Source organism: Pseudomonas parafulva, from assembly GCF_000800255.1.
Classification (GTDB): Bacteria; Pseudomonadota; Gammaproteobacteria; order Pseudomonadales; family Pseudomonadaceae; genus Aquipseudomonas; species Aquipseudomonas boreofloridensis.
In genome coordinates, this window is the sequence record NZ_CP009747.1 from 230,687 (window position 1) to 287,589 (window position 56,903).

The window sequence follows — 56,903 nt, forward strand, 5'->3', positions numbered from 1 at the left end:
CCCGCTTTGTCGAAGGCTCGACTGCCCAGCCATTGTTTCTCGAGGTAGTCGAGGCGCAGCCGCTGAAACGCTTTGGCGGCTTCGAGACGTTTGTCCCCATCGAACCAGAACGAGACCCAGCGTTGCAGGTATTCGGTGGGCCGGTACTCGCTTTGCGGTGAAAACCAGGCGATGTCGATATCCACTTCATTGGCACTGAACAGCGGCGTGGCACCGCTTCCGCAAAATCCAACCAGCACCCCAGCCTGAGCCAGTTCGCGCATGGCGGCTTGGGTGACTGACGTGCCGGTTCCGAGCAGCACCGTGGTGGTGTTGGCGATGGGGATGTTCCAGTAGAGCGATTGCTTGCCAGCGTCGGTGACATATTCGACCCGACCACCTTTGACCAGCACGCGGCAGTGCTGGAGGTAGTAGATGTTCGCGCGCTTGGAGTGAAGGATGGTCTTCAGGTCTGACGAGGGTATGCCTTCCATGGTGGCCATTTGCTCGTGGGGTGAGGATCGGGATTTATACCTTATGGGAGGGATGGGATTCGAATGGTTTTTGGGGGAGGGGGGAGAGACGGGCGGTTCGTGAGGGGGATGGTTAGACCCTTTTTCTTCGGGTGTTGATTAGTTGCTTATAAATCAATGGGTTACGGCGGTCGGTTTAAAAAGGGTTTTTGAGAAGGTTTCAGATATTTTTCTTTGGTGGTAATGAGTTGGGGTATGTGGGGTCTTGTTCACTGCCGTGTAGGCAGCTCAGAAAAGAGTGAATGCCTGTTTGCGCGGTGCGCCGCCGTTCACTGCCGTGTAGGCAGCTCAGAAAAGCGCGCGAAGACGCGTTCGATTCCCGCGCCCGTTCACTGCCGTGTAGGCAGCTCAGAAAGTGGCGATTCGGGTCTTGTGCATCCACCACGCGTTCACTGCCGTGTAGGCAGCTCAGAAAAAATCGCGCTCAATTCGTGCGTGAACCCACTCGTTCACTGCCGTGTAGGCAGCTCAGAAAAGCTTCGCACGCTGGCCCTGCAGGGCGGCATTGTTCACTGCCGTGTAGGCAGCTCAGAAAAAGTAATCAACCGCCCTGGAGGGCAGATAGATGTTCACTGCCGTGTAGGCAGCTCAGAAATGAAGGTCGTCGATGGTGAGGCGCTGGGGCTGGTTCACTGCCATGTAGGCAGCTCAGAAATCCGGCTCTGCGCTGGTGGATAGAGCTTTGACGTTCACTGCCGTGTAGGCAGCTCAGAAATACACCCGCAGGCGCTCCAGGGCGCTGGATTGGTTCACTGCCGTGTAGGCAGCTCAGAAAAAACTCGCCCAGGAAGCGGCCCACGTAGTCATGTTCACTGCCGTGTAGGCAGCTCAGAAAGACATCGGCACTGATCGTCGCCCGAATTGAGGGTTCACTGCCGTGTAGGCAGCTCAGAAATTCTCGGTGCCCGGGTTCAGCAGCGCCGCCGAGTTCACTGTCGTGTAGGCAGCTCAGAAAATCCCGGCCCAAGATCGTCACAACGATGAGCTGTTCACTGCCGTGTAGGCAGCTCAGAAAAGGGCGAGCCGGTGGCGCTCCCAATGCGTCGAGTTCACTGCCGTGTAGGCAGCTCAGAAATGACTCGGCGAACCGAATTTCGCTGGCCTTCACGTTCACTGCCGTGTAGGCAGCTCAGAAAGTCAAGATGGTCCCAGTTGTGCCCGCCAGCGTGTTCACTGCCGTGTAGGCAGCTCAGAAAACGCCGAAGCTGATGAACTGCAGCATCGAGTCGTTCACTGCCGTGTAGGCAGCTCAGAAACTTGAAGCGGTTGCCAAAGGCGATTTTTGCGAAGTTCACTGCCGTGTAGGCAGCTCAGAAAGCAAAGACAGTCGGGGATGCGGTCAAGTCGGTGTTCACTGCCGTGTAGGCAGCTCAGAAAATTATAGAGGCTGACGAACATCGCCCGCACAGGTTCACTGCCGTGTAGGCAGCTCAGAAATGAGGACAGTGCCGCGACAAAGGCAACGGAATGTTCACTGCCGTGTAGGCAGCTCAGAAAAACCTGTTCGGCTCTGAGTCGATCGGCGCGATGTTCACTGCCGTGTAGGCAGCTCAGAAAATGTACCAAGGTGAGTCGCTGTTATCGACCGAGGTTCACTGCCGTGTAGGCAGCTCAGAAATTCAACATGCCGGCGATCACCCGGAGGCGGACGTTCACTGCCGTGTAGGCAGCTCAGAAACATCGCCAGGAACAGGTCGCCGAACCGTTGTTGTTCACTGCCGTGTAGGCAGCTCAGAAAAATGGCGACGGCCAAGGGTTCTGGCGGGGCGCGTTCACTGCCGTGTAGGCAGCTCAGAAAAGAACCTACACCGGAGCGTGGGACGGCACGTTCTTCACTGCCGTGTAGGCAGCTCAGAAAGCAAGGGCCACGTCCGAAACATCAAGGACGCCGTTCACTGCCGTGTAGGCAGCTCAGAAAATGTACGTGCGAGCCCGAACGGTGAAGGAAGCGTTCACTGCCGTGTAGGCTGCTCAGAAACAGGTGCTTGGCGTTGACCGGCAGCAGCTCGAGTTCACTGCCGTGTAGGCAGCTCAGAAAGACATGCGCGGGCATGGAGAGTTATCGCCATGAGTTCACTGCCGTGTAGGCAGTTCAGAAATTTGGCACCTGGACGGTATTGCCGAGATTTGCCGTTCACTGCCATGTAGGCAGCTCAGAAAGAGGGCCGTCCTTCATCATCAAGCTTGGCAAGGTTCACTGCCGTGTAGGCAGCTCAGAAATCCGGGGCTGTTGCGCTCCCGTCTGCGGGCGTGTTCACTGCCGTGTAGGCAGCTCAGAAATCGATCCCAGGCCGCCTCGCACAGTTCGAATCAGTGATAGCAACTATCAAGCGGGACGATTTTTCACCTTGTGCGGCGCCTCATAAGCTTGACCCATCGATTCGAAACCCTCGAATGTCAGGCACAGGATGCTGCACCATGAACGCCATTGTCCGTCCTCTTCTGGTTGTCATCACTGCTGTTGGCCTCAGTCTTCTTGCAGGCTGTGCCACCCATCCCGAACTACGTCCCTATACTGCGCAGGAAGTGCGCCAGTTGCGGCTGGAAGCGCTGCAGCGTCACGGGCTATCTCTGGATGCCTACGAAAGGCAGCGGGCTGTAATCATCAGGGCCGACCAGGCAGAAATGGCGGCAAGCAGCGAGCAATCCGTAGACGGTTTCAGCGGGTGAGGCTTCGATGATGAGAAAAACACTGCGCGCATTACTCATAATGTCCTCCGCGTTGTTCTTTATCAGTTTGGCAGGCTGCGCAGGATCGTCACGCCTGTCTACGGGTGGCGTTGAGCGGTCCCAGTTCGACTATGAAAAGCGGCTGGCCCAAATTTAAGCCTGTGTCGTCTGTTTCAAAGTGTCATAAGTTAACTCAGCATATCGCAAAAGCAGACCAGCCAATCAACAACGTGGTTGCTGATAAATTTGTGATGATGGCTTTTGACGAGATGTTACAGCCTGACGACTTCTTCAAATTTCATGAAGTTCGAACAGAGTATAGAGTGTCTATCAGTCTTGTGAAAAACAGAAAGGTAATTAAGACAATTAAAGTCAATATGGGTTATTTGACATTGATAACAACATCAAAGCAGTTTGATTATCAAGAGTGTGAAAGTCAGGAAAAGAAGGCCACAAGACCATCACTTTTTAACCCCGTTTATCGTGTCGGTAATGTCGAGTTTATGGCGACATTTAACGACAGTAAGAGTTACTATCGAGACGTAGTCGATATGCTAAAAATATAAGGAGTCTCGAAAGAGGCTTTTTTTGTGTCAATTTTCCGTTTTCTTCTTGCTAGAAGATTTAAAGCCAGTTGAGAATTAGGCCCTTTTTCTGGCCTTTGCTTTCATGCGAAGCATACCCCCAGATTGGCGAGCCACTGCACGCCCCAAGTTAGCCGGCTGGCGAGTGTTGCCAGTTATCCAAACGGGTACAAGTCCCCGCTTGGATAACCGCCTTGATCAATTCATTTACTCGGCTTTTTGAGCCAGCAACGCTTGTACCTTCTGTGCAATTTCAGCGGGATTATTATTCCACTCTACATAGAGCTTGTCGTTCATCAAAAAATTGTTGCCCAGGATGGTCTCTTTGTCGCCATGGATCAGCGGTAGGAGCCGTTTGGTTCCACCCGAGATGTCACCATTAAGAACCGAGTTGATCTCTTGCTGTGGCCAAGCTTTACCTACCGATTTATCAGTCATCACTGCGATGACGTAACGCGATTTCAAAAGTGCTTTATTGATTGTCCCGATCAGGGAATCACCCCAGCCGATTTCTTTTGCATCATAAAAAGCATGAATATTGAGCTTGTTAAGCTCGTTGTACAAAGGTTCGACAATTTCCGCTTTGTCTTCGGAAGCGTGACATAGGAATACGTCATACATCTGGTATTGCTCCTTAAGAGGCTTGATAAATTTTGGTGGGCTTGGATCATGCTTAGCCATTTTAAGGATAAGCTTTACGTACGTTGGGTCATCACTTCCTTTCACCATGGCAAGGAATGATAATCTACCGTAAATATTACGCTTTAACTTGCTGCCGTCACCAGTCAGTCCAGCATCCTCGACTTTCAACCCTAGGATATCGATGTAGTATTTTCTTTCAGCTTCGACTGGGTTGTCTATCCAGTGGTGAATTGCAGTCCTTAACTTATGCTTATACTCCGCCGGGACATTGACTTTTTTATTTGTAATCAGCCCTGTTACTTCTTGGCGGCTGTATTTTGATTGGAGCCTGCTTTTCTTTTCGTTTATTTCAAAACGTGCTCGTGAGAAAATATTGGAAAGGTCCTCTCCAATAATTGTCTTGCCTTCGCTGATATGGGCAATCTCACGCGGGAAAACTCGTTTGGCAGAGATACTGATGTCGTCCGCATACCGAGAGTAAATCAAGCGATGACTTCGAATATGTTTGATTATTCGGTTGTCCAGAGTGCTCGCCACAATGTTGGAGATAATAGGGGAGGTGGCAGCACCTTGAGGCAGGTAATTGTTGAAGCAGCAAATTTGAGCTATGACGGTTGCTACATCGGGGTGCATTTCAAATGGCTTAGCGATGAAGACGGCTCGGACACGCCCGAAATTTATTGATCCAAAAAAGTCTTTAATATCGACGTTTAAAACCCAGTTGGATTTCCTGTGAAGGTTCGCGTTTTCCAGGATGCCCCGCTTCTTTATGAAGCCCTGAACGCATGGCTTAAATTCAACATTCTCTTCCAGAAGCTTGGCGAGGCTTTGTTGAATTACCCGCAAGCCTTTTTGAGGTACGTCGATTTTCCTGAAACCACCCCGTTTTTTGGGCATCTCAAACGATTGATACTTTAGATCATCTGCTCGTTTGTAGCAGATATAAAGGAGATGCCCTTTCTGCACTTCCAGCAGCTCGCATAGCGAATCAAGGGAACTGAGCTTTAAAATAGAGCGTGAAGGGGGATTGAGTAGCTTCAAGGCATTCTCCGGCCTGACTGCTACCGGAGTAGTAAGTAGCACCCCCCGCCATTTACCTTACGCCTCGCGAGACTCGTAACATTCCGAATCATTAGTCTCAACGTCACTCACAGTAGCATATGTCCTAACATTAACGATGATTGCAGTGGTCGCACTGCATAGTTAAAGCGTGGAGGGGTGCTTTGAGCTTTATGCCTGAAATGCGTTCGGATGGCAATAGGACATCAGTCGGCTGGCTTGCGATTAGACTATACATGTCTATACAGGATAGGAGGTACCTCGCCGTGAATCCTAGCATGTGCTGCTACGCATCGTTGGCCGGAAGGACACGAGCGGGTCAACCCACCCGCTTCAGCGGAGGTGATTGGAGATTTGGCCAGGAAAAATGAGAAAAACGAAAGAAAAAAGGTAGATTTTTTGGATAGAAAAAGGGGTAGAAATTTCTTTCTACCCCTTCTCTAAATCCTTGATTTACAAGGAAAATGATGGTGCCCCGAGGGAGACTCGAACTCCCACTCCTTTCGAAAACGGATTTTGAATCCGCCGCGTCTACCAATTCCGCCATCAGGGCTTGTGGCGCCGCAGTATAGTGAGGGTCTTCGACTCGGTCAATCGGCTTTCATGGTCAATTTTCATGCATTGGGCTAAACTTCCCGGCCCTGCCAAACCGAACACGATCATGCGCGTCGCCGATTTTTCCTTCGAACTCCCCGATTCCCTCATCGCCCGTCATCCCCTGGCCGAGCGCCATGGCAGTCGTCTGCTGGTCCTCGACGGGCCGAGCGGCGAGCTGGCGCACCGGCGTTTCACCGACTTGCTCGAGTACCTGCGCCCGGGCGACCTGATGGTGTTCAATAACACCCGGGTCATTCCGGCGCGGCTGTTTGGCCAGAAAGCCTCCGGCGGCAAGCTCGAAATGCTGATTGAGCGCGTGCTCGACAGCCACCGGGTGCTGGCCCACGTGCGCGCCAGCAAGGCGCTGAAGGTCGGGGCCACGGTGCTGATCGACGGCGGCGGCGAGGCCGAGATGGTGGCGCGCCACGAGACGCTGTTCGAATTGCGCTTCAGCGAAGAGGTGCTGCCGCTGCTCGACCGCGTCGGGCACATGCCGCTGCCGCCCTACATCGACCGTCCCGACGAGGGCGCCGACCGCGAGCGTTACCAGACCGTCTACGCCGAGCGCGCCGGGGCGGTGGCGGCGCCCACTGCCGGGTTGCACTTCGACGAGGCGTTGCTGGCGCAGATCTCCGCCAAGGGCGTGGCGCGCGCCTTCGTCACCTTGCATGTGGGCGCCGGCACCTTCCAGCCGGTGCGGGTCGACAAGATCGAAGACCACCACATGCATAAAGAATGGCTGGAGGTGAGTCAGGACGTGGTCGATGCCATCGACGCCTGCCGCGCCAGGGGCGGGCGGGTGATCGCGGTGGGGACCACCAGCGTGCGGTCGCTGGAAAGCGCGGCGCGCGATGGCGTGCTGAAGGCCTTCAGCGGCGATACCGACATTTTCATCTACCCTGGTCGGCCGTTCCATGTGGTCGATGCGCTGGTGACCAACTTCCATTTGCCCGAGTCCACGCTGCTGATGCTGGTCTCGGCCTTCGCGGGATATCCCGAGACCATGGCGGCCTACGCGGCGGCGGTCGAGCAGGGGTATCGCTTCTTCAGTTACGGTGATGCCATGTTCATCACCCGCAATCCGGCGCCGCGCGGCCCCGAGGATCAAGCATGAGTCGCACCTGTCGTATGTCCTTCGAACTGCTGGCCACCGACGGCAAGGCCCGTCGTGGTCGGCTGACCTTCCCCCGTGGCACCGTGGAAACCCCGGCGTTCATGCCGGTGGGCACCTACGGCACGGTCAAGGGCATGCTGCCGCGTGACATCGAGGCCATCGGTGCCGAGATCATCCTGGGCAACACCTTCCACCTGTGGCTGCGTCCGGGCACCGAGGTGATCAAGAAGCACAACGGCCTGCACGATTTCATGCAGTGGAAAGGCCCGATTCTCACCGACTCCGGCGGCTTCCAGGTGTTCAGCCTGGGTGCGATGCGCAAGATCAAGGAAGAGGGCGTGACCTTCGCCTCGCCGGTGGACGGTTCCAAGGTGTTCATGGGGCCGGAAGAGTCGATGCAGGTGCAGCGCGACCTGGGCTCGGACATCGTGATGATCTTCGACGAGTGCACGCCGTACCCGGCCGAGCATGACGTGGCGCGCACCTCCATGGAGTTGTCGCTGCGCTGGGCCCAGCGTTCGAAAAACGCCCACGGCGACAATACCGCCGCGCTGTTCGGCATCGTCCAGGGTGGTATGTACCAGGACCTGCGCATGCGTTCGCTGGAAGCGCTGGTCAACATCGACTTCGACGGCTTGGCCATTGGTGGCCTGTCGGTGGGTGAGCCCAAGCACGAGATGATCAAGGTGCTGGACTACCTGCCGGCGCAGATGCCTGCTGACAAACCTCGTTACCTTATGGGGGTAGGCAAACCGGAAGATCTGGTTGAGGGTGTGCGCCGCGGCGTCGACATGTTCGACTGCGTGATGCCCACGCGCAACGCGCGCAACGGTCATCTGTTCGTCGATACAGGGGTGATCAAGATCCGCAATGCGTTCCATCGCCACGATGATTCGCCGCTGGATCCGACCTGTGACTGCTACACCTGCAGCAACTTCTCGCGCGCCTATCTGCATCACCTGGACAAGTGCGGCGAAATGCTGAGCAGTATGCTCAATACCATCCACAACTTGCGCCATTACCAGCGCTTGATGGCCGGTTTACGCGAGGCTATTCAACAGGGTAAATTGGCCGCCTTTGTCGACGCCTTCTATGCCAAGCGCGGACTTCCCGTACCGCCTTTGGATTGACTGTTCGTACACAACACTAAATTAAGCAACTGGAGTGCTACATGAGCTTTCTGATTCCCGCCGCTTACGCGGACGCTGCAGCCCCGGCCGCCGGCCCCGCCGGTACCGGCTTCGAGTGGATCTTCCTGGTCGGCTTCCTGGTCATCTTCTACCTGATGATCTGGCGTCCTCAGGCCAAGCGCGCCAAGGAGCAGAAGAACCTGCTCGGTGCCCTGCAGAAAGGCGACGAAGTGGTCACCAACGGCGGTATCGCCGGCAAGATCGTCAAAGTATCGGATGATTTCGTGGTGCTGGAAGTGTCCGACACCGTCGAGCTGAAGTTCCAGAAGGGCGCCATCGCCGCGACCCTGCCGAAAGGTACGCTCAAGGCTATCTGAGTTACCGGTTTCATTTTTTCCAGTCGGGGCGCGCAACGCGCCCCGCGTCTTGAACGGGCGGCGTGATGCTGAACAAATACCCTCTGTGGAAATACCTGCTGATCCTGGTGGTACTGGCGGTCGGCTTTATTTATTCCGCTCCCAACCTCTACCCGGACGATCCGGCGGTGCAGATCAGCGGCGCAAGCTCGGCCCTGCACGTGAGCCAGGCCGACCTCGACCGCGCCACCAAGGCGCTGACCGATGCCGGTATCGCGGTCAAGGGCGGCAGCCTGGGCGAGAAGGGCAGTGCGCTGGTGCGCCTGACCAACCAGGAAGATCAACTGCCGGCCAAGGACGTGGTGCGCAAGGCATTGGGTGACGACTACGTCGTTGCGCTGAACCTGGCCCAGACCACCCCGCAATGGCTGCGCAACCTGGGCGCCAGCCCGATGAAGCTGGGCCTGGACCTCTCCGGTGGTGTGCACTTCCTGCTCGAAGTGGACATGGACAAGGCCATGAGCGCCCGGATGAAGGTCTACGACGGCGAGGTCAAGACCCTGCTGCGCAAGGAGCGCGTGCGCTACCGCAGCCTGCCTCAGCAGGACGGTGCCATTCTGCTCGGCTTCTCCGACGACGCCACCCGCGAACAGGCCCGTGCCCTGGTCCGCAAGAATTTCAGTGATTTCGACATCACCACCACCGAGCGCAACGAGCTGTCGGTCCTGCGCCTGGCGCTGACGCCGGCCAAGGTCGCGGAAATCCGCGAGTACTCGGTCAAGCAGAACCTCACCACCGTGCGCAACCGGGTCAACGAGCTGGGTGTGGCCGAGCCGCTGGTCCAGCGTCAGGGCGGCAACCGCATCGTGGTCGAACTGCCGGGCGTGCAGGACACTGCCGAAGCCAAGCGTATCCTCGGCAAGACCGCCAACCTGGAGTTCCGCTTCGGTGCCGAGCCCGGCGCTTCGAAAGCCACTACCGAGGTGTTCGAGTTCCGCGACGGCAATCGTTCGGCGGCGGTCGAGCGCGGCCTGATCATCACCGGCGACCAGGTCACCGACGCCCAGGCCAGCTTCGACGAGCACGGTCGTCCACAGGTCAACATCCGCCTCGACGGTCACGGTGGCGAGCTGATGAGCCGCGCCACGCGCAGCAACGTCGGTCGCAGCATGGCGGTGATCTTCATCGAGCAGCGTCCGATGACCCGCTACGAGAAGCAGGTGGTCGATGGCGTCGAGAAAGACGTACCGATCCAGACCTTCAAGGAAGAGAAGAAGATCATCAGCCTGGCGACCATCCAGTCGCCGCTGGGTAGCCAGTTCCGCATCACCGGCCTGAACGGTCAGGGCGAGTCGTCCGAGCTGGCGCTGCTGCTGCGTGCCGGTGGCCTGGCCGCACCGATGTACTTCGCCGAAGAGCGGACCATCGGCCCGAGCCTGGGTGCCGACAACATCACCAAGGGTGTCGATGCGTCGCTGTGGGGCATGCTGTTCGTCTCGCTGTTCATCATCGCCATCTACCGCGGTTTCGGCGTGATCGCCACCGTCGCCCTGGCGGGCAACATGGTGCTGCTGCTGGCGCTGATGTCGCTGCTGGGGGCCACCCTGACGCTGCCGGGTATCGCCGGTATCGTGTTGACCATGGGTATGGCGGTGGACGCCAACGTGCTGATCTTCTCGCGTATCCGCGAGGAGCTCAAAGCCGGCATGTCGGTGCAGCGCGCCATTCATGAAGGTTTCAACCGCGCCTATACCGCGATCATCGACGCCAACCTGACCAGCCTGCTGGTCGGCGGCATCCTGTTCGCCATGGGTACCGGCCCGGTCAAGGGCTTCGCGGTCACCATGTCCCTCGGGATTTTCACCTCGATGTTCACCGCCGTCATGGTGACCCGCGCAATGGTCAACCTGACCTGCGGCGGGCGTGACATCAAGAAGCTGTGGGTTTGAGGGAGCTGCGATGAAAACCATCAACTTCATGGGCGTGCGCAATGTCGCGTTCGCCATCACCATGCTCCTCACCGTGCTGGCGCTGTTCAGCTGGTGGCAGAAGGGCCTGAACTTCGGCCTGGACTTCACCGGCGGCACGCTGATCGAGCTGACCTACGAACGCCCGGCTGACCTCAAGGCAGTACGTGCCGAGCTGGTCGAGTCCGGTTTCCATGAGGCCGTGGTGCAGAGTTTCGGCGCCACCACCGACCTGCTGGTGCGTATGCCTGGCGACGACCCACAACTGGGTAATCGCGTGGCCAGCGCCCTGCAGAAACTTGGCGGCGACAACCCGGCGACCGTCAAGCGCGTCGAGTTCGTCGGCCCGCAGGTGGGTGAAGAGCTACGCGACCAGGGTGGCCTCGGCATGCTTCTGGCCCTGGGCGGTATCCTCATCTACCTGGCGTTCCGCTTCCAATGGAAGTTCGCCGTGGGCGCCATCGTTTCGCTGATCCACGACGTGGTGGTGACCCTGGGCATCCTGTCGTTCTTCCAGATCACCTTCGACCTGACGGTGCTGGCAGCGGTGCTGGCGATCATCGGCTACTCGCTCAACGACACCATCGTCGTGTTCGACCGGGTGCGCGAGAACTTCCGGGTGATGCGCAAGGCTTCGTTGATCGAGAACATCAACGTCTCGACCACCCAGACCCTGCTGCGCACCATCGCCACCTCGGTGTCGACCCTGCTGGCCATCGCCGCCTTGCTGTTCTTCGGCGGCGACAACCTGTTCGGCTTCTCCCTGGCGCTGTTCATCGGCGTCATGGCCGGTACCTACTCGTCGATCTACATCGCCAACGTGGTGCTGATCTGGCTGAATCTGAACAGCGAAGACCTGATCCCGCCGGTTAAGGCCGAGGGTGCGGACGACCGACCGTAAGTAATTTCCTACGCCGTTTGGCGTAACAAGAGGCGCGAGTGTTGAACTCGCGCCTTTTTTTTTGCTCCAAGGCAGGGAGAAGGCGGGCGTAGCCCCGTGAGTACGATCAGGAGAGTCCACGTGAACAAATCAATGCTGGTGGGTGCGGTTCTGGGTGCTGTCGGTGTCACTGCCGGAGGTGCTGTGGCGACCTACAGCTTGGTGAACAAAGGGCCTGAATACGCCCAGGTCACCGATGTGCAGCCGATCAAGCAACAGGTGAAGACGCCGCGCGAAGTGTGCAAGGACGTGACCGTGACCCGGCAGCGTCCGGTGCAGGACCAGCACCAGATCGCCGGTACGGTGGTGGGTGCGTTGGCGGGCGGCCTGCTGGGTAACCAGATCGGCGGCGGCAACGGCAAGAAGCTGGCCACCGTGGCCGGTGCAGTGGGCGGCGGCTATGCCGGCAACAAGGTGCAGGAAGGCATGCAGCAGCGTGACACCTACACCACCACGCAGACCCGCTGCAACACGGTCAATGACCTCAGCGACAAGGTGGTGGGCTATACGGTCAAGTACACCATCGGTGATCAGGCAGGTGTGGTGAAGATGGATCACGAGCCGGGTTCGACCATTCCGCTGGACAAGAATGGCAAGCTGGTGTTGAGTCAGGCGCAGCCTGGGCAGTGACGACGGATCGCGTTCTTTTCAGGCGCAGTTGAATAAAAAAAAGCACCTCGAGAGGTGCTTTTTTTGTGCCGCCGAGATCGCCTCAGCGCTTCAGGTTTTCCGGCAGGTGCGGCTGGATCGCCGTCAGCACCGCCTTGAAGCATTTAATGTTGCCGGCAACGATGTGGCCTTTCTCGAGGAAGTCGTGGCCGCCATTGAAGTCGCTGACCAGGCCGCCCGCTTCCTGGATCAGCAGCACGCCGGCTGCCATGTCCCATTCCGACAGGCCCGACTCCCAGAAGGCGTCGAAACGACCGGCCGCTACGTAGGCCAGGTCCAGCGCAGCGGAACCGGCGCGGCGGATGCCGGCGGTCTGGCCGGTGAGGGCGCGGAACATGCCCAGGTAGTTGTCCAGGTCGGCCATCTGGTTGTCACGGAACGGGAAGCCAGTGCCGAGCAGGGCGCCTTCCAGGCTGGTGCGCGAGCTGACGCGCAGGCGTCGGCCATTGAGCTGGGCGCCGCGACCGCGGCTGGCGGTGAATTCTTCCTGGCGCACAGGATCGACGATGACCGCGTGCTCGAGGCGACCGCGATAGCGGCAGGCGATGCTGACCGAGAAGTGGGGAACGCCACGCAGGAAGTTGGTGGTGCCGTCCAGCGGATCGATGATCCACAGGTAGTCCTTGCCTTCCTCGCCGGTGCCGGCATGCAGGCCGGTTTCTTCGCCTTGGATCGAGTGGTTCGGATAAGCCTTGCGCAGGGCGTTGACGATGGTCTGCTCGGCGGCGCGATCGACCTCGGAGACGTAATCCTTGGCCTCTTTCTCGTCGACCTTGATGCTATCCAGGCGTTCGATGGAGCGGAAAATCAGTTCACTGGCGCTGCGAGCGGCGCGCAGGGCGATATTCAGCATAGGCTGCATGGGCGTTTCACCTGGAGATGTTAAAGAAGAAAGCCGCCTAGTCTATCAGAAAACTGTTCCGGCAGAAGGGTGACATGCACTTTCGTGGCGTTACGCCCCTCGCTTAGGTAACATCGCGGGCCTTGTCGTGTGCCTTCGTGAGCGTGTCACCGTGCTGCAGAATATTCGTGTCGTTCTGGTCAATACCAGCCACCCCGGCAACATCGGCGGCGCTGCGCGTGCCATGAAGAACATGGGCCTGTCGCGGCTGGTACTGGTGCAGCCGAAGGTGTTTCCGTCCGATGAGGCCGCGGCGCGGGCCTCCGGGGCCGACGATGTGCTGGCGAGCACGCAGGTGGTCGACAGCCTCGAAGAAGCCCTGACCGGCTGTACCTTGGTCATGGGCACCAGCGCCCGTGAGCGCAGCATTCCTTGGCCGCTGATCGATCCCCGCGAGTGCGGTGCCAAGGCAGTGGCGCATGCCGTCGGCGGCGAGGAGATCGCTCTGGTGTTCGGGCGCGAGCATGCCGGGCTCACTAACGAAGAGCTGCAGCGATGTCACTTCCATGTGCACATCGCCTCGAACCCCGATTTCAGCTCGCTGAACCTGGCGGCGGCCGTCCAGGTGCTTTCCTACGAAGTGCGCATGGCCTGGCTGGCCGCTCAGCAAGCGCCTTCGGCGGTCGAGGCGTTGGAGGTTGGCTCGCCGCCCAGCGACGACCTGGCCACCATGGACGAGATGGAGCGGTTCTACGAGCACCTGGAAAAGACCCTGGTGGACATCGGCTTCCTCGACCCGGCGAAGCCCAAGCACCTGATGCCGCGTCTGCGCCGGTTGTATGGGCGCAGCTCGGTCAATCGTTCGGAAATGAGCATCTTGCGTGGCATCCTCACCGAGACCCAGAAGGTCGTCCGGGGTGACGCGCACAAGCGCAAGGACTAGACCCCATGTTCGACCGTCTGCGTGAAGACATCCAAAGCGTATTCCACCGCGACCCGGCCGCGCGCAACGCCTTCGAGGTGCTGACCTGCTATCCCGGTATGCATGCCATCTGGTTGCATCGCCTGGGCAACGCCCTGTGGCGTCGCGACTTCAAGTGGCTGGCGCGGCTGGTGTCGAACTTCGGGCGCTGGCTCACCGGGATCGAGATCCACCCAGGTGCAACCATTGGCCGACGCTTCTTCATCGATCACGGCATGGGTATCGTCATCGGCGAGACCGCCGAAATCGGCGACGACGTCACCTTGTACCAAGGGGTGACGCTCGGCGGCACCAGTTGGAATAAAGGCAAGCGCCACCCCACGCTGGAAAACGGGGTGGTGGTCGGGGCCGGCGCCAAGGTGCTCGGCCCATTCACTGTTGGCGCTGGAGCCAAGATCGGCTCCAATGCCGTGGTCACCAAGGCGGTGCCGGCGGGGGCGACCGCCGTGGGCATTCCCGGGCGCATCATCGTGAGGCAGCAGGACGATGAGGCGGGTGCGCGGCGCAAGGCCATGGCCGAGAAGATCGGCTTCGATGCCTACGGCGTCAGCGCCGACATGCCCGATCCGGTGGCCCGCGCCATCGACCAGATGCTCGATCACCTGCAGGCGGTCGACGAGCGCCTTGAAGGCATGTGCGGCGCGCTCACTCAGTTGGGCAGCGACTACAGCGCCAAGGCGCTGCCGGCTCTGCCCGAGGAGGACTTTGCCGAGGTCAAGCCGGCGATCAAGAGCGACGCGGCGGCGCACTGATTCCGTCAACACAGGTCGGCGCATTGGCCAAGGGCGTGTGCTGCCGGCCCGTGTCTGCTATCATCGCGCCGCCTCCCGCATTCAAACCCGACTAAAGCACTAGGTCTTATAGTTGACTTAAATGCTCGGGAATCGCATACTCGCACACATCCTGTAACTCCCGTGGTACCCATAGCCATGCGATTGACTACCAAAGGCCGATACGCCGTCACCGCCATGCTCGACCTGGCGTTGCACGCGCAGCATGGACCGGTATCCCTGGCCGACATTTCCGAGCGTCAGGGCATTTCCCTTTCTTATCTGGAACAGCTGTTCGCCAAGCTGCGCCGCAGCAGTCTGGTTTCCAGCGTGCGCGGTCCCGGTGGTGGCTACCAGTTGTCCAGAACCATGGAAACCATCCAGGTGGTTCAGGTGATCGACGCGGTCAACGAGTCGGTCGATGCGACCCGCTGCCAAGGCCTCGGCGACTGCCACTCCGGTGACACCTGCCTGACCCACCATCTGTGGTGCGACCTCAGCCAGCAGATCCATGAATTCCTCAGCGGCATCAGTCTGGCCGACCTCGTCATGCGCCGTGAGGTGCAGGAAGTCGCCCAGCGCCAGGACCTGCGCCGTGTCGCCGGTCGCGTTGCCCAGCTGGACAAGATTGAGACGTCCGCCGTCGACTGATGCGACGAGCGACGCCAACGCCTGATAGGAGATATTCAATGAAGTTGCCGATCTACCTCGATTACTCCGCGACCACACCGGTCGATCCCCGTGTCGCGCAGAAAATGGCCGACTGCCTGCTGGTCGACGGAAACTTCGGTAACCCGGCCTCGCGTTCCCACGTGTTCGGCTGGCGTGCCGAGGAAGCCGTCGAGAACGGCCGTCGCCAGGTCGCTGAACTGATCAATGCCGACCCGCGCGAGATCGTCTGGACCAGCGGTGCCACCGAGTCCGACAACCTGGCCATCAAAGGCGTCGCGCACTTCTATCAGACCAAGGGCAAGCACATCATCACCTCCAAGATCGAGCACAAGGCGGTTCTGGACACCGCTCGCCAGCTCGAGCGCGAAGGTTTCGAAGTCACCTACCTCGAACCCGGTGAAGACGGCATCATCACCCCGGCGATGGTCGAGGCGGTGCTGCGTGACGACACCATCCTGGTCTCGCTGATGCACGTGAACAACGAAGTCGGCTCGATCAACGACATCGCTGCCATCGGTGAACTCACCCGTGCTCGCGGTGTGTTGTTCCACGTCGATGCCGCGCAGTCGGCCGGCAAGGTCGAGATCGACCTGCAGAAGCTCAAGGTCGACCTGATGTCGTTCTCCGCGCACAAGGCCTACGGGCCTAAAGGCATCGGCGCGCTGTACGTCAGCCGCAAGCCGCGCGTACGTTTGGAAGCCATCATTCACGGCGGCGGTCACGAGCGTGGCATGCGTTCGGGCACCCTGCCGACTCACCAGATCGTCGGCATGGGCGAGGCATTTGCCATCGCCAAGCAGGAAATGGCCGCCGAAAACGTGCGCATCAAGGCCCTGAGCGACCGCTTCTTCAAGCAGGTCTCGGACCTCGAAGAACTGTACGTCAACGGCAGCCAGACCCAGCGCGTACCGCACAACCTGAACCTGAGCTTCAACTACGTGGAAGGCGAGTCGCTGCTGATGTCGCTCAAGGACATCGCGGTATCGTCCGGCTCGGCGTGCACCTCCGCGTCGCTCGAACCGTCCTACGTGCTGCGCGCTCTGGGCCGCAACGACGAGCTGGCGCACAGCTCGATCCGCTTCTCCTTCGGTCGTTTCACCACCGAGGAAGAGGTCGACTACGCCGCGCAGGAAGTCTGCAAGGCCGTGAACAAACTGCGTGAACTGTCGCCGCTGTGGGATATGTACAAGGACGGCGTCGACATCTCCAAGATCGAGTGGGCCGCCCACTAAGCAGTCGCCAGCAAGAGCGGCTCCCTGACGAGGAAGGAATTGCACCATGGCATACAGTGAAAAGGTCATCGACCACTACGAGAACCCGCGCAACGTCGGCAAGATGAACGCGGAAGACCCAGACGTCGGCACCGGCATGGTCGGTGCTCCGGCCTGCGGCGACGTGATGCGCCTGCAGATCAAGGTCAACGAACAAGGCGTGATCGAAGACGCCAAGTTCAAGACCTACGGCTGCGGCTCGGCCATCGCCTCCAGCTCCCTGGCCACCGAGTGGATGAAGGGTAAGACCCTGGACGAAGCCGAGACCATCAAGAACACCCAGCTGGCCGAAGAACTGGCATTGCCGCCGGTCAAGATCCACTGCTCGGTGCTCGCTGAGGATGCCATCAAGGCAGCCGTACGCGATTACAAGCAGAAGAAAGGCTTGATCTAAGTCGCCCACGCGAAGGAGTTCCGATGGCTATCAGCATGACAGAAGCCGCCGCCAACCACATTCGCCGCTCCCTTGACGGGCGCGGCAAAGGTGAAGGCATTCGCCTGGGCGTGCGTACCACCGGCTGCTCGGGCCTGGCCTACGTGCTGGAGTTCGTCGATGAGCTGGCGAGCGAAGACCAGGTGTTCGAGAACCACGGCGTGAAGGTCATCATCGACCCGAAGAGCCTGGTGTACCTCGATGGCACCGAATTGGACTTCGTCAAGGAAGGGTTGAACGAAGGCTTCAAGTTCAACAACCCCAACGTGCGCGGTGAATGTGGCTGCGGCGAAAGCTTCAATGTCTGAGGCCTGACGTGGGTAGCCCTTGCCATTTCGCTCTGTTCGACCTGCAACCGAGCTTCCGCCTGGACCTCGACAAGCTGGCCACGCGTTATCGCGAGCTGGCCCGCGAGGTCCATCCCGACCGCTTCGCCGACGCCTCCGAGCGTGAGCAGCGCTTGGCCCTGGAAAACTCCGCAGCCCTCAACGACGCCTACCAGACGCTGCGCAGTGCGCCGCGTCGCGCGCGTTACCTGCTGGCCATCAGCGGCCATGAGGTGCCTCAGGAAGTCACGGTCCACGACCCCGACTTCCTGTTGCAGCAGATGCAGTGGCGCGAAGAACTCGAGGAACTGCAGGACGAAGCCGACCTCGACGGCGTTGCCGTGTTCAAGCAGCGCCTGAAGGGTGCCCAGAGCACTCTCGACGAGGAATTCGCCGCTTGCTGGGATCAAGCTGCCGAGCGCGACAGGGCCGAGCGCCTGATGCGCCGCATGCAGTTCCTCGACAAGCTCGCCCAGGAAGTGCGCCAACTCGAAGAGCGCCTCGACGATTAACCCCGGCGCCGCCGTGACGGCGCCCAAGGTATCAAGATAAGCATGGCCCTACTGCAGATCGCCGAACCCGGTCAGAGCCCCCAGCCGCACCAGCGCCGCCTGGCGGTGGGCATCGACCTGGGGACCACCAACTCTCTCGTCGCCGCGGTACGCAGCGGCCGCAGCGAGCCGCTGCCCGATGCCCAGGGCAACCTCATCCTGCCGTCCGCGGTGCGCTACCTGGAGGACCGCTGCGAAGTCGGCCAGGCTGCCCGCGATGCGGCCTCCAGCGACCCGTTCAACAGTGTCCTGTCGGTCAAGCGCCTGATGGGACGAGGCCTGTCCGACGTCAAACAGTTGGGTGAACAGCTGCCATACCGGTTCGTCGGTGGCGAGTCGCACATGCCGTTCATCGACACTGTTCAGGGGCCCAAGAGCCCGGTGCAGGTGTCGGCCGACATTCTCAAGGTGCTGCGTCAGCGCGCCGAGGAATCCTTGGGTGGCGAACTGGTGGGCGCGGTGATCACCGTGCCGGCCTATTTCGACGACGCTCAGCGTCAGGCCACCAAGGATGCTGCGCGTCTGGCCGGGCTGAACGTGCTGCGCCTGCTCAACGAGCCGACCGCAGCGGCGGTGGCCTATGGTCTGGACCAGAACGCCGAAGGCGTGGTGGCGATCTTCGACCTGGGCGGCGGCACCTTCGACATTTCCATTCTGCGCCTCACGGCCGGCGTGTTCGAAGTGCTGGCCACCGGCGGCGACACGGCCCTGGGCGGGGATGACTTCGATCACGCCATCGCGGGCTGGATCATTGAGCAGGCGGGCCTGTCCGCTGACCTCGACCCTGCCACTCAGCGCCAGTTGTTGCAGGCGGCGTGCGCCGCCAAAGAAGCCTTGACCGATGCCGATAGCGTTCGCGTCAGCCACGGCGCCTGGAGCGGTGAGCTCAGCCGTGCCGATTTCGAAGGCATGATCGAGCCGTTGATCGCCCGTAGCCTCAAGGCCTGCCGCCGCGCCGTGCGCGACAGCGGCGTCGAGCTGGAAGAGGTGGGGGCGGTGGTCATGGTGGGTGGATCGACCCGTGTGCCGCGTGTGCGCGACGCGGTCGGCACGTTGTTCGGTCGTGCGCCGCTGACCTCGATCGACCCCGATCAAGTGGTGGCCATCGGCGCGGCGATTCAAGCCGATACCTTGGCCGGCAATCGACGCGAAGGCGGTGAATTGTTGTTGCTGGACGTGATCCCTCTGTCGCTCGGCCTGGAGACCATGGGCGGGTTGATGGAGAAGGTGATCCCGCGCAATACCACCATTCCGGTGGCGCGCGCCCAGGAGTTCACCACCTACAAAGACGGCCAGTCGGCCATGATGATCCACGTCCTGCAGGGCGAGCGCGAGCTGATCAGCGACTGCCGGTCGCTGGCGCGCTTCGAGTTGCGTGGCATTCCGGCCATGGTCGCCGGCGCGGCGAAGATCCGCGTCACGTTCCAGGTGGATGCGGATGGGCTGTTGAGCGTCGCCGCGCGCGAACTGGGCTCGGGTGTGGAGTCGAGTATTCAGGTGAAGCCTTCGTACGGCCTGACCGACGGCGAGATCGCCCGCATGCTCAAGGACTCCTTCGAACACGCTGGTACCGACAAGCAGGCGCGCCAGCTGCGCGAGCATCAGGTCGATGGCGAACGCCTGCTCGAAGCGGTACAGGGTGCCCTCGAGGCGGACGGCGAGCGCCTGCTCAGTGGCGAGGAGCGCGAGGCCATCGAGTTCCAGATGCAAGAATTGCGTGATTTGCTCAACGGCACCGATGGCCCGGCCATCGAGCAGCAGACCAAGCGTCTGTCGCAGGTGACCGATGCTTTTGCCGCCCGTCGCCTTGATTCGACGGTCAAAGCCGCACTGGCCGGGCGCAACCTGAATGAGATCGAGGAGTAATCGATGCCGCTGGTGACATTCCTGCCGCATGAGAAATTCTGCCCCGAGGGGCTGACCGTCGAGGTCGCGTCCGGCACCAACATCCTGGAGCTGGCCCATGAGCACCATATCGAAATGGAAAGTGCCTGTGGCGGCGTGAAGGCTTGCACCACGTGCCATTGCATCGTGCGCAAGGGCCTCGAATCCCTCGAGGAAGCCGACGAGTTGGAAGAGGACATGCTGGACAAGGCCTGGGGTCTGGAGGCGCAGTCGCGTCTCGGCTGTCAGGTGGTGGTCGCCGACCAGGACCTGACCATCGAAATCCCCAAGTATTCGCTCAACCACGCTGCCGAAGCGCCACATTGAGGATGACGGAATGAGTCTGAAATGGGTTGATGTACTTGAAATCGCCATTCAGCTTGCAGAAAGCAAGCCGGAAGTCGATCCTCGTTACGTGAATTTCGTCAATCTGCGGAGTTGGGTGATGGAATTGCCCGACTTCAGTGACGATCCGGCGCGCGGCGGCGAAAAGGTCCTGGAGGCCATCCAGGCGGCCTGGATCGAAGAAGCCGACTGAGTGACATCCGCAGGTTAGGCAATGCCCTCGAACCCGCGTATAATTCGCGGGTTTAATTTTTCGCAACACTCAATATTCTGGAGTTTTCCATGGCTGTTCAACGTACTTTCTCCATCATCAAGCCTGACGCCGTCGCCAAAAACGTCATCGGTGAGATCACCACTCGTTTCGAAAAAGCCGGCCTGAAAGTCGTCGCCTCGAAAATCAAGCAACTGTCCAAGGCCGAAGCCGAAGGCTTCTACGCCGAGCACAGCGCGCGTGGCTTCTTCGGCGAACTGGTTGCCTTCATGACTTCCGGCCCGGTCGTTGTCCAGGTGCTGGAAGGCGAAAACGCCATCGCTCTGAACCGTGAGCTGATGGGCGCTACCAACCCTAAAGAAGCCGCTGCCGGCACCATCCGTGCCGACTTCGCCGAGTCGATCGACGCCAACGCCGTTCACGGTTCGGACTCCGAAGCCGCTGCCGCTCGCGAAATCGCCTACTTCTTCGCAGCTACCGAGGTAACCACTCGCTAAGCGAACGCTTTCGAGTGAGGGTGAATCCATGACGACATCTACTGGCAAAATCAACCTGTTGGGGCTGACCCTGCCGGAAATGGAACAGTTCTTCGACTCGATCGGGGAGAAGCGCTTCCGTGCCGGTCAGGTGATGAAATGGATTCACCATTTTGGCGTGTCCGATTTCGCGGACATGACCAACGTCGGCAAGGCCTTGCGCGAAAAGCTCGAGGCCATTGCCGAGATTCGACCTCCGGAAGTGGTCAGTGAAGACATTTCCGCCGACGGGACCCGCAAATGGGTCGTGCGCGTTGCCTCCGGCAGCTGCGTCGAGACCGTCTACATTCCCACCGACGACCGCGGCACGCTCTGCGTCTCGTCGCAAGCTGGCTGCGCCCTAGACTGCAGTTTCTGCTCCACCGGCAAGCAAGGCTTCAACAGCAACCTGACCGCCGCCGAAGTCATCGGCCAGGTATGGCTTGCGAACAAATCCTTCGGCACCGTCCCGGCCAAGATCGACCGCGCCATCACCAACGTGGTGATGATGGGCATGGGCGAGCCGCTACTCAATTTCGACAATGTCATCGCCGCCATGAAGATCATGATGGACGATCTGGGCTATGGCATCTCCAAGCGTCGCGTCACCCTGTCCACCTCGGGCGTGGTGCCGATGATCGATGAACTGGCCAAGCACATCGACGTATCGCTGGCGCTGTCGCTGCACGCGCCGAACGACGAACTGCGCAACAAGCTGGTGCCGATCAACAAGAAGTACCCGCTCAAGGTACTGCTCGAGTCTTGCCTGGGCTACATGGCCACGCTCGGCGGCAAACGCGTGCTGACGGTCGAGTACACCCTGCTCAAGGATGTCAACGACCAGCCCGAACACGCCGCGCAGATGATCGAGCTGCTGCGCGACGTGCCGTGCAAGATCAACCTGATCCCGTTCAACCCGTTCCCGCACTCCGGCTACGAGCGGCCCAGCAACAATGCGATCCGTCGCTTCCAGGACCTGCTGCACCACGGTGGCTTCAACGTCACCACCCGGACCACCCGTGGTGAAGACATCGACGCGGCCTGCGGCCAGTTGGTCGGTCAGGTCATGGACCGCACCCGCCGCAGCGAGCGCTACATTGCCGTGCGCCAGCTCAACGCCGACGGTAGCGAGTCGGCAGACAGCGCCGTGCGCCTCTGACGGACACCGCCGCCCATGACCCTGCGCGCCGCGCTGTCGATCCTGTCACTGCTGTTGCTGGCTGGCTGCGTGTCCGGCGGCAGCGGCCATCCGCTGTCCAGCGAGCAGGGTCGGGCAGAGGCGGGGCGTGCCTACGTGCAGTTGGGCCTGGGCTATCTGCAGCAGGGCATGAGCGAGCAGGCCAAGGTGCCGTTGGCGCGCGCGCTCGAGTTGGACCCGCGTGACGCCGATGCCCATGCGGCCTTGGCCCTGGTGTTCCAGGCTCAAGGCGAGCCGGAACTGGCGGATGAGCATTTTCGTCACGCCCTGGCGCAGCGCTCGAACGATGCGCGCATTCGCAACAACTACGGCAGTTTCCTCTATGCTCAAGGGCATTTTCGCCAGGCCGAGCAGATGTTTCGCCAAGCCGCCGCCGATACCCTGTATCCTGAGCGCTCGCGCGTGTACGAGAACCTGGGCCTGACCGCGCTCAGGCAAGGCCGCGCCGAGCAAGCACAGGCCTTTCTGGAAAAAGCCCTGCGCCTGGATCAGCGACAACCGCGGGCGCTACTGGAAATGGCTGAGTTGTCCTACGAAAACAGGCATTATGTGCCGGCCTGGGATTACTACGAACGTTTCAGCCAGCAGGGCCAGCATGATGCCCGCAGCCTGCTGTTGGGCAGTCGTCTGGCGCGAATCGTCGAAGAGCACGGTACCGCTGACGAACTGGGCCGCACACTACAACGACTTTATCCCGGTACGCCGGAATATCAGCAATACCTGTCGGAGCAACGATGAACGCCGCGCACCCCGAATCAGCAGCAGCGCTTGAGCAGCATCCCGGTGACGTCCTGCGCCAGGCGCGCGAGCACCGGAACTGGTCGCAAGCCGAGGTCGCCCGTAGGCTGAACCTGACCGTCACCTCGCTGAATTACCTGGAAACCGGTGCCTTCGACAAGCTTCCCGGGCATACCTTCGCCCGCGGCTACATTCGCGCCTACGCCAAACTCATGGACATGGATCAGGCCCCGTTGGTCGAGGCCTTTGATCGTGTGACCGGCACCCATGCCAAAGGCAGCGAAGTGCATTCGCTGGGTCGTATCGAGGAGCCGGTACGCTTGTCGCACAACATTCTGCGCGGCGTCAGCCTGCTGCTGCTGGTGGTGGTAGTCGGCGGTGGCTTCTTCTGGTGGCAGGACCAGAGCGGCCAGCATGGCAAGGACCTGAGCAAGATCGCCCTGGAGCATGTCGAGGTCGAAAGCGCCGACGGCACCACCCAGATCCACACCCTCGATGAGCCCGAAGACCAGGCCGTGAGCGCTGGCCAGCAGCCCGAAAGCGCGCCGCTGCCGCTGGGGCAGGACACGGCAGCGCAGGGCGAAGACGAAACCGCCGCCCAGGCACCTGAACAGTCCGCGTCCGCGGTCGCGCCCACTGCGCCGGTTGCGCAGAACCCAGCCCAGCCGCATGCGCCGGCTGCCACGACCACCACCGCGCCTTCGACCACCCCTGCTGCGCCCGCTGCCAGCGAGCCTGCCGCGCCGATCGCAGGGGAGGGCAAGGTTGCCATCCAGTTCGTCGCCGACTGCTGGACCCAGGTCACCGACGGAAATGGCAAGGTGCTATTTAGCGCCATCAAGCGCAAGGGCGATAGCCTCGAACTGGCAGGCAAGCCGCCGTTCGCCGTGCGCCTGGGCTTTGCCCGTGGCGCCCAGGTCAGCTACAACGGCCAGCCCGTCGATGTCGCCCCGTTCACCAGTGGCGAGACCGCTCGCCTGAAGTTGGGACAGTAAGTCATGCACGGTGAATCCCCGATCAAACGTCGCGAATCCCGCAAAATCTGGGTCGGCAATGTGCCGGTGGGCGGCGATGCTCCCATCGCGGTACAGAGCATGACCAACACCGACACCAACGATGTGGCCGCCACCGTGGCGCAGATCCAGCGTTTGGTAGATGCCGGTGTCGATATCGTCCGCGTGTCGGTGCCCGACATGGACGCCGCCGAAGCCTTCGGCAAGATCAAGCAGCAGGTCAGCGTCCCGCTGGTCGCCGATATCCACTTCGACTACAAGATCGCGCTGCGCGTCGCCGAGCTCGGCGTCGACTGCCTGCGCATCAACCCGGGCAACATCGGCCGTGAAGACCGAGTGCGCGCGGTGGTCGATGCTGCTCGCGATCGTGGTATTCCGATCCGCATCGGCGTCAACGCCGGCTCCCTGGAAAAAGACCTGCAGAAGAAGTACGGCGAGCCGACCCCAGCCGCGCTGGTCGAGTCGGCGCTGCGCCATGTCGAGCACCTCGACCGCCTGGATTTCCATGACTTCAAGGTCAGCGTGAAGGCCTCCGACGTGTTCATGGCCGTCGAAGCCTATCGCCTGCTGGCCAAGCAGATCGTGCAGCCCCTGCACCTGGGCATCACCGAAGCGGGAGGACTGCGTTCCGGAACGGTGAAATCCGCCGTCGGCCTCGGTATGCTGCTCGCCGAAGGCATCGGCGATACCATCCGCATTTCGCTGGCGGCCGATCCGGTCGAGGAAGTGAAGGTCGGCTACGACATTCTGAAGTCGCTGCACCTGCGCTCGCGTGGCATTAACTTCATCGCCTGCCCGAGCTGCTCGCGGCAGAATTTCGATGTGGTCAAGACCATGAACGAGTTGGAAGGGCGCCTGGAAGACCTGCTGGTGCCGCTGGACGTCGCGGTGATCGGCTGTGTGGTCAACGGACCGGGCGAAGCCAAGGAATCCCATGTCGGCCTGACCGGTGGCACGCCCAACCTGGTGTACATCGATGGCAAGCCGGCACAGAAGCTGACCAACGACAACCTGGTCGATGAGCTGGAAAAGCTCATCCGCCAGAAAGCGGCCGAAAAGGTCGAGGCCGACGCGGCGCTGATCGCCCGCGGCTGATATACAGATTCGTAAGGACTTTTCGTGAGCAAATCGCTGCAAGCCATTCGTGGCATGAACGACATCCTGCCCGAGCAATCGCCGCTGTGGCGCTACTTCGAAGGCGCCGTGGCCAGCTTGCTGGACACCTACGGCTACAGCCAGATCCGCACGCCGATCGTCGAGTTCACCGAACTGTTCAAGCGTTCGATCGGTGAAGTCACCGATATCGTCGAAAAGGAAATGTATACCTTCCAGGACAACAAGGACTCGCTGACCTTGCGTCCCGAAGGCACCGCCGCGTGCGTGCGTGCAGTGCTCGAGCACGGCATCATCGGCAACGGCCAAGTTCAGAAACTCTGGTATGTCGGGCCCATGTTCCGCCACGAGCGCCCGCAACTGGGGCGCTATCGCCAGTTCCACCAGATCGGCGTCGAGGTGTTCAACCTGGCCGGTCCCGACATCGATGCCGAGCTGATCATGCTGACCTGGCGCCTGTGGGCGCGCCTGGGCATTCAGGATGCCGTCACCCTCGAACTCAACAGCCTGGGCACCAGCGAAGCGCGCGGGCGCTATCGCGAGGCACTGGTCGAGTTCCTCTCCGAGCGCCTCGACCAGCTGGACGAAGACAGCCAGCGCCGCCTCAAGAGCAATCCGCTGCGTATCCTCGACAGCAAGCACGAGGGCACCCAGGCCGCGCTGGTCGGTGCGCCGAAGCTGGAGGATTACCTGGACGAAGAGTCGCGCGTGCATTTCGAAGGCGTGAAGGCGCGCCTGGACGCCGCCGGTATCCCATTCGTGATCAACACCAAGCTGGTGCGTGGCCTGGATTACTACAGCAAGACCGTCTTCGAGTGGGTCACCGACAAGCTCGGCGCCCAGGGCACGGTCTGCGCGGGTGGCCGTTACGATGGCCTGGTCGAGCAGATGGGCGGCAAGCCTACCGCTGGCGTGGGTTTCGCCATGGGCATCGAACGCCTGCTGCTGCTGATCGAAACCCTGGGTCAGGTGCCCGAGTCGATTGCGCGCACGCTGGACGTCTACCTGTGCGCCTTCGGCGAGCAGGCCGAGCTGGCGGGGCTGGCGCTCAGCGAGCAACTGCGCGACCGCTTGCCGGCGCTGCGCCTTGCCGTCAACGCCGGCGGTGGCAATTTCAAGAACCAGTTCAAGAAGGCCGACCGCAGCGGGGCGCTGTTCGCCCTGATCCTGGGGGACGACGAATTGGCGCAACAAGTGGTAGGTTTCAAACCCCTGCGTGGCCAGGGCGAACAACAGAACATTGCCTGGGATGCTCTGGCCGAGCACCTGCAAGCTGCTCTCGCGCAGGCGTGAAGCGGTCATACAGCCGAATTGCTGAAAAGGAGTATTGGGGTGTCGAGTACCGATGATGAAGGCCTGGTCGCAGCCAAGGACTGGTGGAACCGCAACGGCAAGCCGCTGCTGACCGGTGCTTTGCTCGCCGCGGCGGTGGTGATGGGCTGGCAGGCCTGGCACAAGTACCAGAACAACCAGTCGCAGGGCGCTTCGATGGTCTATCAGGCGTTGATCGAAACGGCCTTGTCGGCTGACGGCAAGCCGGATGCGACCAAGGTGGCCGAGTTGTCCGGCAAGCTCAAGAGCGAGTACGGCGGCACCGCTTACGCCCAGTACGGCAGCCTGTTCGTGGCGAAAGTGGCCGTGGAGAGCGGCAAGCTCGACGACGCTGCCGCAGAACTCAAGGGCGTGGTGGATAAACCCGCCGACGCGACCCTGGGCGAGCTCGCCCGTCAGCGTCTGGCGCGCGTGCTCGCGGCGCAGAACAAAGCCGAAGAGGCACTCAAGTTGCTCGACGGCAACGCCGAGAAGGCCTACCAGGCCAGTCGCGAGGAGCTCAAAGGCGATCTGCTGGTGCAATTGGGCCGTACCGACGATGCCCATGGTGCCTACGAAAAAGCCAAGGCCGCGCTGTCTGACGACGCCGCGATCGGTGGTTTGCAACTGAAGCTCGATGACCTGGCCAAAGGGGACGCGTGAAGTGACCGGTTGGAAACAAGCAGCAGTGCTCGCCCTGGCCGTCCTGGCCGCGGGTTGCAGCAGCAACAGCAAGAAGGAACTGCCCCCGGCCGAACTGACCAAGTTCACCGAAGAGGTGGTGCTGACCAAGCAGTGGAGCCGTTCGATCGGTGACGGTCAGGGGGAAAAGTACAACCTCCTGGTGCCGGCCATCGAGAACGACCGCATCTACGCGGCCGACGTCAATGGCAAGGTCTACGCACTGAACCGCCTCAACGGTGACGTGATCTGGGACAAGGACCTGGAAGTGCCGGTGTCCGGTGCTGTCGGCGTGGGCTACGGCCTGGTGATGATGGGCACCCTCAAAGGTGAAGTCATCGCTCTGGATGCCAGCACCGGCGAAGAGCGCTGGCGCTCGCGCGTGACCAGCGAGGTGCTGGCTCCGCCGGCCACCAACGGTGACGTGGTGGTGGTGCAGACCCAGGACGATCGTCTGGTCGGCCTGGACTTCAACACCGGCGACCGTCGCTGGATCTATGAAAGCTCGCCTGCGGTGCTGACGTTGCGTGGCACCGGCGCGCCGATCGTGACCAATCGCATGGCCGTGGCAGGTCTGTCCACCGGCAAGGTGGTCGCAGTCGATACCCAGAACGGCGTACCGGTGTGGGAGGCGCGCGTCGCCATCCCGCAAGGCCGTTCGGAACTGGAACGCGTGGTGGACATCGACGGCGGCCTGCAACTGTCCGGCGGTGTGCTCTACGTCAGCAGCTACCAGGGCCGCGTCGCTGGCCTGGACCTGGAAAGCGGTCGTGTCCTGTGGCAGCGCGATGCCTCCAGCTACGTGGGCGTCGCCCAGGGCCTGGGCAACGTGTACGTCAGCGAGGCGTCCGGCACCGTCGAGAGCATCGACGAGCGCTCGTCGTCGGCCCTGTGGAGCAACGACTCCCTGGCCCGTCGCCAACTGTCCGCGCCAGAGGTGTTCTCCAGCTATGTGGCGGTGGGCGACTTCGAGGGTTACCTGCACCTGCTCAGCCAGGTCGACGGTCGCTTCGTCGGCCGTGAGCGCATCGACAGCGACGGCCTGCGTGCCCGTCCGCTGGTGGTGGGCAACACCATCTACGTCTATGGCAACAGCGGCAAGCTCGAGGCACTGACCATCCGCTGAAGCTATGCTTGAAACCGACCTCGGTTTCAGGCTGCGGCGCAGGACGCGCCGCCCGAACTCCGGCCGCTGCCTTGCAGCGGCCTTTGCATTTTCAAGAATTCAGAGTGGAGAGCCGCATGGTTCCCGTAATCGCCCTGGTGGGACGGCCGAACGTCGGCAAATCCACCCTGTTCAACCGCCTGACCAAGACCCGCGATGCCATCGTCGGCGACCTCTCGGGCCTGACCCGTGACCGCCAGTACGGCGACGCCAGCTGGCAGGGTCGCTCCTACATTCTCATCGACACCGGCGGTATCACCGGCGACGAAGTGGGCATGGACGAGAAAATGGCCGCGCAATCGCTGATGGCCATCGAAGAAGCCGACTATGTCCTGTTCCTGGTCGATGCCCGTGCCGGCATGACCGCCGCCGACCAGATGATCGCCGAGCATCTGCGCAAGCGGAACAAGGAAGCGATCCTGGTCGCCAACAAGATCGACAACATCGACGCCGACGTCGCCCGCGCCGAGTTCTCGCCGCTGGGCATGGGCAACGCCATCCCGGTGGCCGGCTCCCAAGGGCGCGGCATCAATGGCCTGATGGAAGCTGTGTTGGGCCACATCCCGCGCGACCAGGTCGAAGAAGCGCTGGACGCTGAGGTCGCCGAGGGCGAGGAAGCGGTGCGCATTCCGGGGCCGAGCGAGAAGGATGGCATCAAGATCGCCATCATCGGTCGTCCCAACGTCGGCAAGTCCACGCTGGTCAACCGCATGCTCGGTGAAGAGCGTGTGGTGGTGTACGACCAGCCGGGCACCACGCGCGACAGCATCTACATTCCGTTCGAGCGCGATGGCGAGAAGTACACCTTCATCGACACCGCGGGCGTGCGCAAGCGTGGCAAGATCCACGAGGAAGTCGAGAAGTTCTCGGTGGTCAAGACGCTGCAGGCGATCAAGGACGCCAACGTGGTGGTGTTCGTCATGGACGCCCGTGAAGGTGTGGTCGACCACGACCTCAACCTGCTGGGCTTCGCCCTCGAAGCCGGCCGGGCCATCGTCATCGCCCTGAACAAGTGGGATGGCATGGAGTCGGGCGAGCGTGACTACGTGAAGACCGAGCTGGAGCGCCGGTTGTTCTTCGTCGATTTCGCCGATATCCACTTCATCTCCGCGCTGCACGGCACGGGCGTTGGCAACCTGTACAAGTCGGTGCAAGCCGCGTTCAAGTCGGCCGTCACCCGCTGGCCGACCAGCCGCCTGACGCAGATTCTCGAGGACGCCGTCAGCGAGCACCAGCCGCCGCTGGTCAACGGTCGCCGCATCAAGCTGCGCTATGCCCACCTCGGTGGCGCCAACCCGCCGCTGATCGTGATCCATGGCAACCAGACCGACAAGATTCCGCGTTCCTACTCGCGTTACCTGGAAAACACCTACCGCCGTGTCCTCAAGCTGGTCGGCACGCCGATCCGTATCGAGTACAAAGGCGGCGAAAACCCCTACGAGGGCAACAAGAACACCCTCACCGACCGTCAGGTCAACAAGAAGCGCCGCCTGATGTCGCACCACAAGAAGGCCGAGAAGAAGCGCAAAGACAAGCGCTGACCGCAAGTAGGAGCGGCGAACCGCCGCTCCTTCGCACTTGTCGCTTGCCGCTCAGAGCTTGTAGCTTATCCCCCCTCAGTCCGCAGGAAAGAGGGCTCCATGATCCGCAGCAAACTGCCGAACGTCGGCACGACCATCTTTACCCGCATGTCCCAGCTCGCCGCCCAGACCGGCGCGCTCAACCTTTCCCAGGGTTTTCCCGATTTCGACGCACCGCCCGCGCTGCTCGAAGCGGTCTCGCGGCATGTGAGCGCCGGCCACAACCAATACGCACCCATGACCGGCCTGCCTGTACTGCGCGAACAGGTCGCGGCGAAGATTGCCCGTCTGTATGGCGTTCAGGTGGACGCCGAGCAGGAAATCACCATTACCCCCGGTGCCACCGAGGCTATCTTCTGCGCCATCCAGGCAGTGATTCAGCCCGGTGACGAGGTAATCGTCTTCGATCCCTGCTACGACAGCTACGCACCCGCTGTGGCACTGGCTGGCGGTCGCTGCGTGCATCTGCAACTGAGCGATGGCGATTTTCGTATCGACTGGCAAGCGTTCAGCGATGCATTGACACCCCGCACGCGCCTGGTGGTGCTCAACTCCCCGCACAACCCCAGCGGCGCGCTGATTACCCGCGAAGACCTCGACCAATTGGCGGCGCTGATCGCCGGGCGCGATCTGTACCTGCTCAGCGACGAAGTCTACGAGCACCTGGTCTACGACGGGGTGCAGCATGCCAGCGTGCTGGCCCACGAGGCGTTGTACGCGCGGGCCTTCGTGGTCAGCTCGTTCGGCAAGACCTATCACGTCACGGGGTGGAAAACCGGCTACGTGATCGCGCCGCCGGCACTGAGCGCGGAGCTGCGCAAGGTGCACCAGTACGTCAACTTCTGTGGCGTGACCCCCCTGCAGTGGGCGCTGGCCGACTTCATGGCCGAACACCCGGCCCATGTGGAAGAACTGCCGGGTTTCTACCAGGCCAAACGCGATCTGTTCTGCGACCTGTTGCACACCTCGCTCTTCAGGTTCACCCGCGCGGCGGGCACCTATTTCCAACTGGTGGACTACTCGGCGATCCGTCCCGACCTCGATGACGTGCAGATGGCGCTGTGGCTGACCCGCGAGCACGGCGTGGCGAGCATTCCGGTGTCGGTGTTCTACCAGCAACCCATCCCCGCGCAGCGCCTGGTGCGCCTGTGCTTCGCCAAACGTGAGGAGACGCTGCGTCAGGCAGCGGAAAAGCTATGCGCGATCTGAGCCAACTGCCCAACCTGAACCTGGCCCTGGTGCAGACTCACCTGGCCTGGCATGACCGCGAAGGCAACCACGCACATTTCGAGGTGCTGCTGGAGCAAGCCCGAGGAGCGGACCTGGTGATTCTGCCGGAGATGTTCACCACCGGTTTCACCATGGATTCCGAGCGCCTCGCCGAGCCGGAGCAGGGGCCCACCTGTAAATGGCTCAAGGCCCAGGCGAAGAAGCTCGACGCGGTGATCACCGGCAGCGTGATCATTCGTGCCGCTGACGGCAGCCACCGCAACCGCCTGCTGTGGGCGCGCCCCGATGGCGAGGTGCTGCACTACGACAAGCGTCACCTGTTCCGCATGGCTGGCGAGCACCAGCACTACACGCCGGGCGAGCGGCAGGTGCAGTTCGAGCTCAACGGTTGGCGCGTGCGTCCGCTGATTTGCTACGACCTGCGCTTCCCGGTGTGGAGCCGCGACCCGCACGACACCGACCTGCTGTTGTACACCGCCAACTGGCCGGCAGCGCGTCGCCAGCACTGGAACCGTCTGCTGCCCGCGCGGGCGATCGAGAACCTGTGCTATGTGGCGGCGGTGAATCGGGTGGGCACCGACGGCAAGGGCTTTGCCTACTCGGGGGACAGTCAGGTGCTGGATTTCCAGGGCGAGAGCCTGCTGGGCGCAGCCGAAGCCGACGGTGTCTTCCATGTGGCGCTCAATGCCGTGGACCTGGCCGCCTACCGTGCGCGGTTCCCGGCGAACCTGGATGCCGACACCTTCGATATCCACTGAGCCCTGCGGCCAGAGGGTCTGGCCGCCACCGATGGGAGGTCAATACACGTCCCGCCGGTAGCGGCCCTCTTCGATCAGGTGCTCCACCCCATCCTCACCGAAAATCCCCCTGAGCGCCGCATCCACGCCCGTCGCCATGCCCTGAAGGCTGCCGCACACGTACAGGCTCGCACCGTCATCGACCCAACGGCGCAGCGTCTCGGCCTGCTGCAGCAGTACATCCTGCACGTAGATCTTTTCCGCCTGATCCCGTGAAAAGGCCAGGTCCAGCCGAGCCAGGTCGCCGCTGTCCAGCCAAGCGTGCAACTGCTCGCCGCAGAGCAGGTCGCAGGCTCGATTACGCTCGCCGAAAAACAGCCAGTTGTGCCGCTCCCCGGCGGCGATGCGCGCCTTGAGCAAGCTGCGCAGGCCCGCCAGGCCAGTACCGTTGCCGATCAGCACCAGCGGTGCCGGCCCCGCAGGCAAGTGGAAGCTGCTGTTGCGGCGTACCCGCAGACGCACAGGGCCGTCCAGTGGCAGGAACTCGGTCAGCCAGCCGGAGCCCAGCCCCAGGCTGCCGTCGGGATGCCGTTCCTGGCGCACGATCAAGTCCAGCACGCCGTCGCTGGCGATGGAGGCGATGGAGTACTCGCGTGTGCCGAGCGGGATCAGTGCATCGACCAGCGCCTGGGCATGCAGCCCGACCAGGTGTTCGCGGCTGCCCGGCAACTGACGACTGGCCAGCGCTTGTCCCAGTGGCTGCGACAGTCCGTCGAGGTGCACCGGCTGCGCGGCCTCCAGGCCCAGCCCCGCCAAGAACGCGTCGATCCGTACCTGGCCATGACGAGGCAGTATCTCCACCAGATCGCCGGCCTCCCACGTGCTCGGTTGTTCGGGGCTCAGGCCCAGCAGGAACACCGGTGCACCCTGGCTGCCGGGATTGAGCAACTGTCGTCGGATCAGGCGCCAGTTGCCATAGTCCGGCGCCTGCCAGGGGGTGACGGCCGCGGCACCGGTCAGCGCGCTCAGCGCCTGCTGCCAGTGCTGCAACGCACCGGCGTCGGCGTTATCGACTTCCACCGGGCTGAATGCTGAAGTCGCCCCGCGCTCACCCAACCAGGCGTGCAGGCGTCGGGCGAAACCACAGAAATGCGGGTACTGACGATCACCCAGCGCCAGCACGGCGTAGCTGAGGTGGCTCAGGTCCAGGGCCTGACCCAGCACGTTGCGCTCAAAGCCACGGGCGCTGTCCGGTGCCTGGCCTTCGCCGAAGGTGCTGACCACGAACAGCACGCGCAAGGACTGGCTCAGTTGCGCCTGGTCGAGCTGGGCGAGGCTGCGCACCTGAACCGCCACGCCCGCGGCCTGCAATTGTCCGGCGCTTTGCCAGGCCAGTTGTTCGGCCAGGCCGCTCTGGCTGGCGAAGGCGATCAGCCAACCGCCTTCGCCGTCGCTGGCGTGGTCCACCGAGCCCCGAGCGGCACGCACCTGACGCTGTTTGCGGCGTCGATCCAGATACAGCAGCCAGCCGGTGACGAAGAACAGCGGCATGCTCAGGCTGGCGAGGGTGAGCAGGATGCGTCCGGTCAGGCCGAAGTATTCACCCACATGCAGGGCATAGACGCTCTGCAGCAGTTGTGCCTTGAACGACTTGTCGGTGTAGCGCTCGTGGCTGCTCACCTCGCCGGTGGCCGGATCCAGCGTCAGCGTGTTGTAGGCGCGCGGGTGTGCGGCGTCGTCCAGCATGTAGAAGACGTTGGCGGGTTGGCCACCGGTGGCGGGCAGGCGCAGGTTGTAGGAGACCAGACCCGGTCCGGCCGCGGCCTGAAGGGTAGACCACAGGGCCGGATAATCCACCACCAAAGGCGCTGCGTCCTTGTCGGGCGGTGCCACGGCCCGTGCGCGGCGCTCGCTGCGCGACAGTGTCGACTGCCCGGCAGCAGGCGGGTCGGCCAACAGCCTGTTCAGCCCCTCGCGGTACCACTCGTAGGACCAGAACAGGCCGGTCAGGGCGAACAGCAGATAGAACAGCAGGCACCAGGTGCCGGCGACGGCGTGCAGATCCCAGTTGAACGCCCGACCTTTGCGGGCCCAGTCGAAGGTCAGCCACACCCGCCAGTCCCGTGCCCGCCGTGGCCAGCGCAGGTACAGGCCGGACAGGCAGAAGAAGATCAGCAGCAGGGTGCAGGCGCCGGTGATCTGTCGGCCGCTGTCGCCCATGGCCAGGAAACGGTGCAGTTGCAGCATGAGGTTGAAGAAGTCCTGACCGGCCACGGCGCCGAGCAGTTCGCCGGTGTAGGGATCGGCATAGCGCAGTTCGCCGCGGCGCTCGCCTGGGGGCGGCGTGAAGAACAGCCGGGCGGCCTCGTCGCTGCGGGTGTCGACCCAGAGCATGGCCACCTTGTCGTGCTGGGCGGCCTCGGCGCGGCGCACCAGTTCCGGCAGTGGTAGAACGCCTTCGCGACGCACCTCGACCTTCAACACCTCAGGGTTGAAAAAGCGCAGCAGTTCTTCCTGGAACGACCAGATCGCCCCGGTGATGCCCATCAGCGCCAGGACCAGGCCGGCACTGATGCCGAAGAACCAGTGCAATTGGAACAGCGACTTCTTCAGCACTTCGATTACCTTGAATTCCAGAGGGTGGCGCTTAGTGGCGGAGGTGTTTAGGTCAGGGCTGCCAGCGCGGCGCTGGGATTCTAATGCAAGCGAGGGAGAGTAACAATTGAGACTGGTTAGCATTTGCGAGTCGGCACACCTGTCTTCTGCGCGTGATCCAACCGTGCGCTCGTCCCGCCATTCTTGCCCGCACTGAAACCGACTCCCTATGATGGGGGCCTTTTGCGATTTCACAGGTCACCGTCCCATGTCTGCCTCCACCTCGGAACGCTTCGATGCCGATCAGTTGGCGTCGATGCTCGACCATCAACCTGGCCAAGCCGCCAAGGCGATTCTCGCCGCTGCCGGGCAGGGCGTGGTCGAGGCGCAGGCGCTGCTGGGGCAGATCCTGCTGGACGGGCGCGGCATCGAGCAGGACGAGCGTCTGGCCCGCCATTGGCTGGCGGTGGCAGCCCAGGCCGGCAATGCCAAGGCGCACAATCTGCTGGGCCGCTGCCTGGAGCATGGCTGGGGCGGCGAGGTGGCGCTGAGCCAGGCCGCGATCCACTATGCCCAGGCCGCCGATGCGGGTTCAGGCTGGGGCCTGTACAACTTGGGCAATCTGTTGGCGACCGGACGTGGCTTGCCCGCCGATCAGGGGCTGGCACTGACCTGCTATGAGAAGGCCGCGCAGATGGGCCATGCCAAGTCGATGAACCTGTACGGGCGTTATCTGGAACAGGGCATCGCGACCACGGCGAGTCCGTTGCGGGCGGCGCGCTGGTATCGGCGGGCGGCCGAAGCGGGAGATTTTCGCGGCATGTTCAGTCTGGCGCTGGTGTTGGCGTCACGCGGGCAGATGGGCGAGGCGGCGCAGTGGTTCGAGCAGGCGCGACAGCAGGGGCCCGTGGACTTCCTGCGCAGTGCGCTGGCGACCTTGCAGGACGCTGGGCCGACACTGACCAGCTTTGCGGCGCGCTACGCCGAGGCGATCGAGCGCTGCGAGGGGTGAGATCGGGGCCGCCAGGCGGCCCCGGACCTGATTACAGGTAGTACGCCTTCAGCGGTGGGAAACCGTTGAATTCCACTGCGCTGTAGCTGGTGGTGTAGGCGCCTGTGGACAGCCAGTACAGGCGGTCGCCGATGGCCAGGTTCAGCGGCAGGCCGTACTTGTAGTTCTCGTACATGATGTCGGCGCTGTCGCAGGTCGGGCCGGCGATCACCACTTCCTCGGTCTCGCCTTTCTTCTCGGTCCAGATCGGGAACTTGATGGCTTCGTCCATGGTTTCGATCAAGCCGGAGAACTTGCCCACGTCGGTGTAGATCCAGCGCTCCACGGCGGTACGCGACTTGCGCGCCACCAGCACCACTTCGCTGACCAGGATGCCGGCGTTGGCGATCAGCGAGCGGCCCGGCTCGAGGATGATTTCCGGCAGGTCGTCACCGAAGTCTTCCTTGAGGAAGCGGATGATTTCCTCGGCGTAGGTTTCCAGGCTGTTGGTGCGGGTGATGTAGTTGGCCGGGAAGCCGCCGCCCATGTTGATCAGCTTCAGTTCGATGCCGTCTTCTTCTTTCAGGCGCTCGAAGATCACCTTGACCTTGGCGATGGCCGCATCCCACACGCTGATGTCGCGCTGCTGGGAGCCGACGTGGAAGGAGATGCCGTAGGGCACCAGGCCCAGGTCGCGGGCCAGGATCAGCAGGTCCATGGCCATGTCGGTCTGGCAGCCGAACTTGCGCGACAGCGGCCAGTCGGCGGTGGTCGAGCCTTCGGTGAGAATACGCACGTACACCTTCGAGCCGGGCGCGGCCTTGGCGATGTTGCGCAGGTCCGCTTCGGAGTCGGTGGCGTAGAGGCGCACACCCTTTTCAAAGAAATAGCGGATGTCCTTGGACTTCTTGATGGTGTTGCCGTAGCTGATGCGATCGGCGCTGACGCCGCGCTCCATCACCTTGTCCAGTTCGTAGATCGAGGCGATGTCGAAGTTCGAACCCTTGTCCTTGAGCAGGTCGATGATCTCGACGGCCGGGTTGGCCTTGACTGCGTAGTAGACCTTGGCGAATTCGAAGCCCGCGCGCAGGTCGTCATAGGCCTGGCTGATCATCTGCGTATCGATGAGTACGAACGGGGTTTCCTGCTTGTCGGCGAACGCCTTCATTTTCTGGAAGGTGTCGCGTGCGAAATAGTCTTCGACCTGGATCGACATACTCAGGGACTCCATGGGCAAACTGAAAGAATAAGTGGCTGCAAACTGAACGTCCTCCGTATCCCCACTTTGGTTCGCCTACTCAGTACTTGAGCCGGATGGATCGTTTCCAGCATGGACGTTCGGCGCGCACTGTAGGGCGTGAGAAAGGTGGAATCAACCCGCGATCCGCGCCTGTTCGTCACCGTTCGACGCGCAACCGGTGGAATTAACGACCCTTGTGGCCGGTTGATGTTCCCGTGGACGATCCAGGCGTAAAAAATTGTGGAATGGAGTGGGTCGGCACCTTTGCAGGTGATGCCCTGCTTACAGGCATGGCGGAGGTAGACAGGGCACTCGGTCCGCTGACAGGCGGGCCCGAGTGTTCATATTTATGGCCACCCGGAACAGGTACGGCCGTACCCGTCCGGGACCATAAATTTTTTGTTACCGAGGTGAAAATCGACTGGGCCGCCGCTCAGGAGGCGGCAACCTCGGCCGGCGAGACGATGCTGGTCTTGGCTCCGCGTGAGCGACCCGAGCTCAGGTAGGCCGCGATCGACTCCTGGGTGACCTCGCCGAGGAACACCTGCTCGGCATCGAGCACCGGCAGCCAGGCGCGGTTGAACTCGTACATGCGCGACAGCAGGATGCGCAGGTGCTCGTCATGGGCGGCGGTGGCGTTGAACTGACGCAGGAAGTCGGCGCACGTGCCCTGCTGGCGGTGCATGTCGCGGCGGCGCACATAGCCCAGGGCCTTGTTCGTCGCGTCGGTCACCACCACATAGCGGCGGTCGTGCTCGTCGAGCAACTCCAGCGCTTCGGCCACCGGCGTCTCGGGGCTGACCGACGGTGCGTTGTCCGCGGCATCCTCGGCGCGCACCAGCAACAGACGCTTGAGTGTGCTGTCCTGGCCGACGAAGCTGCTGACGAAGTCGTCCACCGGATGCGCCAGCAGGGTGTCCGGATGGTCCAGTTGCAGCAGCTTGCCGGCGCGGAAGATGGCGATCTTGTCGGCCAGCTTGATGGCTTCGTCGATGTCGTGGCTGACCATGATCACGGTCTTGTTCAGCGCCCGCTGCATCTCGAAGAATTCGTTCTGGATCATCTCGCGGTTGATCGGGTCGACCGCACCGAACGGCTCGTCCATCAACAGCACCGGCGCATCGGCCGCCAGGGCGCGGATCACGCCGATCCGCTGCTGCTGCCCGCCGGACAGCTCGCGTGGGTAGCGCTGCAGGTACTGCTTGGGTTCGAGCTTGATCATGCTCATCAGCTCGCGCGCCCGGTCGTGGCAACGTTGCTTGTCCCAGCCGAGCAGACGCGGCACCACGGTGATGTTTTCCTCGATGGTCATGTTGGGGAACAGGCCGATCTGCTGGATCACATAACCGATGTGGCGGCGCAGGGTGACCTCGTCGAGGCCGCTGGTGTCCTCCCCGTTGATGAAGACCTGGCCGGAGGTCGGGGTGATCAGGCGATTGATCATCTTCAGCGTGGTGCTCTTGCCGCAGCCCGAGGGGCCGAGGAAGACGCAGATCTCGCCTTCGTTGACGGTCAGGCTGACCGAGTCCACGGCTTTGACGTCCTTGCCGTTGACGTCGAAGGTCTTGCTGAGGTTCTTCAATTCGATCATGGGCGCAGTCCTTCTGGAGTCAGGGCACGTTGCAGGGTTTGCAGAAGCAGGTCGGCGACGATCGCCAGCAGGCTGACCAGCACGGCGCCGACCAGCAGCATCGACATGTCGCTGCGGCTGATGGAGGTCAGGATGAGTACGCCCAGGCCACCCGCACCGATGGTGGCGGCGATGGTCATCACGCCGATGTTCATCACCACGGCGGTACGCACGCCGGCGAGAATCACCGGCACGGCGATGGGCAATTCGACCATGCGCAGGCGCTGGCCGAAGGTCATGCCGATGCCGCGCGCGGCCTCGCGGATGCCGGGTTCCACGTTGGTCAGGGCCAGGTAGGTGTTGCGCAGGATCGGCAGCAGCGAATAGAGGAACACGGCGGTGATCGCCGGCAGCGGCCCCAGGCCCTGACCGAATTTGGAGTAGAACGGCAGCAGCAGGCCGAACAGGGCGATGGAGGGGATGGTCAGCAGCACCGTGGCGCTGGCTTGCAGCGGCCCGGCCAGGACCGGAAAGCGGGTCATCAAGACGCCCAGCGGCACGCCGATGACGATGGCCAGGCCCACGGCGATGCCCACCAGCATGATGTGCTGCCAGGTCAGTTGCAGGACCAATGCCCAGTCGAGGTGGGCGAAGGTGTCGAGCAGGCTCATGGGGTCACCTCGTGCAGTTCATGATCACGCAGAAAGGTGGCCGCGACCGAGGACGGGCTCTGGTGCTGGACATCGACCTTGGCATTGAGCTGGCGCATGGTTTCGTCGTCCAGGGCATCGGCCAGCGGCGCGAGCAGGTCGGCCAGTTGCGGATGGGCGTCGAGCACGGCCTTGCGGACCACGGGGCCGGCGGTGTAGTCCGGGAAGTAGTGCTTGTCGTCCTCCAGCAGCGTCAGCTCGAAGGCGTTGAGGCGACCGTCGGTGGTGTAGACCAGGCCGGCGAACACCTGGTCGTTGCGCAGAGCGGTGTACACCAGCCCGGCGTCCATCTGGCGGATGTTGGCGCGGCCCAGTTGCATGCCGTAGCGCTGCTGGAGGCCGTCCAGGCCATCCGGGCGATTGGCGAACTCGGTGTCGAGGGCGACCAGGTGCTTGCGCGCCTGTTCATCCTGCAGCACCTGATTCAACTGACTGATGGTGCGCACCTGCGGATAGGCCTTGGCCACCGCGCTGGGCAAGGCCAGGGCATAGGTGTTGCTGAACTTGGACGGTTTGAGCCAGACCAGGCCTTTCTTCGCGTCCAGTTCCTTGACCTTGGCGTAGGTGGCCTCGGCGCTGGGCATGCGTTCCTGAATGTGGTTGTAGGAGACCAGCGACACGCCGGTGTATTCCCACATCAGGTCCAGTTGGCCGGTTTCCTGGGCCTGGCGCGCCAGGCTGCTGCCCAGGCCGCCAGTGACGCGCACGTCGAAGCCGTTGGCACGCAGGTACTGGGCAGTGATTTCGGCGAGCACGGTCTGCTCGGTGAAGACCCGCGCACCGATGCGGATCAGGGGTTTTTCCGCCGCCTGGGCAACACCTGCCAACAGCAGGCCCGCGCCCAGGAGCAAGGCGATAGCTTTCTTCATGGATTGCCTCTTCTTAATGGGCCAGGCCGCGTTCCAGCCAGCGTTTGCTGGAGGCACTCACCAGCGCGTCGAGCAGCAGTGCCAGCAAGGCCGTGCAGGCCGCGCCGAGCAGTAGCTGTGGCTGATTGTTCAGGGCGATGCCGGGGAAAATCAGGCTGCCCAGGCTGTTGGCGCCGATCAGGAAGGCCAGTGGCGCGGTGCCGACATTGAGCGCCAGGGCCACGCGCACGCCGCCGACGATGATCGGCACGGCGTTGGGCAACTCGACCTGCCACAGTTGCTGGCGTGGAGTCATGCCGATGCCGGTGGCGGCTTCCTTGAGCGAGGCGGGGACGTTCTTGAGGCCTTCGTAGGTGTTGCGCACGATCGGCAGGAGGGAGGCGAGGAACAGGGCGAAGATCGCAGGGCCTGCGCCGATGCCCAGAACGCTGAGGGCGATGGCCAGTACGGCCAGGGGAGGGATGGTGTTGCCAATATTGAAGAACTGCATGAAGCGCTCGGCTTTGTCGACCCGGTGCGGTCGACTCAAGGCAATGCCGGCGGGGATGCCCACGGCCAGTGCCGCCGCCATCGAAGCCAGCACCAACACCAGGTGCGCTTGTAGGTAGAACGTCAGATCGTCGCGATAGCGCGCGATCGTGTCGAGGCCGATCCAGTGGATCAGCAGGGCCAGGATGACGAGCACGGTGGCCCATCCCAACAGCCCTGTTCCGTAGCGTTTCGCCACAGGTGGACTCCTTTTTGTCGTCGGCGAGCACACTTCTTCTTGGCCGACCCGTGCAGGTGGCGGTGGTGTGTTCGCGAGTAGCAGCGCGGCGCCTGCCAAGCAGGGCGTTCACGCCATGAGTCGAGCCCCGTCAGGCTCGTGGATGCTGGTGTAACCAGCCCTGGAACCGAAGCGGGTTGCAGGGGAGTGGACGTCTCCGGGGGGACAAAGGTTCCCATGGGTAGAGGCGTTTGGCCAGTGTTAATCACTGGTCTAGTCGATTTTTCCTTCAGGAGAACAGTGGATTTCCTGCTGAAAGGCGTTGATTTACCTGCTATCGCGACATTTGGAACGGCAATCTTTCCCTCGTCATCAATTATCCATTCGCTTGAGGGCGCGCACATCGTGCGCACTTTGGTCTGGCGTGCGACTTCAGGTATGATATCGCCCCTTTTTCGATCCCCATTCAGGCGATTTCCCATGACCCATCAGGCCGCCGAAGTCGCGAAGCGCCGCACTTTCGCAATCATTTCCCACCCCGACGCCGGTAAGACCACCATCACCGAGAAGCTGTTGCTGATGGGCAAGGCCATTTCCGTCGCCGGTACCGTGAAGTCGCGCAAGTCCGACCGCCACGCCACCTCCGACTGGATGGAAATGGAGAAGCAGCGCGGCATCTCCATCACCACCTCGGTGATGCAGTTCCCGTACCGCGAGCACATGGTCAACCTGCTCGACACCCCCGGCCACGAAGACTTCTCCGAAGACACCTACCGCACCCTGACGGCGGTGGACTCGGCGCTGATGGTGCTCGACGGCGGTAAGGGCGTCGAGCCGCGGACCATCGCCCTGATGGACGTCTGCCGCCTGCGCGACACGCCCATCGTCAGCTTCATCAACAAACTCGACCGCGACATCCGCGATCCGATCGAGCTGCTCGACGAGATCGAGGCCGTGCTGAAGATCAAGGCGGCGCCCATCACCTGGCCGATTGGCTGCTACCGCGATTTCAAAGGCGTGTATCACCTGACCGGCGACTACATCGTGGTCTACACTCCCGGGCACGGTCATGAGCGCACCGAGGCCAAGATCATCGAGAAGCTGGACTCGGACGAAGCCCGCGCCCACCTGGGCGATCAGTACGATTCGTTCGTGGAGCAACTGGAGCTGGTGCAGGGCGCCTGCCACGAATTCAACCAGGACGAGTTCATCAACGGCCAACTCACCCCGGTGTTCTTCGGCACCGCGCTGGGCAACTTTGGCGTCGATCACGTGCTCGACGCCGTGGTCGACTGGGCGCCACGTCCACTGGCACGGGTCGCCCACGAGCGCACCGTGGAGCCGGTGGAGGAGAAGTTCACCGGCTTCGTGTTCAAGATCCAGGCGAACATGGACCCCAAGCACCGCGACCGTATCGCGTTCATGCGCATCTGCTCGGGCAAGTACGAGAAGGGCATGAAGATGCGTCATGTGCGCCTGGGCAAGGATTTGCGCATCGGCGATGCACTGACCTTCTTCTCCTCCGAGCGCGAGCAACTGGAAGAAGCGTACGCCGGCGACATCATCGGCCTGCACAACCACGGCACCATCCAGATCGGCGACACCTTCAGTGAGGGCGAGGTGCTCGGTTTCACCGGCATTCCGCACTTCGCGCCGGAACTGTTCCGTCGTGTGCGCCTGAAAGATCCGCTGAAGTCCAAGCAACTGCGTCAGGGCCTGCAGCAGTTGGCCGAAGAGGGTGCGACCCAGGTGTTCTTCCCCGAGCGCAGCAACGACATCATTCTGGGCGCCGTGGGTGTGCTGCAGTTCGATGTGGTCGCCAGCCGCCTGAAGGAGGAATACAAGGTGGAGTGCGCCTACGAGCCGATCACCGTGTGGTCGGCCCGCTGGATCGCCTGTGACGACAAGAAGAAGCTCGAGGAATTCCAGAACAAGGCCGTGGAAAACCTGGCCATCGACGGTGGCGGCCACCTGACCTACCTGGCGCCCACCCGCGTCAACCTGGCGCTGATGGAAGAGCGCTGGCCAGACATCCAGTTCCGCGCTACGCGTGAGCACCACTGAGTCGCCGGGGCCTTAGGCCCCGGCGACTCAGAGCAACAAGCGGCAAACAAAAAGCTGCAAGCTGCAAGCTCCAAGCGGCAAGAGAAAAGCAGATCGCGTAGGGCTCTTGCTTGCAGCTTGCAGCTTGCAGCTTGTAGCTTGCAGCTTGTAGCTTGCAGCTTGCAGCTTGTAGCTTGCAGCTTGTAGCTTGTAGCTTGCAGCTTGCAGCTTGTAGCTTGCCGCTTGCCGCTTGCCGCTTGCCGCTTGCCGCTTGCCGCTTGCAACTAGCGGCAAGCCGCTAGTTGCCCGCTTTGACGCTGGTCCAGATGCGGGTGCGCAGGCGATCGATCTTGGCGGGCATCGCTTCTAGGGCGAACAGTTTGTTCATCACATCGTCGCTGGGATAGATCATGGTGTTGTGCTTGAGCGCCGGATCGACCAAGGCGTCGGCCTTGGCATTGCCGTTGGCGTACTGCACGTAGTTACTGATGTTGGCCATCACCTCAGGCTCGAGCAGATAGTTCATGTAGGCGTAGCCGGCCTTCTCGTCCGGGGCGTCGGCGGGCATGGCGACCATGTCGAACCACAGCGGCGCACCTTCCTTCGGGATCGAGTAGCCCACCTTGACCCCATTCTTCGCTTCCTCGGCGCGGTTCTTGGCCTGCAATACATCGCCCGAGAAACCCACCACCACGCACACATCGCCATTGGCCAGGTCGCCTGTGTACTTGGACGAATGGAAGTAACTGATGTACGGACGAGCCTTCATCAGCAGCGCCTTGGCTTTCTCGTAATCCTCGGGTTTCTGGCTGTGGTGCGGCAGGCCCAGGTAGTTCAGGGCGATGGGCAGCAGCTCCGGACCATTGTCCAGCACCGCCACGCCGCAGCTCTTGAGCTTGCTCAGGTACTCGGGCTTGAAGATCAGGTCCCAGGAATCCACCGGCGCGTCGGCGCCCAGCGCGGCCTTGACCTTGTCGATGTTGTAACCGATGCCGGTGCTGCCCCACAGGTAGGGGAAACCATATTGGTTACCCGGATCGTTCACCTCGAGCACCTTGAGCAGGCGCGGGTCGAGGTTCTGCCAGTTCGGCAACTGGCTTTTGTCGAGCTTCTTCAGCGCCTTGCCCTGGATCTGCCGCGCCATGAAGTGGTTGGAGGGAAACACCACGTCGTAACCGGAGTTGCCGGTCATCAGCTTGCCATCGAGGGTCTCGTTGCTGTCGTAGACGTCGTAGGTGGGGGCGATGCCGGTGGCCTTCTGGAAATTCTTCAGCGTGTCGGGCGCGACGTAGCTCGACCAGTTGTAGATCTTCACCGAGTCGGCGGCGCAGGCCACGCCGGCCGCCAGCATCAGGGGAGCGATGAGAAGTGTGCGCATGTCCGGTTTACCTTGCTGAGTTTGTTGTTGTCGAGGAGCGGCAGGCGATCAGCGGATCAGAAAATCAACACATAGGTCTTGCGCACGGTTTCCTGAATGTCCCAGGTACCGGTGCTGTTGGCCGGTAGCATCAGGGCGTCTCCGGCTTCGATGAGCAGCGGCTCGCCACCGTCTGGCGTGAAGGTGCAGCGACCCTTGATGAAGTGGCAGAACTCCTGTTGCACGATCTGCCGGCGCCAGCGGCCTGGGGTGCACTCCCAGATGCCGGTTTCGACGCCGTCGCTGCGCTCGACGCAGGTCACCGAGGTCACGGCAACGGGTTCGCCAAGGGGCACGGCGACCGGGTTGGAAGTCTCCAGGATGGCGCGTTCTGTGTCTTTGAACTGGGTGATGCTCATGACGGCGGATTCTCGTGTGGGAGTGGGTGAAACTCAGTGCATGAAACCTTCCATGAAGTCGGCCAGGCCACTGGCCAGGTTGCGTCGCCAGGCCGGGCTGGCCGGGTCGGCGAGAACGCGGTCTTCATGGACGAAACTGCGAATGATGGCGTTGTAGCCCAGCCAGCGGCAGGGCTCGGGCGGCCAACTGGCCAGGCTCGACAGCGGCCGGTTGTCGTGCACCCAGGGCTGGGCGGTCAGTACGTTCTGCTGGCCGAGGATCAAGGCCGCCAGCGTGCGTCCGCCGAGGTTGGTGGCGCCGACGCCTTCGCCGCCATAGCCGCCCGATAGCGCCAGGCCGCGTTGACGGTCACACAGCATATGCGGGCGGAAACGCCGCGCCATGCCCAGGTTGCCGCCCCAGGAATGGGTGATGCGCACGTGCTTCAGGTGCGGGAAGAGTTCGCCGAACAGGTAGCGGCGCAACTCGATTTCGGCGTCGGTGAGATTGAAGTCTTCGCGCAGGCGACCGCCGAAGCGGTAGCCGCCGCGGGCGCCGAATACCAGGCGGTTGTCGAGGGTGCGCTGGCCGTAGGTGACCTGACGGCTGCCTTCGCTGAAGGCCTGGCCCTGGCTGAGGCCGATCTGCTCCCAGGCGGAGTCGGGCAGCGGCTCAGTGGCCACCAGCAGACTCTGCACGGGCAGTTGATGCCGCCCCAGCGGTGGCAAGCTGGCTGCGTAGCCTTCCACCGCAGGCACCACCCACTGGCAGCGCACCTTGGCCTGGGCGCTGCGCACCTCGCCACTCTGCCAATCGAGGGCCGGGGTGTTTTCGTAGATCGCCACGCCCAGACCCTCCACCACCCGTGCCAGGCCCCGCACCAGCTTGGCCGGCTGAATGGTCGCCACATGCGGGCTGAAGATTGCGCCATAGGCATTGCTGACCCGCAGTTGTCCGGCCAGTGCCTCGGGCGTGAGCCAGCGGTAGTCGTCCTCGTTCATGCCTTGGCGGTACAGGTCGTCCAGGTAGGCACGCAGGCTACGCTCCTGCTCCGGGTAACGGGCCGCGCAGTAAATGACTCCACCCTTGCGGTAATCGCAGTCGATGCCTTCGCGCTGTAACACACGCTGCACTTCGTCGGGAATGTCGTGCAGCAGGTCGATGCTGTCGCGGCGCTGTAGCGGGGACAGTGTGGCGAGCAGACGATCCTCACCCAGCAGGTTGCCCATCAGCCAACCGCCGTTACGACCGGATGCACCGAAACCGGCCGTGTTCGCTTCAAGGATGGCGATGCGCAGGTGCGGGGCCTGGCGCTTGAGGTAATAGGCTGTCCACAGCCCGGTGTAGCCGGCGCCGATGATGCACACGTCGACATCGATGTCTTGGGCGAGGGACGGTCGCGCGTCCAGAGGCTCGTCGAGCTGGTCCATCCACAGGCTGATCGTGCGCCAGGCTTGCATCGAGTACGGCTCCCGGAAAAAAAGGTTGGGTTGTGCTCGATGCTAGTGGCAGGTCCGCTCCGCTGTCTTACGTGCGTGCACGCAGAGAAATCTGCTTCACGTACGCCTTGGGAGACAGGCCGGTCTGTTCGCGAAAGCATTTGTAGAAGGCCGAGAGCGAGTTGAAGCCGGCACTGAACGCCAGTTCGTCGACCGGCGTCTGGATGTCGGTATCGCTGAGCTGAGCCAGCAGGTGCTGGAGCCGCGCCTGATTGACGTAGCGATAGAAGCTCTGTCCCAGCACCTGATTGAACAGGTAGGAGATCTGGTTGCGGCTGTAGCCACTGTGCTGTGCGACCTGTTGCAGGTTGAGCTGCGGATCCAGATACGGCCGGCGCTGCTGGAAGTAGTGCTCCAGATCCTGCGCCATGGTGCTCAACTGACGCGGCGACAAACCGAGCCGGCTAGTGGCCGGACGCGTCCGCCCACCGTTGCCCACGCGCCCGTCCTGGCGCACCAGCGTGGCATATTCGTTGACCTGCCAGATCAGCCCGTCGCGCACGGTGATCGCCTCGCTGGACTGAAAGGCCACCAGCCCCTCACCGCCCTGGACCGTTACCTGGTATTGGATGAACGCCGTGCAGCCATCGACGCGAATGCGATCGCTGTGGACGATGTCTTCGCCCTGCTGGTGGGGCAGGCAGGCGGCCACGTACTCGCGCAGTTCGGCGTAGCCGAGCACGCGGTTCTGGAAGAAGTCGTGGTAACGCACCTGCGGGTGGTAGAGCGCCATCACCCCGTCCAGGTCGCGATGCTTCCAGCACAGGTGGTAGCGCAAGACGATCTGCGCAGTCAGCGGAGTCTGTTCGGGGCCGTCTATCAGCATGGGCGCGGTCATGGCGCGATAGTGCATCGTCGCTGTTCGACGGGCAAGCCCGGTGGCCGAGGTTGAGCGCATGGCACTGCATAACGCCCACCTGTTTTATCGGACTTCGGGCGTTTCGCACGATCCTAAGATTCGTCGATTCTGCAAGTCATTGATTTATGGCGAGGTTATTTTTTGACACATCTGGCACGGGCAGTGCACCGACCCTCGTGCAAACCAACGGAAGTTTTGCTCACCTTCATAAGGCGCCGAATCATGATAACCACTGCCGATCTGCCAACCGCTGTCTCCGAGGCCCCGAATCGCTCGGGCGTTTCCTGGGCCGCCATCTTCGCCGGTGCCGCTGCTGCGGCTGCCTTGTCACTGATCCTCATCATTCTGGGCGCAGGCCTGGGCTTCGCGGCCTCCTCGCCGTGGGCGAACGAGGGGGCCAGCGCAAAGGCATTGGGCATTTCCACCATCATCTGGCTGCTGATCACGCAGATCCTGGCCTCTGGCCTGGGTGGCTACATGGCCGGCCGTCTACGCGTGAAGTGGGCCAACTTGCACGGTGACGAAGTGTATTTCCGCGACACGGCGCATGGCTTCCTGTCCTGGGCTATCGCGACCCTGGTCACTGCCGTGCTGGTGGTGTCCTCGGCAGGCGGTCTGGCCAGTGCGGGCGCGTCGGCCGGTGCCGCCGCTGCTTCGGGCGCCGTGGCCAGCGTGTCGATGAGCGATGACAAGAGCAAGCCGTCCGGCGCCGCCGACCCGATGGGCTACTACGTCGATCGGTTGTTCCGCAGCGAAGGCCCGGTGGGTGTGAGCGAAGATGCTGCCAACGGCGTCGCCAGCCGCATTCTGCTGCGCGGCCTGGCTGCCGACAATGGCATGTCCGCCGAAGATCGTACCTACCTGGCGCAGATGGTTGCCCAGCGCACTCGTCTGACCCAGGCCGAAGCGCAATCGCGCGTCGAGCAGGTCTATGAGGAAGCGCGTCAGGATGCCGCCCAGGCCAAGCAGGCCGCTCAGCAAGCTGCCGACACTGCGGCCAAAGTAGCCGCCTGGACCGCCATCTGGACCTTCATCTCCCTGCTGTGCGGCGCCTTCTTCGCCAGCTTCGCCGCGTTGTTCGGCGGTCGTCTGCGTGACCGCGCACGCTGGATCGAAGAAGACCATCACGTTCATGCCTCGACCACCGTCGTGCGCTAATTCGCATTCACTACTGGAGAACTCATCATGCGCTCGATTCTGCTCTGGATGCTCGGCGTCCCAATTCCAGTGATCATCCTGATCGCGATCTTCATGCACTGATCCCACTTCTGGGGCTGCTGCCCAGCCCCATGACGACACAAGGCCGCCCTCACCGGTTTGCGCACAGTTGAAGTAGTGCGCATGACCGATGAGGGCGGCCTTGTGTCGTCATGGGGCGCTGACGCCCCCAGCGATAGCCTTCCTTACAAGAACTGCTCCGCGTAATGACACGCCACTTGCCGACTTCCCACCTGCCGGAACGCCGGTATCTCCTTGGCACACCGCTCCGTCGCATACGGACAGCGTTTGTGAAACGCGCAGCCATCCGGCGGATTCAGCGGATTGGGCAACTCGCCGGCGATGCGAATCTTCGGTTTGAGCGGATCGGGATGAATCGCCGGCGTCGCCGACAGCAGTGCCTGGGTATAGGGATGCAGGGGTTTGTCGTAGATATCGGCCTTCGGCCCCATCTCCGCCGGTCGCCCCAGGTACATCACCAGCACCTGATCGGCCACGTGCCGCACCACCGCCAGGTTGTGCGAAATGAACACATAGGCGGTGTTGAACTCCTGCTGCAGGTCCATGAACAGGTTCAGCACCTGCGCCTGGATCGACACGTCCAGCGCCGACGTGGGCTCGTCCGCCACCAACACCTTGGGTTGCAGCATCATCGCCCGGGCCAGGGCGATGCGCTGGCGCTGGCCGCCAGAGAACATGTGCGGGTAGCGTTGATAATGCTCGGGGCGCAGCCCCACCTGCTGCATCATCTGCTGCACCCGCTCGCGGCGCTCGGCGCGGCTGAGCGAGGTGTTGATCAACAGCGGCTCGGCCAACTGGTCGCCGATCTTCTGCCGAGGGTTGAGCGAGGCATAGGGGCTCTGGAAGACCATTTGCACGTCCCGGCGCAATTGCCGGCGCTGGGCCTTGTTGGCGCCGGCGACTTCGGTGCCGGCGATCTGCAGCGAGCCGGAGGACGGCTCTTCGATCAGGGTCAGGGCGCGCGCCAGGGTGGACTTGCCGCACCCGGACTCGCCGACCACGGCCAGCGTCTTGCCAGCCTCCAGTTCGAACGATACGCCATTGAGCGCACGCACCAGGGCATGGCCTTTGAACAGGCCACGGGACACTTCGTAATGACGGGTCAGTTCACGGGCAGACAGCACGACGCTCATCACGCCACCTCCTGGTTCAGCGGATAGAAGCAACGTGCCAGGCTGTGGGCCTGGGGATCGAGGGCCGGACGCTGGGCCCGGCAATTGTCACGCACGTAAGGGCAGCGCGGCGACAGCAGGCAGCCCTGCGGCCGGTCGTAGCGACCGGGCACGATGCCCGGCAGCGTCGCCAGGCGCTCGGCGCCCAGACTGTGCTCGGGAATCGCCGCCAGCAGCGCTTCGCTGTAGGGGTGGGCGGGCAGGTCGAACAGTTCCGGCACCTGACCCACCTCCACCGCTTGGCCGGCGTACATCACGCAGACGCGCTTGGCGGTCTCGGCGACCACCGCCAGGTCGTGGGTGATCAGAATCAGCGCCATGTTGCGCTCGCGCTGCAGGTTGACCAGCAGTTCCATGATCTGCGCCTGGATGGTCACATCCAGCGCGGTGGTCGGTTCGTCGGCGATCAGCAGCTTGGGCTCGCCGGCAATCGCCATGGCGATCGCCACGCGCTGGCTCATGCCGCCGGAGAGTTGGTGCGGGTAAGCGTCCAGGCGGCTTTCGGGCGCCGGAATCTCGACCTTCTGCAACAGCTCCAGGGCGCGCTGGCGGGCCGCTTTGCCTTTCAGGCCCAGGTGCTGGCGCAGCACTTCTTCGATCTGGTAGCCCACGGTGTAGCTGGGGTTCAGTGCGGTCATCGGGTCCTGGAAGACCATGGCGATGTCCTTGCCCACCACCTTGCGCCGCTGTCGGGCGCTGAGCCTGAGCATGTCGGTGCCGTCGAAGGTGAGCGCGTCGGCGGTGATGCGGCCGGGCGCTTCGATCAGCCCCATCAGGGCCATCATGGTCACCGACTTGCCCGAGCCGGACTCGCCGACGATGGCGAGAATCTCGCCGGCATCCACCACAAGGTCCAGGCCGTCGACCACGGGGACGGCATCGGCGTCGCCGAAGCGCACGTTGAGGTTGTTGATCTGCAACAGTGACATGGCGTTCTCCTCAGGCGGCGTTCTTGAGTTTCGGGTCCAGCGCATCGCGCAGGCCGTCGCCCATCAGGTTGATTGCCAAGACGCTGAGCAGGATCGTCAGGCCGGGCAGGCTCACCACCCACCAGGCGCGCTCGATATAGTCGCGCGCCGACGCCAGCATGGTTCCCCATTCCGGCGTTGGCGGTTGTACGCCCAGACCGAGGAAGCCCAGGGCCGCCGCGTCGAGGATCGCCGAGGAGAAGCTCAGGGTCGCCTGCACGATCAGCGGCGCCATGCAGTTGGGCAGCACGGTGACGAACATCAGGCGCGGCAGGCTGGCGCCGGCCAGGCGCGCGGCGGTGACGTAGTCGCGGTTCAGCTCGCCCATCACGGCGGCGCGGGTCAGGCGCACGTAGGACGGCAGCGAGACCACGGCGATGGCGATCACGGTGTTGATCAGGCCAGGGCCGAGGATGGCGACGATCGCCACGGCCAGCAGCAGCGATGGCAGCGCCAGCATCACGTCCATCAGGCGCATGATCGAAGGGCCAAGAAGACGCGGGAAGAAGCCGGCGAACAGGCCCAGCAGGATGCCTGGAATCAACGACATCACCACTGACGACAGGCCGATCAGCAGCGACAGCCTGGCGCCCTGGATCAGTCGCGAGAGCAGGTCGCGTCCCAGCTCGTCGGTGCCCAGCACGAACTGCCAGGTGCCGCCTTCGAGCCACACCGGCGGCGTCAGCAGGAAGTCGCGGTACTGCTCGCTGGGATTGTGCGGCGCGACCCAGGGGGCGAACAGCGCGCAGAACACGATCAGGCACATGAAGGCCAGGCCTGCCACTGCGCCTTTGTTGCGCGAGAAGGCTTGCCAGAACTCCTTGTAGGGGGAGGGGTAGAGTGCGCTGTGGTCGGCGGCGGTAGCCGGCGTCGCAGCGTCGGAAATCGGATGAGACATGACGAGGTCCTCAGCGCTGATGACGGATACGGGGGTTGGCCAGGCCGTAGAGGATGTCCACCACGAAGTTGACCAGGATCACCAGGCAGGCGATGAGCAGGATACCGTTCTGCACCACGGGGTAGTCGCGGGCGCCGATGGCTTCGATCAGCCATTTGCCGATGCCCGGCCAGGAGAAGATAGTCTCGGTGAGCACCGCTCCAGCCAGCAAGGTGCCGACCTGCAGGCCGAACACGGTCAGCACCGGGATCAGCGCGTTGCGCAGGCCGTGGATGAACACCACGCGGGATGGCGACAGGCCCTTGGCGCGGGCGGTGCGGATGTAGTCCTCGCGCAGCACTTCGAGCATCGAAGAGCGGGTCATGCGCGCGATCACCGCCAGCGGGATGGTGCCGAGCACGATGGACGGCAGGATCAGGTGCATCAGCGCGTCCTTGAACGCACCTTCTTCGTCGCTGAGCAGGGTGTCGATGAGCATGAAGCCGGTCTTCGGCTCGATGTCGTAGAGCAGGTCGATGCGCCCGGATACCGGGGTCCAGCCCAGGCTCACGGAGAAGAACATGATCAGGATCAGGCCCCACCAGAAGATCGGCATGGAGTAGCCGGCCAGGGAAATGCCCATCACCCCATGGTCGAACAGCGAGCCGCGCTTGAGCGCGGCGATCACCCCGGCGAGCAGGCCGAACACGCCGGCGAACAGCAGGGCGCACAAGGCCAGTTCGAGCGTGGCGGGGAACAGCGTGGTGAACTCGTTCCACACGCTCTCGCGGGTGCGCAGCGACTCACCCAGGTCACCCTGGGCGAGCTTGCCGATGTAGTCCAGGTACTGGGCAGGCAGCGGCTTGTTCAGGCCCAGGCGCTCCATGGCCTGGGCGTGCATCTCGGGGTCGACCCTGCGCTCGCCCATCATCACTTCCACCGGGTCGCCGGGGATCAGGCGTATGAGCGCGAAGGTCAGCAAGGTGATACCGAAAAAGGTCGGAATCAGCAGACCCAGGCGCCGGGCAATAAAACTCAACATCGTCGAAGGTACCTCGTCGGGCCGGTCAAGGCGGCCGCCGGCTGCGCGAGCAGGTCGGCGGCGGTCGTTTCTTCTACTTCACCTGGGTGGTGGCGAAGTTGTTATTGGTCAGGGGACTGATGACATAGCCCTCCACGTTCTGGCGCAGGGCCGTGAACATCTTCGGGTGGGCCATGGCGATCCACGGCAGGTCGGCATCGTACACCGCCAGGGCCTGGCGATAGAGCGCTGCACGCTGCTCATTGTCGATGATCAGACGGGCTTGGGTGATCAGCTCCTGGAACTTAGGGTTGCACCAGCGCGCATAGTTCTCTCCGCTCTTGGCCGCCTCGCAACTGAGCATGGGGCCGAGGAAGTTGTCCGGGTCGCCGTTGTCGCCGGCCCAGCCGGCGGACACCAGGTCCGCTTCGCCTTTTTTCGCGCGGCGCAGCATCTCGGCCCACTCCATCACGCGGATGTCGAGCTTCAGGCCGATGTTGGCCAGGTCCGCCTGGAGCATTTCCGCCGACAGGCGCGGATTGGGGTTGGTCGGCCCGCCGCCGTTGCGGGTGAACAGGGTGAAGGTGGTGCCCTCGGGCACGCCGGCTTCCTTGAGCAAGGCGCGGGCCTTGTCCAGGTCGCGGGGCGGATTGCGGTTGTCGGTGTTGTAGCCGATCAGGGTCGGCGGGTAAGGATTGACCGCCACCAGCGCATTGCCTTTGCCGAACAGTTGATCGACATGGGTCTGGCGGTCGAAGGCGATGTTGATCGCCTGGCGCACGCGTACGTCGCTCAGGTACTTGTGCTCGGTATTGAGGGCGATGTAGCCGGTCACCAGGGCTTCGATCTCGGCCACTTTCAGCCTGGCATCGGTCTTGATGCCGGGTACGTCGTCAGGTTTGGGGTACAGGGCGATCTGACACTCGTTGGCGCGCAGTTTTTGCAGGCGCACGTTGTTGTCGGTGGCGATGGCGAACACCAGGGTTTCGCTCGGCGGCTTGCCGCGGAAGTAGTCCGGGTTGGCCTTGTAGCGGACCTGGGCGTCCTTGTTGTAGCGCTGGAAGACGAATGGGCCGGTGCCGATCGGCTTGCTGTTGAGCTCGCCGGTCTTGCCGGCCTTGAGCAATTGGTCGCCGTACTCGGCCGAGTAGATCGAGGTGAAGGCCATGGCCATGTCGCGCAGGAATGGCGCTTCGGGACGGGTGAGGGTGATGACCACGGTGTGGTCGTCGGTCTTGGTCACCGACTTGAGCAGGTCCTTGAAGGCCATGCTCTCGAAATAGGGGTAGCCGACGCTGGTCTTGTCGTGCCACGGGTGCGCGGGATCGAGCTGGCGGTTCAGGCTCCAGAGCACGTCGTCGGCGTTGAATTCACGGGTAGGGGTGAAGTAGTCAGTGCTGTGGAACTTCACGCCCTGGCGCAGGTGGAAGGTGTAGGTCAGGCCGTCGTCGCTGATCTCCCAGCGTTCGGCCAGGGCCGGCTCGATGTCGGTGGTGCCGGGCTTGAAATCGACCAGGCGATTGAACACCGTCTCGGCCGAGGCGTCGGCGGTGACCGCCGTGGTGTACTGGACGATGTCGAACCCTTCCGGGCTCGCCTCGGTGCACACCACCAGCGGCTTGGCCGCGAGCTGACCGGCGGCGCCGAGAATGATCGCTGCCAGGGCAGCGCGTAGCGGTAGCGAATGCATGGAACCTCCCTGCGTATGTCTTCAGCGTAGACCCCATGGCCCCGCGGGTCCGGGGCATGGGGTGCGGATCAGAGAATGTTGAATGGAATGGTGGTCACCACGCGGAACTCGTCCAGGCTGCCGTCGGCCTGGGCCTGGCTCGCCCGGTGCGCGGTGTAGGTGGCGCGGATGCTGGTGTCCTTCAGCGGGCCGCTCTGCACCGCGTAGCTGGTACCGAAGCCCCACTCGTAGTGGGTTTCGCCGTCCATGCCGCGCACGTCATAGGCGGTGCCCCGGTAGTGGGTGCCGTCGATGCCCCAGCCGCGCGCGTTGTACAGGTTGAATTTCAAGCCCGGCACGCCGTATTGCGCCATGTTCAGCACATAGGCGATCTGCAGCGATTTCTCGTTCGGGCCGTTGAAGTCCGACAGCAGCGAGTTGGCCAGGTAGATGCCATTGGTTTCGTGCAGGTAGTCGAAGTACTCGTTGCCGTTGACCTGCTGCCAGGACGCGGTGAGGGTATGGGCCTGGTGGGTGAGGCCGAGCGACAGGCTGTAGGTGTCGTTGTCGATCTCGCCCATCTTCTTGCTGCCGGTGTCCACCGTCTTGTAGTAGTTCAGGCCGGTGTTCAGGCTCAGCACCGAACTGTCGCCCAGCACGTGGCTGGCGCCGAAGTAGTACTGGTTCCAGAAGTCGTCCACGCGCGTGGCGTACAGGCTGGTGGTCAGGCTCTTGAACGGCTGGTAGCTCAGGCCCGCGGTGCTGGCGCGGTCGGTTTCCACGCCCAGGGCGCCGTATTCGCTGCGGAACTTGCTCAGGCTCTGTTCGGTACGCGGCGAGACGCGGTCGAAGGTGCCCAGGTCGAAGGTCAGGTTGTCGAACTCGGCGCTGTGCAGGGCCACGCCCTGGAAGCTGGAGGGCAGGGCGCGGTTGCCGATGTAGGCGATCATCGGCGTGTCCAGCGACTGGCGGCCGACGGTCAGGGTGGTGTTGGAGATGCGCGCCTTGACGTTGGCCAGGCCCGCCTTGCTCCACTGGTCGACCGGATCGCCGTCGCTGTGGGTCAGGGTGCGGTTGTTCGGCCCGGCGATGGATTCGCGGTCGCGCAGCAGGGCGACGGCGTTGTAGGCCGCCACTTCGGTGGCGAAGCCGATGGTGCCCTGGGTGAAGCCGGAGCTGTAGTTGAGGATGGTGCCCTGCACCCAGTTCTCGCGGCTGTGGGTGTCGTGGCGGGTGCCGTCGCTCTTGTAGTAGCGCCACAGCGGGCCGCGCGCGGCGTGTTCGCGGGCGTACCAGTTGCGCGTGCTGCCGCTCAGGCTCTGGCCTTCGAAGAAGCCGGTGGCCTGCGCCTGGTCGCTGGCGGACTTGAGCGTGATGGGCATGTAGTCCTGGCTGGCGGGTTCGGCCTGGGCGAAGGCGCAGAAGGCGCCGACGGACAAGGCCAGTGCAGTGGTGCTGGTTCGTATCGACATGAAAGCTCCCTTTCTCTTTTCTAGTTATCAGCCGGCCTCAGGGGCCAGTGTTGTCACGGTGTTGCGGGTATCTGCCTGGGGTCGCCGGGCAAATTCGGGCTGCACGGGTTCGCGGACGTGCGTGGCACGCCCGGATCCGTGATGGCGTCAATCGATGCCGACGTCGGAAAAAACGTTGCGGCCGAAGGGGCTGACCTTGAAGTCCTTGACGCGCAGGCTCAGCGGCTGGTTGACCGTGGAGTGCGCCACGGGCGTGATCGGCACCTGGGCCTTGAGGCGGCGCTGGGCCTGCTGGTACAGCTCGGTGCGCTGGGCGCGGTCGGTGACCTGCTTGGCTTTCTTGACCAGCGCGTCGTAGGGCTGGTCGCACCACTGCGAGTAGTTGTTGCTGCCGATGGCGTCGCAACTGAACAGGGTGCCGAGCCAGTTGTCCGGATCGCCGTTGTCGCCGGTCCAGCCGATCAGGGCGATGTCGTGCTCGCCATTCTTCATGCGCTTGAGGTACTCGCCCCATTCGTAGCTGACGATGCGGACCTTGAAACCGAGCGCGCCCCAGTCGGCCTGGAGCATCTGCGCCATGAGCTTGGCGTTGGGGTTGTAGGGACGTTGTACCGGCATGGCCCACAGGGTGATCTCGGTCCCCGGCTTGACCCCGGCCTGCTCCAGCAGTTGCTTGGCCTTGGCCGGATCGAAGGGGGCGTCCTTGATGCTGCTGTCGTAGGACCACTGGGTGGGCGGCATGGCGTTGACGGCCGCTTGGCCAGCGTCCTGGTACACCGCATCGATGATCGCCGCCTTGTTCACCGCCATGTCCAGTGCCTGGCGGACTTCCAGTCGGTCGAAGGGCGGGTGCTTGATGTTGTAGGCGATGTAGCCGAGGTTGAAGCCCGGTTGCGAGAGCACTTTCAGCTTGGCGTCCTGCTTGAGCGCCGGCAGGTCGGCCGGGCGGGGGTGCAGGGTGATCTGGCATTCGCCGCGGCGCAGTTTCTGGATGCGCACGGAAGGGTCGATGTTGATCGAGAACACCAGGATGTCCAGCTTGACCCGGTCCGGCGCCCAGTAGTCCTTGTTGCCCTTGTAGCGAATCTGCGCATCCTTCTGGTAGCGCTGGAACACGAACGGGCCGGTGCCGATGGGTTGCTGGTTGATGTCGCTGGCCTTGCCGCTGGCCAGCAGGCGGTCGGCGTATTCGGCGGACAGGATCGAGGCGAAGGCCATGGCGATGTTCTGGATGAACGCAGCATCGACCGTGTTCAGGGTGAACACCACGGTCATCGGGTCACGCTTCTCGACTTTGGCGATGTTCTTGTCCAGGCCCATGCTGACGAAGTAGGGGAACTCGGTGGGGTAGGCCTTACGGAACGGATGATCGCGATCGAGCATGCGCTGGAAGGTGAACAGCACGTCCTCGGCGTTGAGGTCGCGGGTTGGTGTGAACGCCTTGTTGCTGTGGAACTTGACCCCGGGGCGCAGGTGGAAGGTGTAGGTCAGGCCGTCGTCGGACACCTGCCAGTCGGTGGCCAGGCCCGGCTGCACGGCGGTGCCTCCGCGCTCGAACTCCACCAGGCGGTTGTAGATCGGCTCGGCGGCATCGTTGTCGGTGGCCGAGGTGAACTGCGCGGTGTCGAAGCCCGCCGGACTGCCTTCGGAGCAGAACACCAGGTTGTTGGCGGCGGCGCTGACCTGGTTCATCAAGCCCAGGCCCAGGGCGGCGCCCAGCAGTGTGGTACGGCGTAGGGCAATCCTTTTGCTCATCGGTACATCCTCATCAGTGCGTTGCCGTGCGCCGGACGTGCGGCAACAGAATTCCGTTCCTGGCCGTAGCAGTGGCAGGAAAACG

Annotated in this window: 52 protein-coding genes, 1 tRNA gene and 1 CRISPR repeat array (1 of these 54 cut by a window edge); of the genes, 32 read left to right on the forward strand and 21 right to left on the reverse strand. The window is 62.6% G+C overall.

The genetic code is table 11. The features are described 5' to 3' along the window. Positions 1-482, reverse strand: partial view of a type I-F CRISPR-associated endonuclease Cas1f gene (cas1f, locus tag NJ69_RS00960; RefSeq protein ID WP_245219493.1) — the 5' end (the start) only. The gene continues 505 nt to the left of window position 1, outside the view; only the first 482 of its 987 coding nucleotides appear in the window; its start codon is at positions 480-482; its stop codon lies off the left edge, out of view. Positions 483-719: 237 nt separating this feature from the next. Then, positions 720-2,792: direct repeats of the CRISPR family, unit length 28 nt; unit sequence GTTCACTGCCGTGTAGGCAGCTCAGAAA. A gap of 138 nt (positions 2,793-2,930) precedes the next feature. Here cas1f and NJ69_RS00965 point away from each other — a divergent pair. Beyond that, entirely contained in the window at positions 2,931-3,182 is a 252-nt protein-coding gene (locus NJ69_RS00965) for a hypothetical protein (protein ID WP_039575431.1), read from the forward strand. Between the two features lie 131 nt (positions 3,183-3,313). After that, positions 3,314-3,748 (forward strand): hypothetical protein, encoded by a 435-nt coding sequence (locus NJ69_RS22235; RefSeq protein ID WP_209435521.1) that lies wholly within the window; start codon positions 3,314-3,316, stop codon positions 3,746-3,748. Between the two features lie 225 nt (positions 3,749-3,973). Here the strand turns inward: NJ69_RS22235 and NJ69_RS00970 are convergent, their stop codons facing one another. Both NJ69_RS00970 and NJ69_RS00975 read right to left on the reverse strand, forming a co-directional pair. Further along, positions 3,974-5,449 (reverse strand): TIR domain-containing anti-phage reverse transcriptase, encoded by a 1,476-nt coding sequence (locus NJ69_RS00970; protein WP_155290506.1) that lies wholly within the window; start codon positions 5,447-5,449, stop codon positions 3,974-3,976. A gap of 486 nt (positions 5,450-5,935) precedes the next feature. Beyond that, positions 5,936-6,020 (reverse strand) — tRNA-Leu (locus NJ69_RS00975). Positions 6,021-6,128: 108 nt separating this feature from the next. Between NJ69_RS00975 and queA the strand changes: the two genes are divergently transcribed. From queA to NJ69_RS01005, 6 genes are all read left to right on the forward strand, one after another. Continuing rightward, entirely contained in the window at positions 6,129-7,178 is a 1,050-nt protein-coding gene (gene queA / locus NJ69_RS00980; RefSeq protein ID WP_039575433.1) for a tRNA preQ1(34) S-adenosylmethionine ribosyltransferase-isomerase QueA, read from the forward strand. A gap of 14 nt (positions 7,179-7,192) precedes the next feature. After that, positions 7,193-8,308: a tRNA guanosine(34) transglycosylase Tgt gene (gene tgt, locus NJ69_RS00985; RefSeq protein WP_016393977.1), complete on the forward strand. Its 1,116-nt coding sequence runs from the start codon at positions 7,193-7,195 to the stop codon at positions 8,306-8,308. Positions 8,309-8,349: 41 nt separating this feature from the next. Beyond that, on the forward strand, positions 8,350-8,685 hold the full coding sequence (gene yajC / locus NJ69_RS00990) for a preprotein translocase subunit YajC (RefSeq protein ID WP_029613662.1): 336 nt from the start codon (positions 8,350-8,352) through the stop codon (positions 8,683-8,685). Between the two features lie 65 nt (positions 8,686-8,750). After that, positions 8,751-10,613 (forward strand): protein translocase subunit SecD, encoded by a 1,863-nt coding sequence (gene secD / locus NJ69_RS00995; RefSeq protein ID WP_029613661.1) that lies wholly within the window; start codon positions 8,751-8,753, stop codon positions 10,611-10,613. 10 nt (positions 10,614-10,623) lie between these two features. Further along, on the forward strand, positions 10,624-11,532 hold the full coding sequence (gene secF / locus NJ69_RS01000) for a protein translocase subunit SecF (protein ID WP_039575437.1): 909 nt from the start codon (positions 10,624-10,626) through the stop codon (positions 11,530-11,532). 120 nt (positions 11,533-11,652) lie between these two features. Beyond that, positions 11,653-12,201, forward strand: a complete 549-nt coding sequence (locus NJ69_RS01005; protein ID WP_029613660.1) for a glycine zipper 2TM domain-containing protein — start codon at positions 11,653-11,655, stop codon at positions 12,199-12,201. Between the two features lie 82 nt (positions 12,202-12,283). Here NJ69_RS01005 and suhB read toward each other — a convergent pair whose 3' ends face one another. Next, entirely contained in the window at positions 12,284-13,102 is an 819-nt protein-coding gene (gene suhB / locus NJ69_RS01010) for a type III secretion system regulator SuhB (RefSeq protein WP_029613659.1), read from the reverse strand. Between the two features lie 151 nt (positions 13,103-13,253). Here suhB and trmJ point away from each other — a divergent pair, with 151 nt between their 5' ends. The 21 genes from trmJ to NJ69_RS01115 all read left to right on the forward strand — a co-directional run bounded on the left by trmJ (position 13,254) and on the right by NJ69_RS01115 (position 31,828). Further along, a complete protein-coding gene (gene trmJ, locus NJ69_RS01015) occupies positions 13,254-14,024 on the forward strand; it encodes a tRNA (cytosine(32)/uridine(32)-2'-O)-methyltransferase TrmJ (RefSeq protein ID WP_039575441.1) in 771 nt (256 codons plus the stop codon). A gap of 5 nt (positions 14,025-14,029) precedes the next feature. After that, positions 14,030-14,815 carry a serine O-acetyltransferase gene (cysE, locus tag NJ69_RS01020; RefSeq protein WP_039575444.1) on the forward strand — a complete coding sequence of 262 codons (786 nt, stop codon included), beginning with the start codon at positions 14,030-14,032 and terminating at the stop codon, positions 14,813-14,815. Between the two features lie 177 nt (positions 14,816-14,992). Next, positions 14,993-15,484: a Fe-S cluster assembly transcriptional regulator IscR gene (iscR, locus tag NJ69_RS01025; RefSeq protein ID WP_029613657.1), complete on the forward strand. Its 492-nt coding sequence runs from the start codon at positions 14,993-14,995 to the stop codon at positions 15,482-15,484. A 38-nt stretch (positions 15,485-15,522) separates the two neighbouring features. Next, positions 15,523-16,737, forward strand: a complete 1,215-nt coding sequence (locus NJ69_RS01030) for an IscS subfamily cysteine desulfurase (RefSeq protein WP_039575446.1) — start codon at positions 15,523-15,525, stop codon at positions 16,735-16,737. A 46-nt stretch (positions 16,738-16,783) separates the two neighbouring features. Beyond that, positions 16,784-17,170 (forward strand): Fe-S cluster assembly scaffold IscU, encoded by a 387-nt coding sequence (gene iscU, locus NJ69_RS01035; protein ID WP_003248539.1) that lies wholly within the window; start codon positions 16,784-16,786, stop codon positions 17,168-17,170. Positions 17,171-17,193: 23 nt separating this feature from the next. After that, entirely contained in the window at positions 17,194-17,517 is a 324-nt protein-coding gene (gene iscA, locus NJ69_RS01040; protein ID WP_029613656.1) for an iron-sulfur cluster assembly protein IscA, read from the forward strand. A gap of 8 nt (positions 17,518-17,525) precedes the next feature. Then, a complete protein-coding gene (gene hscB, locus NJ69_RS01045) occupies positions 17,526-18,047 on the forward strand; it encodes a co-chaperone HscB (protein WP_039575488.1) in 522 nt (173 codons plus the stop codon). A gap of 42 nt (positions 18,048-18,089) precedes the next feature. Next, positions 18,090-19,952 carry a Fe-S protein assembly chaperone HscA gene (gene hscA / locus NJ69_RS01050; RefSeq protein WP_039575489.1) on the forward strand — a complete coding sequence of 621 codons (1,863 nt, stop codon included), beginning with the start codon at positions 18,090-18,092 and terminating at the stop codon, positions 19,950-19,952. Between the two features lie 3 nt (positions 19,953-19,955). Then, positions 19,956-20,297 (forward strand): ISC system 2Fe-2S type ferredoxin, encoded by a 342-nt coding sequence (fdx, locus tag NJ69_RS01055; protein WP_029613654.1) that lies wholly within the window; start codon positions 19,956-19,958, stop codon positions 20,295-20,297. 10 nt (positions 20,298-20,307) lie between these two features. Next, complete coding sequence (gene iscX, locus NJ69_RS01060; protein ID WP_039575493.1) at positions 20,308-20,508, forward strand: Fe-S cluster assembly protein IscX; 201 nt, start codon at positions 20,308-20,310, stop codon at positions 20,506-20,508. 89 nt (positions 20,509-20,597) lie between these two features. Next, on the forward strand, positions 20,598-21,023 hold the full coding sequence (ndk, locus tag NJ69_RS01065; protein WP_029613652.1) for a nucleoside-diphosphate kinase: 426 nt from the start codon (positions 20,598-20,600) through the stop codon (positions 21,021-21,023). A gap of 28 nt (positions 21,024-21,051) precedes the next feature. After that, positions 21,052-22,200, forward strand: a complete 1,149-nt coding sequence (rlmN, locus tag NJ69_RS01070) for a 23S rRNA (adenine(2503)-C(2))-methyltransferase RlmN (protein WP_039575496.1) — start codon at positions 21,052-21,054, stop codon at positions 22,198-22,200. Positions 22,201-22,215: 15 nt separating this feature from the next. Beyond that, a complete protein-coding gene (gene pilW, locus NJ69_RS01075) occupies positions 22,216-22,977 on the forward strand; it encodes a type IV pilus biogenesis/stability protein PilW (RefSeq protein WP_039575498.1) in 762 nt (253 codons plus the stop codon). Then, complete coding sequence (locus NJ69_RS01080; RefSeq protein ID WP_039575500.1) at positions 22,974-23,972, forward strand: RodZ domain-containing protein; 999 nt, start codon at positions 22,974-22,976, stop codon at positions 23,970-23,972. The genes pilW and NJ69_RS01080 overlap by 4 nt, the downstream gene beginning before the upstream one ends. A 3-nt stretch (positions 23,973-23,975) precedes the next feature. Beyond that, complete coding sequence (gene ispG, locus NJ69_RS01085; RefSeq protein WP_029613650.1) at positions 23,976-25,085, forward strand: flavodoxin-dependent (E)-4-hydroxy-3-methylbut-2-enyl-diphosphate synthase; 1,110 nt, start codon at positions 23,976-23,978, stop codon at positions 25,083-25,085. Positions 25,086-25,109: 24 nt separating this feature from the next. Then, entirely contained in the window at positions 25,110-26,396 is a 1,287-nt protein-coding gene (gene hisS / locus NJ69_RS01090; protein WP_039575503.1) for a histidine--tRNA ligase, read from the forward strand. Positions 26,397-26,435: 39 nt separating this feature from the next. Next, positions 26,436-27,077 carry a tetratricopeptide repeat protein gene (locus NJ69_RS01095; protein ID WP_029613648.1) on the forward strand — a complete coding sequence of 214 codons (642 nt, stop codon included), beginning with the start codon at positions 26,436-26,438 and terminating at the stop codon, positions 27,075-27,077. A 1-nt stretch (position 27,078) separates the two neighbouring features. Next, positions 27,079-28,221 (forward strand): outer membrane protein assembly factor BamB, encoded by a 1,143-nt coding sequence (bamB, locus tag NJ69_RS01100; protein WP_039583053.1) that lies wholly within the window; start codon positions 27,079-27,081, stop codon positions 28,219-28,221. Between the two features lie 116 nt (positions 28,222-28,337). Continuing rightward, a complete protein-coding gene (gene der / locus NJ69_RS01105) occupies positions 28,338-29,801 on the forward strand; it encodes a ribosome biogenesis GTPase Der (protein WP_039575508.1) in 1,464 nt (487 codons plus the stop codon). 99 nt (positions 29,802-29,900) lie between these two features. Then, positions 29,901-31,049: a pyridoxal phosphate-dependent aminotransferase gene (locus tag NJ69_RS01110; RefSeq protein WP_039575511.1), complete on the forward strand. Its 1,149-nt coding sequence runs from the start codon at positions 29,901-29,903 to the stop codon at positions 31,047-31,049. Next, positions 31,037-31,828 (forward strand): amidohydrolase, encoded by a 792-nt coding sequence (locus NJ69_RS01115; RefSeq protein WP_039575514.1) that lies wholly within the window; start codon positions 31,037-31,039, stop codon positions 31,826-31,828. The genes NJ69_RS01110 and NJ69_RS01115 overlap by 13 nt, the downstream gene beginning before the upstream one ends. A gap of 39 nt (positions 31,829-31,867) precedes the next feature. On the opposite strand, the gene NJ69_RS01120 is transcribed toward NJ69_RS01115, so the two are convergent. After that, complete coding sequence (locus NJ69_RS01120) at positions 31,868-34,423, reverse strand: PepSY domain-containing protein (protein ID WP_039575517.1); 2,556 nt, start codon at positions 34,421-34,423, stop codon at positions 31,868-31,870. Positions 34,424-34,670: 247 nt separating this feature from the next. On the opposite strand from NJ69_RS01120, the gene NJ69_RS01125 reads away from it, so the two are divergent. After that, positions 34,671-35,414, forward strand: coding sequence for a tetratricopeptide repeat protein (locus NJ69_RS01125; RefSeq protein WP_039575520.1), 744 nt, complete (start codon positions 34,671-34,673; stop codon positions 35,412-35,414). Positions 35,415-35,445: 31 nt separating this feature from the next. Here NJ69_RS01125 and NJ69_RS01130 read toward each other — a convergent pair whose 3' ends face one another. The 5 genes from NJ69_RS01130 to NJ69_RS01150 all read right to left on the reverse strand — a co-directional run bounded on the left by NJ69_RS01130 (position 35,446) and on the right by NJ69_RS01150 (position 40,509). Then, positions 35,446-36,609, reverse strand: coding sequence for a type III PLP-dependent enzyme (locus tag NJ69_RS01130; RefSeq protein WP_039575523.1), 1,164 nt, complete (start codon positions 36,607-36,609; stop codon positions 35,446-35,448). A gap of 457 nt (positions 36,610-37,066) precedes the next feature. Then, complete coding sequence (locus NJ69_RS01135; RefSeq protein WP_039575526.1) at positions 37,067-38,224, reverse strand: osmoprotectant ABC transporter ATP-binding protein OsmV; 1,158 nt, start codon at positions 38,222-38,224, stop codon at positions 37,067-37,069. Further along, entirely contained in the window at positions 38,221-38,874 is a 654-nt protein-coding gene (locus tag NJ69_RS01140) for an ABC transporter permease (protein ID WP_029613632.1), read from the reverse strand. Before NJ69_RS01140 ends, NJ69_RS01135 begins: the two co-directional genes overlap by 4 nt. Continuing rightward, positions 38,871-39,782: a glycine betaine ABC transporter substrate-binding protein gene (locus NJ69_RS01145; protein WP_039575530.1), complete on the reverse strand. Its 912-nt coding sequence runs from the start codon at positions 39,780-39,782 to the stop codon at positions 38,871-38,873. Before NJ69_RS01145 ends, NJ69_RS01140 begins: the two co-directional genes overlap by 4 nt. Before the next feature lie 13 nt (positions 39,783-39,795). Continuing rightward, positions 39,796-40,509, reverse strand: coding sequence for an ABC transporter permease (locus NJ69_RS01150; protein WP_029613630.1), 714 nt, complete (start codon positions 40,507-40,509; stop codon positions 39,796-39,798). Positions 40,510-40,968: 459 nt separating this feature from the next. Here NJ69_RS01150 and NJ69_RS01155 point away from each other — a divergent pair, with 459 nt between their 5' ends. Next, positions 40,969-42,552, forward strand: a complete 1,584-nt coding sequence (locus tag NJ69_RS01155) for a peptide chain release factor 3 (RefSeq protein ID WP_039575533.1) — start codon at positions 40,969-40,971, stop codon at positions 42,550-42,552. A gap of 277 nt (positions 42,553-42,829) precedes the next feature. Here the strand turns inward: NJ69_RS01155 and NJ69_RS01160 are convergent, their stop codons facing one another. The 4 genes from NJ69_RS01160 to NJ69_RS01175 all read right to left on the reverse strand — a co-directional run bounded on the left by NJ69_RS01160 (position 42,830) and on the right by NJ69_RS01175 (position 46,639). Next, positions 42,830-43,909, reverse strand: coding sequence for a polyamine ABC transporter substrate-binding protein (locus tag NJ69_RS01160; protein WP_039575535.1), 1,080 nt, complete (start codon positions 43,907-43,909; stop codon positions 42,830-42,832). Between the two features lie 56 nt (positions 43,910-43,965). Next, positions 43,966-44,307: a cupin domain-containing protein gene (locus tag NJ69_RS01165; protein WP_039575538.1), complete on the reverse strand. Its 342-nt coding sequence runs from the start codon at positions 44,305-44,307 to the stop codon at positions 43,966-43,968. A 33-nt stretch (positions 44,308-44,340) separates the two neighbouring features. Next, a complete protein-coding gene (locus tag NJ69_RS01170; RefSeq protein ID WP_039575540.1) occupies positions 44,341-45,747 on the reverse strand; it encodes an NAD(P)/FAD-dependent oxidoreductase in 1,407 nt (468 codons plus the stop codon). Between the two features lie 67 nt (positions 45,748-45,814). Beyond that, positions 45,815-46,639 carry a helix-turn-helix domain-containing protein gene (locus NJ69_RS01175; protein WP_205419304.1) on the reverse strand — a complete coding sequence of 275 codons (825 nt, stop codon included), beginning with the start codon at positions 46,637-46,639 and terminating at the stop codon, positions 45,815-45,817. Positions 46,640-46,867: 228 nt separating this feature from the next. Here NJ69_RS01175 and NJ69_RS01180 point away from each other — a divergent pair, with 228 nt between their 5' ends. Further along, on the forward strand, positions 46,868-47,803 hold the full coding sequence (locus tag NJ69_RS01180) for a hypothetical protein (RefSeq protein ID WP_039575542.1): 936 nt from the start codon (positions 46,868-46,870) through the stop codon (positions 47,801-47,803). 245 nt (positions 47,804-48,048) lie between these two features. On the opposite strand, the gene NJ69_RS01185 is transcribed toward NJ69_RS01180, so the two are convergent. From NJ69_RS01185 to NJ69_RS01215, 7 genes are all read right to left on the reverse strand, one after another. Continuing rightward, positions 48,049-49,017, reverse strand: coding sequence for a peptide ABC transporter ATP-binding protein (locus NJ69_RS01185; protein ID WP_029613625.1), 969 nt, complete (start codon positions 49,015-49,017; stop codon positions 48,049-48,051). After that, positions 49,017-49,985 (reverse strand): ABC transporter ATP-binding protein, encoded by a 969-nt coding sequence (locus NJ69_RS01190; RefSeq protein WP_039575545.1) that lies wholly within the window; start codon positions 49,983-49,985, stop codon positions 49,017-49,019. Before NJ69_RS01190 ends, NJ69_RS01185 begins: the two co-directional genes overlap by 1 nt. A gap of 10 nt (positions 49,986-49,995) precedes the next feature. Next, on the reverse strand, positions 49,996-50,922 hold the full coding sequence (locus NJ69_RS01195) for an ABC transporter permease subunit (RefSeq protein WP_029613623.1): 927 nt from the start codon (positions 50,920-50,922) through the stop codon (positions 49,996-49,998). Positions 50,923-50,932: 10 nt separating this feature from the next. Continuing rightward, positions 50,933-51,943 (reverse strand): ABC transporter permease subunit, encoded by a 1,011-nt coding sequence (locus NJ69_RS01200; protein ID WP_039575547.1) that lies wholly within the window; start codon positions 51,941-51,943, stop codon positions 50,933-50,935. A 73-nt stretch (positions 51,944-52,016) separates the two neighbouring features. Next, positions 52,017-53,612 (reverse strand): ABC transporter substrate-binding protein, encoded by a 1,596-nt coding sequence (locus NJ69_RS01205; RefSeq protein WP_039575550.1) that lies wholly within the window; start codon positions 53,610-53,612, stop codon positions 52,017-52,019. A 68-nt stretch (positions 53,613-53,680) separates the two neighbouring features. Further along, complete coding sequence (locus tag NJ69_RS01210; protein WP_029613621.1) at positions 53,681-55,063, reverse strand: OprD family porin; 1,383 nt, start codon at positions 55,061-55,063, stop codon at positions 53,681-53,683. 147 nt (positions 55,064-55,210) lie between these two features. Beyond that, the gene (locus NJ69_RS01215) at positions 55,211-56,818 is read right to left on the reverse strand and encodes an ABC transporter substrate-binding protein (protein WP_039575553.1); all 1,608 of its coding nucleotides are present in this window, start codon (positions 56,816-56,818) and stop codon (positions 55,211-55,213) included. Between the last annotated feature and the right edge of the window lie 85 nt (positions 56,819-56,903).

Excerpts from the sequence above, each read along its gene's own strand:
- NJ69_RS01195 (WP_029613623.1), bottom strand. The coding sequence starts at position 50,922 with ATGTCTCATCCGATTTCCGACGCTGCGACGCCGGCTACCGCCGCCGAC.
- NJ69_RS01125 (WP_039575520.1), top strand. The coding sequence starts at position 34,671 with ATGTCTGCCTCCACCTCGGAACGCTTCGATGCCGATCAGTTGGCGTCG.
- NJ69_RS01030 (WP_039575446.1), top strand. The coding sequence starts at position 15,523 with ATGAAGTTGCCGATCTACCTCGATTACTCCGCGACCACACCGGTCGAT.
- NJ69_RS01205 (WP_039575550.1), bottom strand. The coding sequence starts at position 53,612 with ATGCATTCGCTACCGCTACGCGCTGCCCTGGCAGCGATCATTCTCGGC.
- NJ69_RS01170 (WP_039575540.1), bottom strand. The coding sequence starts at position 45,747 with ATGCAAGCCTGGCGCACGATCAGCCTGTGGATGGACCAGCTCGACGAG.
- iscR (WP_029613657.1), top strand. The coding sequence starts at position 14,993 with ATGCGATTGACTACCAAAGGCCGATACGCCGTCACCGCCATGCTCGAC.
- NJ69_RS01175 (WP_205419304.1), bottom strand. The coding sequence starts at position 46,639 with ATGCACTATCGCGCCATGACCGCGCCCATGCTGATAGACGGCCCCGAA.
- NJ69_RS01200 (WP_039575547.1), bottom strand. The coding sequence starts at position 51,943 with ATGTTGAGTTTTATTGCCCGGCGCCTGGGTCTGCTGATTCCGACCTTT.
- NJ69_RS01155 (WP_039575533.1), top strand. The coding sequence starts at position 40,969 with ATGACCCATCAGGCCGCCGAAGTCGCGAAGCGCCGCACTTTCGCAATC.
- NJ69_RS01080 (WP_039575500.1), top strand. The coding sequence starts at position 22,974 with ATGAACGCCGCGCACCCCGAATCAGCAGCAGCGCTTGAGCAGCATCCC.
- tgt (WP_016393977.1), top strand. The coding sequence starts at position 7,193 with ATGTCCTTCGAACTGCTGGCCACCGACGGCAAGGCCCGTCGTGGTCGG.
- queA (WP_039575433.1), top strand. The coding sequence starts at position 6,129 with ATGCGCGTCGCCGATTTTTCCTTCGAACTCCCCGATTCCCTCATCGCC.
- NJ69_RS22235 (WP_209435521.1), top strand. The coding sequence starts at position 3,314 with ATGAAAAGCGGCTGGCCCAAATTTAAGCCTGTGTCGTCTGTTTCAAAG.
- suhB (WP_029613659.1), bottom strand. The coding sequence starts at position 13,102 with ATGCAGCCTATGCTGAATATCGCCCTGCGCGCCGCTCGCAGCGCCAGT.
- NJ69_RS01130 (WP_039575523.1), bottom strand. The coding sequence starts at position 36,609 with ATGTCGATCCAGGTCGAAGACTATTTCGCACGCGACACCTTCCAGAAA.
- hscA (WP_039575489.1), top strand. The coding sequence starts at position 18,090 with ATGGCCCTACTGCAGATCGCCGAACCCGGTCAGAGCCCCCAGCCGCAC.
- NJ69_RS01145 (WP_039575530.1), bottom strand. The coding sequence starts at position 39,782 with ATGAAGAAAGCTATCGCCTTGCTCCTGGGCGCGGGCCTGCTGTTGGCA.
- iscA (WP_029613656.1), top strand. The coding sequence starts at position 17,194 with ATGGCTATCAGCATGACAGAAGCCGCCGCCAACCACATTCGCCGCTCC.
- secD (WP_029613661.1), top strand. The coding sequence starts at position 8,751 with ATGCTGAACAAATACCCTCTGTGGAAATACCTGCTGATCCTGGTGGTA.
- NJ69_RS01165 (WP_039575538.1), bottom strand. The coding sequence starts at position 44,307 with ATGAGCATCACCCAGTTCAAAGACACAGAACGCGCCATCCTGGAGACT.
- iscX (WP_039575493.1), top strand. The coding sequence starts at position 20,308 with ATGAGTCTGAAATGGGTTGATGTACTTGAAATCGCCATTCAGCTTGCA.
- ispG (WP_029613650.1), top strand. The coding sequence starts at position 23,976 with ATGCACGGTGAATCCCCGATCAAACGTCGCGAATCCCGCAAAATCTGG.
- NJ69_RS01210 (WP_029613621.1), bottom strand. The coding sequence starts at position 55,063 with ATGTCGATACGAACCAGCACCACTGCACTGGCCTTGTCCGTCGGCGCC.
- NJ69_RS01135 (WP_039575526.1), bottom strand. The coding sequence starts at position 38,224 with ATGATCGAATTGAAGAACCTCAGCAAGACCTTCGACGTCAACGGCAAG.
- NJ69_RS01160 (WP_039575535.1), bottom strand. The coding sequence starts at position 43,909 with ATGCGCACACTTCTCATCGCTCCCCTGATGCTGGCGGCCGGCGTGGCC.
- der (WP_039575508.1), top strand. The coding sequence starts at position 28,338 with ATGGTTCCCGTAATCGCCCTGGTGGGACGGCCGAACGTCGGCAAATCC.
- secF (WP_039575437.1), top strand. The coding sequence starts at position 10,624 with ATGAAAACCATCAACTTCATGGGCGTGCGCAATGTCGCGTTCGCCATC.
- NJ69_RS01190 (WP_039575545.1), bottom strand. The coding sequence starts at position 49,985 with ATGTCACTGTTGCAGATCAACAACCTCAACGTGCGCTTCGGCGACGCC.
- fdx (WP_029613654.1), top strand. The coding sequence starts at position 19,956 with ATGCCGCTGGTGACATTCCTGCCGCATGAGAAATTCTGCCCCGAGGGG.
- NJ69_RS01110 (WP_039575511.1), top strand. The coding sequence starts at position 29,901 with ATGATCCGCAGCAAACTGCCGAACGTCGGCACGACCATCTTTACCCGC.
- NJ69_RS01180 (WP_039575542.1), top strand. The coding sequence starts at position 46,868 with ATGATAACCACTGCCGATCTGCCAACCGCTGTCTCCGAGGCCCCGAAT.
- NJ69_RS01215 (WP_039575553.1), bottom strand. The coding sequence starts at position 56,818 with ATGAGCAAAAGGATTGCCCTACGCCGTACCACACTGCTGGGCGCCGCC.
- pilW (WP_039575498.1), top strand. The coding sequence starts at position 22,216 with ATGACCCTGCGCGCCGCGCTGTCGATCCTGTCACTGCTGTTGCTGGCT.
- yajC (WP_029613662.1), top strand. The coding sequence starts at position 8,350 with ATGAGCTTTCTGATTCCCGCCGCTTACGCGGACGCTGCAGCCCCGGCC.
- ndk (WP_029613652.1), top strand. The coding sequence starts at position 20,598 with ATGGCTGTTCAACGTACTTTCTCCATCATCAAGCCTGACGCCGTCGCC.
- cysE (WP_039575444.1), top strand. The coding sequence starts at position 14,030 with ATGTTCGACCGTCTGCGTGAAGACATCCAAAGCGTATTCCACCGCGAC.
- NJ69_RS01115 (WP_039575514.1), top strand. The coding sequence starts at position 31,037 with ATGCGCGATCTGAGCCAACTGCCCAACCTGAACCTGGCCCTGGTGCAG.
- NJ69_RS01140 (WP_029613632.1), bottom strand. The coding sequence starts at position 38,874 with ATGAGCCTGCTCGACACCTTCGCCCACCTCGACTGGGCATTGGTCCTG.
- NJ69_RS00965 (WP_039575431.1), top strand. The coding sequence starts at position 2,931 with ATGAACGCCATTGTCCGTCCTCTTCTGGTTGTCATCACTGCTGTTGGC.
- rlmN (WP_039575496.1), top strand. The coding sequence starts at position 21,052 with ATGACGACATCTACTGGCAAAATCAACCTGTTGGGGCTGACCCTGCCG.
- NJ69_RS01185 (WP_029613625.1), bottom strand. The coding sequence starts at position 49,017 with ATGAGCGTCGTGCTGTCTGCCCGTGAACTGACCCGTCATTACGAAGTG.
- iscU (WP_003248539.1), top strand. The coding sequence starts at position 16,784 with ATGGCATACAGTGAAAAGGTCATCGACCACTACGAGAACCCGCGCAAC.